56 protein-coding genes, 1 tRNA gene and 3 pseudogenes (1 of these 60 cut by a window edge) are annotated in these 57,671 nt (G+C 33.5%); 37 read left to right on the top strand and 23 right to left on the bottom strand.

All coding sequences use genetic code 11. From position 1 onward, the window contains the following. On the top strand, nt 1-23 hold the final stretch of the coding sequence (locus tag JK636_RS07020) for a glucose PTS transporter subunit IIA (RefSeq protein WP_202748778.1). 1,945 nt of this gene lie to the left of the window's left edge; only the last 23 of its 1,968 coding nucleotides appear in the window; its start codon lies beyond the left edge, outside the window; it ends in the stop codon at nt 21-23. A gap of 47 nt (nt 24-70) precedes the next feature. Here the strand turns inward: JK636_RS07020 and pbp4b are convergent, their stop codons facing one another. Both pbp4b and JK636_RS07010 read right to left on the bottom strand, forming a co-directional pair. Beyond that, complete coding sequence (gene pbp4b / locus JK636_RS07015) at nt 71-2,740, bottom strand: penicillin binding protein PBP4B (protein ID WP_202748120.1); 2,670 nt, start codon at nt 2,738-2,740, stop codon at nt 71-73. Nucleotides 2,741-3,351: 611 nt separating this feature from the next. After that, nucleotides 3,352-3,537 carry a hypothetical protein gene (locus tag JK636_RS07010; RefSeq protein WP_202748119.1) on the bottom strand — a complete coding sequence of 62 codons (186 nt, stop codon included), beginning with the start codon at nt 3,535-3,537 and terminating at the stop codon, nt 3,352-3,354. A gap of 260 nt (nt 3,538-3,797) precedes the next feature. Here JK636_RS07010 and JK636_RS07005 point away from each other — a divergent pair, with 260 nt between their 5' ends. Continuing rightward, complete coding sequence (locus JK636_RS07005; protein WP_202748118.1) at nt 3,798-4,562, top strand: LytR/AlgR family response regulator transcription factor; 765 nt, start codon at nt 3,798-3,800, stop codon at nt 4,560-4,562. Then, nucleotides 4,549-5,814 (top strand): sensor histidine kinase, encoded by a 1,266-nt coding sequence (locus tag JK636_RS07000; RefSeq protein ID WP_202748117.1) that lies wholly within the window; start codon nt 4,549-4,551, stop codon nt 5,812-5,814. Before JK636_RS07005 ends, JK636_RS07000 begins: the two co-directional genes overlap by 14 nt. Nucleotides 5,815-5,819: 5 nt before the next feature. Here JK636_RS07000 and JK636_RS06995 read toward each other — a convergent pair whose 3' ends face one another. Both JK636_RS06995 and JK636_RS06990 read right to left on the bottom strand, forming a co-directional pair. Next, nucleotides 5,820-5,963, bottom strand: a complete 144-nt coding sequence (locus JK636_RS06995; protein ID WP_021657651.1) for a hypothetical protein — start codon at nt 5,961-5,963, stop codon at nt 5,820-5,822. A 188-nt stretch (nt 5,964-6,151) separates the two neighbouring features. Then, the gene (locus JK636_RS06990) at nt 6,152-6,715 is read right to left on the bottom strand and encodes an accessory gene regulator ArgB-like protein (RefSeq protein ID WP_202748116.1); all 564 of its coding nucleotides are present in this window, start codon (nt 6,713-6,715) and stop codon (nt 6,152-6,154) included. A 260-nt stretch (nt 6,716-6,975) separates the two neighbouring features. Here JK636_RS06990 and JK636_RS06985 point away from each other — a divergent pair, with 260 nt between their 5' ends. Further along, nucleotides 6,976-7,479 carry a hypothetical protein gene (locus JK636_RS06985; protein ID WP_202748115.1) on the top strand — a complete coding sequence of 168 codons (504 nt, stop codon included), beginning with the start codon at nt 6,976-6,978 and terminating at the stop codon, nt 7,477-7,479. A gap of 95 nt (nt 7,480-7,574) precedes the next feature. Here the strand turns inward: JK636_RS06985 and JK636_RS06980 are convergent, their stop codons facing one another. Beyond that, nucleotides 7,575-8,933, bottom strand: coding sequence for an MATE family efflux transporter (locus JK636_RS06980; protein ID WP_202748114.1), 1,359 nt, complete (start codon nt 8,931-8,933; stop codon nt 7,575-7,577). Between the two features lie 103 nt (nt 8,934-9,036). Then, complete coding sequence (locus tag JK636_RS06975) at nt 9,037-9,474, bottom strand: MarR family winged helix-turn-helix transcriptional regulator (RefSeq protein ID WP_202748113.1); 438 nt, start codon at nt 9,472-9,474, stop codon at nt 9,037-9,039. A 178-nt stretch (nt 9,475-9,652) separates the two neighbouring features. On the opposite strand from JK636_RS06975, the gene JK636_RS06970 reads away from it, so the two are divergent. Beyond that, nucleotides 9,653-10,507, top strand: coding sequence for an endonuclease/exonuclease/phosphatase family protein (locus tag JK636_RS06970; RefSeq protein ID WP_202748112.1), 855 nt, complete (start codon nt 9,653-9,655; stop codon nt 10,505-10,507). Between the two features lie 331 nt (nt 10,508-10,838). Here JK636_RS06970 and JK636_RS06965 read toward each other — a convergent pair whose 3' ends face one another. Further along, complete coding sequence (locus tag JK636_RS06965; RefSeq protein WP_202748111.1) at nt 10,839-11,888, bottom strand: alpha/beta hydrolase; 1,050 nt, start codon at nt 11,886-11,888, stop codon at nt 10,839-10,841. A 301-nt stretch (nt 11,889-12,189) separates the two neighbouring features. On the opposite strand from JK636_RS06965, the gene JK636_RS06960 reads away from it, so the two are divergent. From JK636_RS06960 to JK636_RS06910, 11 genes are all read left to right on the top strand, one after another. After that, on the top strand, nt 12,190-12,909 hold the full coding sequence (locus tag JK636_RS06960; protein WP_202748110.1) for a beta-ketoacyl-ACP reductase: 720 nt from the start codon (nt 12,190-12,192) through the stop codon (nt 12,907-12,909). Further along, nucleotides 12,910-13,932, top strand: a complete 1,023-nt coding sequence (locus JK636_RS06955; RefSeq protein WP_202748109.1) for a 3-oxoacyl-ACP synthase — start codon at nt 12,910-12,912, stop codon at nt 13,930-13,932. It begins immediately after the preceding gene. Continuing rightward, complete coding sequence (locus JK636_RS06950; RefSeq protein ID WP_202748108.1) at nt 13,932-14,807, top strand: ABC transporter permease subunit; 876 nt, start codon at nt 13,932-13,934, stop codon at nt 14,805-14,807. The genes JK636_RS06955 and JK636_RS06950 overlap by 1 nt, the downstream gene beginning before the upstream one ends. A gap of 8 nt (nt 14,808-14,815) precedes the next feature. Next, complete coding sequence (locus JK636_RS06945) at nt 14,816-15,859, top strand: branched-chain amino acid ABC transporter permease (RefSeq protein ID WP_202748107.1); 1,044 nt, start codon at nt 14,816-14,818, stop codon at nt 15,857-15,859. Beyond that, on the top strand, nt 15,813-16,625 hold the full coding sequence (locus JK636_RS06940) for an ABC transporter ATP-binding protein (RefSeq protein WP_243428131.1): 813 nt from the start codon (nt 15,813-15,815) through the stop codon (nt 16,623-16,625). The genes JK636_RS06945 and JK636_RS06940 overlap by 47 nt, the downstream gene beginning before the upstream one ends. A gap of 1 nt (nt 16,626) precedes the next feature. Beyond that, entirely contained in the window at nt 16,627-17,349 is a 723-nt protein-coding gene (locus tag JK636_RS06935) for an ABC transporter ATP-binding protein (RefSeq protein ID WP_202748106.1), read from the top strand. Between the two features lie 29 nt (nt 17,350-17,378). Then, nucleotides 17,379-18,587 (top strand): ABC transporter substrate-binding protein, encoded by a 1,209-nt coding sequence (locus JK636_RS06930; protein WP_202748105.1) that lies wholly within the window; start codon nt 17,379-17,381, stop codon nt 18,585-18,587. A 325-nt stretch (nt 18,588-18,912) separates the two neighbouring features. Next, nucleotides 18,913-20,226 (top strand): acetyl-CoA hydrolase/transferase family protein, encoded by a 1,314-nt coding sequence (locus JK636_RS06925; RefSeq protein ID WP_202748104.1) that lies wholly within the window; start codon nt 18,913-18,915, stop codon nt 20,224-20,226. Between the two features lie 24 nt (nt 20,227-20,250). Beyond that, entirely contained in the window at nt 20,251-21,066 is an 816-nt protein-coding gene (locus JK636_RS06920; RefSeq protein WP_202748103.1) for an alpha/beta fold hydrolase, read from the top strand. A 51-nt stretch (nt 21,067-21,117) separates the two neighbouring features. Continuing rightward, on the top strand, nt 21,118-21,717 hold the full coding sequence (locus JK636_RS06915) for a TetR/AcrR family transcriptional regulator (protein ID WP_202748102.1): 600 nt from the start codon (nt 21,118-21,120) through the stop codon (nt 21,715-21,717). Nucleotides 21,718-21,931: 214 nt separating this feature from the next. After that, nucleotides 21,932-23,197: a C40 family peptidase gene (locus JK636_RS06910; protein WP_202748101.1), complete on the top strand. Its 1,266-nt coding sequence runs from the start codon at nt 21,932-21,934 to the stop codon at nt 23,195-23,197. A 249-nt stretch (nt 23,198-23,446) separates the two neighbouring features. On the opposite strand, the gene JK636_RS06905 is transcribed toward JK636_RS06910, so the two are convergent. Both JK636_RS06905 and JK636_RS06900 read right to left on the bottom strand, forming a co-directional pair. Next, the gene (locus JK636_RS06905; RefSeq protein WP_202748100.1) at nt 23,447-23,803 is read right to left on the bottom strand and encodes an MmcQ/YjbR family DNA-binding protein; all 357 of its coding nucleotides are present in this window, start codon (nt 23,801-23,803) and stop codon (nt 23,447-23,449) included. Between the two features lie 26 nt (nt 23,804-23,829). Next, complete coding sequence (locus JK636_RS06900) at nt 23,830-24,399, bottom strand: DNA-3-methyladenine glycosylase I (RefSeq protein WP_338025733.1); 570 nt, start codon at nt 24,397-24,399, stop codon at nt 23,830-23,832. Between the two features lie 178 nt (nt 24,400-24,577). Between JK636_RS06900 and JK636_RS06895 the strand changes: the two are divergent. Both JK636_RS06895 and JK636_RS06890 read left to right on the top strand, forming a co-directional pair. Next, a pseudogene (locus JK636_RS06895) lies at nt 24,578-26,523 on the top strand (GTP-binding protein). A gap of 299 nt (nt 26,524-26,822) precedes the next feature. After that, a complete protein-coding gene (locus JK636_RS06890) occupies nt 26,823-27,713 on the top strand; it encodes an MBL fold metallo-hydrolase (protein ID WP_202748098.1) in 891 nt (296 codons plus the stop codon). 55 nt (nt 27,714-27,768) lie between these two features. On the opposite strand, the gene nagE is transcribed toward JK636_RS06890, so the two are convergent. Then, the gene (gene nagE / locus JK636_RS06885; RefSeq protein WP_202748097.1) at nt 27,769-29,205 is read right to left on the bottom strand and encodes an N-acetylglucosamine-specific PTS transporter subunit IIBC; all 1,437 of its coding nucleotides are present in this window, start codon (nt 29,203-29,205) and stop codon (nt 27,769-27,771) included. A 653-nt stretch (nt 29,206-29,858) separates the two neighbouring features. Here nagE and JK636_RS06880 point away from each other — a divergent pair. Further along, nucleotides 29,859-29,933, top strand: a tRNA-Glu gene (locus tag JK636_RS06880). A 137-nt stretch (nt 29,934-30,070) separates the two neighbouring features. Here the strand turns inward: JK636_RS06880 and JK636_RS06875 are convergent. Further along, nucleotides 30,071-30,379 (bottom strand): annotated as a pseudogene (locus tag JK636_RS06875) (YmaF family protein); the annotation flags it as partial. Between the two features lie 507 nt (nt 30,380-30,886). Here JK636_RS06875 and JK636_RS06870 point away from each other — a divergent pair. The 5 genes from JK636_RS06870 to JK636_RS06850 all read left to right on the top strand — a co-directional run bounded on the left by JK636_RS06870 (nt 30,887) and on the right by JK636_RS06850 (nt 36,727). Then, nucleotides 30,887-32,074 (top strand): MerR family transcriptional regulator, encoded by a 1,188-nt coding sequence (locus JK636_RS06870; protein ID WP_202748095.1) that lies wholly within the window; start codon nt 30,887-30,889, stop codon nt 32,072-32,074. A 22-nt stretch (nt 32,075-32,096) separates the two neighbouring features. Then, nucleotides 32,097-33,086 carry a dTDP-glucose 4,6-dehydratase gene (gene rfbB, locus JK636_RS06865; protein WP_202748094.1) on the top strand — a complete coding sequence of 330 codons (990 nt, stop codon included), beginning with the start codon at nt 32,097-32,099 and terminating at the stop codon, nt 33,084-33,086. 90 nt (nt 33,087-33,176) lie between these two features. Further along, nucleotides 33,177-33,731, top strand: a complete 555-nt coding sequence (locus tag JK636_RS06860) for a TetR/AcrR family transcriptional regulator C-terminal domain-containing protein (RefSeq protein ID WP_202748093.1) — start codon at nt 33,177-33,179, stop codon at nt 33,729-33,731. Nucleotides 33,732-33,922: 191 nt separating this feature from the next. Beyond that, nucleotides 33,923-35,299, top strand: coding sequence for a radical SAM/SPASM domain-containing protein (locus tag JK636_RS06855; protein WP_202748092.1), 1,377 nt, complete (start codon nt 33,923-33,925; stop codon nt 35,297-35,299). A gap of 192 nt (nt 35,300-35,491) precedes the next feature. Next, nucleotides 35,492-36,727 (top strand): DUF438 domain-containing protein, encoded by a 1,236-nt coding sequence (locus JK636_RS06850; protein ID WP_202748091.1) that lies wholly within the window; start codon nt 35,492-35,494, stop codon nt 36,725-36,727. Between the two features lie 58 nt (nt 36,728-36,785). Here the strand turns inward: JK636_RS06850 and JK636_RS06845 are convergent, their stop codons facing one another. The 6 genes from JK636_RS06845 to JK636_RS06820 all read right to left on the bottom strand — a co-directional run bounded on the left by JK636_RS06845 (nt 36,786) and on the right by JK636_RS06820 (nt 40,709). Continuing rightward, nucleotides 36,786-38,216, bottom strand: coding sequence for an MATE family efflux transporter (locus JK636_RS06845; protein WP_202748090.1), 1,431 nt, complete (start codon nt 38,214-38,216; stop codon nt 36,786-36,788). Nucleotides 38,217-38,404: 188 nt separating this feature from the next. Further along, the gene (locus JK636_RS06840) at nt 38,405-38,704 is read right to left on the bottom strand and encodes a spore coat protein (protein ID WP_202748089.1); all 300 of its coding nucleotides are present in this window, start codon (nt 38,702-38,704) and stop codon (nt 38,405-38,407) included. Between the two features lie 24 nt (nt 38,705-38,728). Next, nucleotides 38,729-38,956: a YvdQ family spore coat protein gene (locus JK636_RS06835; protein ID WP_202748088.1), complete on the bottom strand. Its 228-nt coding sequence runs from the start codon at nt 38,954-38,956 to the stop codon at nt 38,729-38,731. Between the two features lie 14 nt (nt 38,957-38,970). Next, the gene (locus tag JK636_RS06830) at nt 38,971-40,107 is read right to left on the bottom strand and encodes a zinc-dependent alcohol dehydrogenase (protein WP_202748087.1); all 1,137 of its coding nucleotides are present in this window, start codon (nt 40,105-40,107) and stop codon (nt 38,971-38,973) included. Between the two features lie 16 nt (nt 40,108-40,123). Next, entirely contained in the window at nt 40,124-40,486 is a 363-nt protein-coding gene (locus JK636_RS06825) for a spore coat protein (protein WP_202748086.1), read from the bottom strand. Nucleotides 40,487-40,499: 13 nt separating this feature from the next. Further along, nucleotides 40,500-40,709: a spore coat protein gene (locus JK636_RS06820; protein WP_202748085.1), complete on the bottom strand. Its 210-nt coding sequence runs from the start codon at nt 40,707-40,709 to the stop codon at nt 40,500-40,502. Between the two features lie 196 nt (nt 40,710-40,905). On the opposite strand from JK636_RS06820, the gene JK636_RS06815 reads away from it, so the two are divergent. The 7 genes from JK636_RS06815 (at nt 40,906) to JK636_RS06785 (ending at nt 49,070) form a co-directional block, all read left to right on the top strand. Then, nucleotides 40,906-41,754: an undecaprenyl-diphosphate phosphatase gene (locus tag JK636_RS06815; RefSeq protein WP_202748084.1), complete on the top strand. Its 849-nt coding sequence runs from the start codon at nt 40,906-40,908 to the stop codon at nt 41,752-41,754. 161 nt (nt 41,755-41,915) lie between these two features. Continuing rightward, on the top strand, nt 41,916-43,034 hold the full coding sequence (locus JK636_RS06810) for an amidase domain-containing protein (protein WP_420839268.1): 1,119 nt from the start codon (nt 41,916-41,918) through the stop codon (nt 43,032-43,034). Between the two features lie 178 nt (nt 43,035-43,212). Then, nucleotides 43,213-44,202, top strand: a complete 990-nt coding sequence (locus JK636_RS06805; RefSeq protein WP_202748082.1) for a tocopherol cyclase family protein — start codon at nt 43,213-43,215, stop codon at nt 44,200-44,202. Between the two features lie 93 nt (nt 44,203-44,295). Next, entirely contained in the window at nt 44,296-45,387 is a 1,092-nt protein-coding gene (gene ribD / locus JK636_RS06800; RefSeq protein ID WP_202748081.1) for a bifunctional diaminohydroxyphosphoribosylaminopyrimidine deaminase/5-amino-6-(5-phosphoribosylamino)uracil reductase RibD, read from the top strand. A 19-nt stretch (nt 45,388-45,406) separates the two neighbouring features. Continuing rightward, entirely contained in the window at nt 45,407-46,567 is a 1,161-nt protein-coding gene (gene ribA, locus JK636_RS06795) for a GTP cyclohydrolase II (protein WP_202748080.1), read from the top strand. A gap of 160 nt (nt 46,568-46,727) precedes the next feature. Beyond that, complete coding sequence (locus JK636_RS06790; protein WP_202748079.1) at nt 46,728-48,440, top strand: methyl-accepting chemotaxis protein; 1,713 nt, start codon at nt 46,728-46,730, stop codon at nt 48,438-48,440. Nucleotides 48,441-48,557: 117 nt separating this feature from the next. Then, the gene (locus JK636_RS06785) at nt 48,558-49,070 is read left to right on the top strand and encodes a hypothetical protein (RefSeq protein ID WP_202748078.1); all 513 of its coding nucleotides are present in this window, start codon (nt 48,558-48,560) and stop codon (nt 49,068-49,070) included. Nucleotides 49,071-49,136: 66 nt separating this feature from the next. Here the strand turns inward: JK636_RS06785 and JK636_RS06780 are convergent. After that, a pseudogene (locus JK636_RS06780) lies at nt 49,137-49,427 on the bottom strand (glutaredoxin domain-containing protein); the annotation flags it as partial. A gap of 330 nt (nt 49,428-49,757) precedes the next feature. Between JK636_RS06780 and JK636_RS24005 the strand changes: the two are divergent. After that, nucleotides 49,758-50,213, top strand: coding sequence for a DUF6241 domain-containing protein (locus tag JK636_RS24005; protein ID WP_202748076.1), 456 nt, complete (start codon nt 49,758-49,760; stop codon nt 50,211-50,213). Nucleotides 50,214-50,262: 49 nt separating this feature from the next. Here JK636_RS24005 and fba read toward each other — a convergent pair whose 3' ends face one another. Further along, entirely contained in the window at nt 50,263-51,126 is an 864-nt protein-coding gene (gene fba, locus JK636_RS06770; RefSeq protein WP_202748075.1) for a class II fructose-1,6-bisphosphate aldolase, read from the bottom strand. A gap of 310 nt (nt 51,127-51,436) precedes the next feature. Between fba and JK636_RS06765 the strand changes: the two genes are divergently transcribed. From JK636_RS06765 to JK636_RS06745, 5 genes are all read left to right on the top strand, one after another. Further along, complete coding sequence (locus JK636_RS06765) at nt 51,437-51,688, top strand: hypothetical protein (RefSeq protein WP_202748074.1); 252 nt, start codon at nt 51,437-51,439, stop codon at nt 51,686-51,688. 281 nt (nt 51,689-51,969) lie between these two features. After that, nucleotides 51,970-52,560, top strand: a complete 591-nt coding sequence (gene cobC, locus JK636_RS06760; protein ID WP_202748073.1) for an alpha-ribazole phosphatase — start codon at nt 51,970-51,972, stop codon at nt 52,558-52,560. A 39-nt stretch (nt 52,561-52,599) separates the two neighbouring features. After that, entirely contained in the window at nt 52,600-53,355 is a 756-nt protein-coding gene (cobS, locus tag JK636_RS06755; RefSeq protein ID WP_202748072.1) for an adenosylcobinamide-GDP ribazoletransferase, read from the top strand. A gap of 21 nt (nt 53,356-53,376) precedes the next feature. After that, the gene (locus JK636_RS06750; RefSeq protein WP_202748071.1) at nt 53,377-53,871 is read left to right on the top strand and encodes an ECF transporter S component; all 495 of its coding nucleotides are present in this window, start codon (nt 53,377-53,379) and stop codon (nt 53,869-53,871) included. Further along, nucleotides 53,853-54,599: an AIR synthase related protein gene (locus tag JK636_RS06745; RefSeq protein ID WP_202748070.1), complete on the top strand. Its 747-nt coding sequence runs from the start codon at nt 53,853-53,855 to the stop codon at nt 54,597-54,599. The genes JK636_RS06750 and JK636_RS06745 overlap by 19 nt, the downstream gene beginning before the upstream one ends. A 55-nt stretch (nt 54,600-54,654) precedes the next feature. Here JK636_RS06745 and JK636_RS06740 read toward each other — a convergent pair whose 3' ends face one another. From JK636_RS06740 to rocF, 4 genes are all read right to left on the bottom strand, one after another. Next, a complete protein-coding gene (locus JK636_RS06740) occupies nt 54,655-55,551 on the bottom strand; it encodes a DUF2156 domain-containing protein (RefSeq protein ID WP_202748069.1) in 897 nt (298 codons plus the stop codon). Between the two features lie 123 nt (nt 55,552-55,674). Then, nucleotides 55,675-56,238 carry a TetR/AcrR family transcriptional regulator gene (locus tag JK636_RS06735; protein ID WP_202748068.1) on the bottom strand — a complete coding sequence of 188 codons (564 nt, stop codon included), beginning with the start codon at nt 56,236-56,238 and terminating at the stop codon, nt 55,675-55,677. An 83-nt stretch (nt 56,239-56,321) separates the two neighbouring features. Beyond that, complete coding sequence (locus JK636_RS06730; RefSeq protein ID WP_202748067.1) at nt 56,322-56,489, bottom strand: hypothetical protein; 168 nt, start codon at nt 56,487-56,489, stop codon at nt 56,322-56,324. 135 nt (nt 56,490-56,624) lie between these two features. After that, the gene (gene rocF, locus JK636_RS06725; protein WP_202748066.1) at nt 56,625-57,551 is read right to left on the bottom strand and encodes an arginase; all 927 of its coding nucleotides are present in this window, start codon (nt 57,549-57,551) and stop codon (nt 56,625-56,627) included. Nucleotides 57,552-57,671 lie beyond the last annotated feature (120 nt).

The following is a 57,671-nucleotide window of genomic DNA, read 5'->3' as shown; positions in this document are numbered from 1 at the left end:
CTGCTGTAATAAAAGTTAAATAGAAAGTAAAAGCTGCCTGTAGAGCTTCACAGGCAGCTTTTTTACTATATTACGACCATTGTTTAATAAGAGCCTTTGCATCAGAATTTAATATGTCTTTTGCAGGTTTTGAAATATTATTTTCCATTGGGGAATTGTTTAGATGCTTTATAAAATCCTCCATATGGCTTACAGCTTGCTTTTGTTTTTTGTCATTTATAAATTTTTCAGCCTGACCTAAGCTATTGTTAAGCTGAGGCAGAAGTGGGCTTGTAAGCTCGCCTTTTTTCTGGTATTCATCAATAAGTCTTCTAATAGAATTAATGCTGGTAGTAACTTCAACCTTAGCTTTATTAGATTCTACGGTAACTCCGTTAAGTGATACCGATGCAAAAATATCTGCTGAACCGGTATCTTTAGCTGTTACAATACCATTTTCTACTGAGGCTGTATTTGGATTTGAGGAGGTGTAACTAATTGCTGCATTAGTAAGGTCTATTGGAGTACCTCCTTTGCCAAAGCCTGTTAAACTGATATTAGCAGTTTGATTTCTTTCAAGGTTTGTTTTATCTAAGGATAATTTTACACTGTTTAAAGGAGTCTTATCTGTCATAAGGGCGTTATATATCAAACCGGTAATCGGACCAAAGTCACCAATCGAGTAGTTTTTATAGCCATCAAAATCAAGTTTGCTGTTTATTATGCTTGAATGTCTTAAATTTGTAAGCATAGTGATAGTCATATTATAAACTGGATCAATAATTGTTAAAGTACCTGTCCAACCTTGATGACCATAGGTGCTTCTGCTAGGTCCCCAATTAAAGTACCAGTATGAAGAGGATTTTGAAGCTAATCTCCAGCCAAGTCCGTAGGTAGAAGAATCCACTTTAGTTGGATCTACGCTGTATGGAGCTGTAAATTGGTCTGCAACTTCCTTTGTAAATACTTGAGTTCCATTATAAATACCGCCATTAAGCATAAGCTGAGTTAATACAGCCATATCACCTGTAGTAGAGAACAATCCTGCATGACCGGATACTCCGCCCATGGTATACCATGCTTTTTCGTCATGGACTTCGCCTTGAAGCGTATATTTTCTGATATTAACTGGTGAGCCGTCTTCCATAAGCCCGAAGTTAATATGTCCATCGCGGGTGTTTCCGTTTAATTCTGTAGCAGCTATTTCTGATTTTGAGAAACCCTTTTGGAGTGGATTGAAAACTGTATGTGATAAGCCGAGTTTTCCGTAAATCTCATTTTCAACATATTTGTCAAGAGACATGCCGCTTGCCTGTTCAACGAGAAGGCCAAGTATCATAAAGTCAAGGTCACTGTAACTGATGCTTGTTCTAGGCTGATATTGCAGAGGAGTTTTACATATAATATCAATTATTTTTGCACGGCTTGTAAAGTCGCTGCTTTGATACCATAAGTCGCCGGCAACATTTTTATTTGGATATTGAGGATCAGGAATGTTTCCTCCACTGTGATGAAGAAGGTCACGTACAGTTACGGTTTCCTTACCGGTTACAGCCTTAGTTAATCCTTTTCCTATAATCCAATTACCGGTATATGTTACATAGCTGTCTTTGTAATTCTGCCATCCCTGGAAAGTGCTTATAGGCTGGTCAAGATTTAACTTTCCTTCTGACACAAGCTTTTGTATTGCATAGTTGGTCGCATACATTTTAGTATTTGATGCTAAATCCCATAATGAATTGACTGAGGCTTTTTCCCATTGTGACTGTGGTAAAAGCTGAGCAGGCTGATAAGCTCCGTCTACATAAGCTGTATCATATTTCTTTAAGTAACCATAGGCAGTATTTTTTACAATCTTACCGTCCTTGACAATGATTACTGCAGCTCCAGGGAAACCTTGATTTACTTCCTTATTGATATAGTCATCAATTTTGTTTAGTTTTTCTGAATTAAAGCCAACCTGCTCCGGGACAGCAGCAGCGGTTATTTGGTCATAGGCTGAGTTCTGCCTATTAAGAAGGTAGCTGTTGTTATTAATAGTTAATGTCCCTATCTGAAATAGTCTTTCAATATAAGGCAGTGATAAATAATATTTATTGTTTTGCATAAAACCATCTACATCATTGAAAACTACGTCAGTATAATAATTTAGCATATTAGTTGTAACATTTGCACCTATTCTATTACTGTTTATATTTATCTCAAAATAATCTTTATCATGATATATAGTTAATATATCAACAGTACCTATTGCAGCACCATCAAACATATATCCATTTTTTCCATATTTATAAGTTAGATTTAGAAGATTTGTTGAATCTTCAACTGCTATGTAACTTTTATTGTTCTTTTTTACTATGAGATTTGAATTTATAAGCTGTGGTGAATTATACGTACGGGCATCACCGTCAATTAGCCATACTTCTGCCAGACCATCTTTTGCTCTTACATACTTCTTATCCTTTGGAAACACACTATCCTCTTTAACCGTAAAGCCTATATACGCATCGTTGGAAGAACCGGAGAAATTAAAAGTCATCTTTAAGCCATACTCATCAGTAGTTTTTTCTGATATTGTACCTGCTGCATTATTATTTAAAGCAGCAGCTTCTATGTTTCCTGAATATTTATTGTCATATCTATGATAGTGTACAATTAGCTTTGTTATACCATTAGCTGCAAAAACAGGAATATTTGGAATTAACGTTAGCAGCATAGCAAAGATTGTCAGAATCGATATTAATTTAATTTTTAAATTCATGTTTATCCCTCTTTCTCTAAATATAAATTTGTAATTAGAGCCTGACAAAGGTGCTTTGGTGTTTAGAGTTAATCTTTGCATAAATTATCCGGTATTTAATTTATAATTTGACATTGTATTAAATCCTCCTTAGACCATCTTAATATTATCAACCCGCAGGTTTGATTTATATTTAAAATAAAAAGAGCCAAAAGGATAACAGGTATCCTTTTGGCTCATGCTTGACTTTACTCAATAACACGCCGTTTAATATATAAATTTTAGCTGTATCAGTTTCTAATAGTGCTAGTACTACGGTTGCCTTATATAAGTTATTATAAAGTATTTTCCATAATGTGTAAATATATTTGAAAATATTTTTCGTGTTATTTTAGTACTGCAATTATATTATAATAGCAAAGAAATCACAGTAGTATTAAAAGTGATGGCAGAGTGGTTTTAAAGTTACAAGTAGATGTAAGCGCTAACATTAATTACATTATTTTCAAAATAACTATTGAGCTTTTATAAGTGATTGTGTTATAATAATTAAGTGAGCGGATTGCGGATTAAGCAATTAGCTTATGACACGAATATTATTTTACTTAAGTGCAGTAAGAAGCTTGGCAGAGCTACTTGCTGCTTTCTTTTTTATCTAAATTTAATGTGATTTCAGATGATAACTCATCCTTTTTTAATGTTGTTTTTGATTGAAACAACGCCTTCATTATTTCCTGTCTGTAACAAAAGCCAAACAGCATTGCAACAATTCCCAGCATTGTGACACATAATACAGTAATAATAAAATTCAAATTCACAATATCACTCTCCTTAATAATATATGGTATGCAATCCGCTCATTATAAGGATAAAATTAAAAAATGATATATGTGTGTACAATAATTGTAACATATATTTCTATGTATTATATAACATAATACATAAAAGACCCAATTTTTGTCATTAATATCTGTAACTATTTTATTTTATTAGATTCGTTAATTTGAAAGAAGGTATTTCCAAATATTTGTAGAATAGTAATTTAAGATAAATAACACTAAAAGGGGCTGATAACTATATGTACAATATTTTGATTTTAGAGGATGATTGTATTCAGTTGAAAACCCTGTCCGAAATTATAAAACAATCAAGTGACGTGTATAAAGTATATGAAGCCAGCAATACAGCTGAAGCTATGAAAGCAGCACTCACTGAGAGGATTGATCTTTTCTATATAGATATTAGTCTAAAAAATGAATCTGGTCTTAAATTTGCAGAAGAAATAAGAAAAGAAGAAGGTTACAAGCTCACCTGGATAGTATTTGTAACAATTTATAAGGATTATATGCTTCCTGCCTTTAAAAAAATACATTGTTATGACTATATATTAAAGCCTTATAATAAGGAAAATATTCAAAAAATCACTAAGCTTTTGCTCTCGGATGACAGGGCGCAGGTTGCTGCTACCGAAATTAGAGAGAATTTTATAATTGTAAATGTGAAAAACATACAGGTAAAAATATTTGTCAGCGAAATAATTTTTGTGGAAGTTTTTATTAGAACTTCAATAATACATACTATAAATGGTTCCTTTACAATAGATTATTTATCACTTAAAAAATTAAACTCAATGATAAATGATAAGAATATTCTTCAAAGCCATAGATCTTATTTAGTTAATGTAAAATATATAAACAAGATTGAAAAGACAACTGATAAAACCTCTTATAAGATTTATTTTTATAATACTACTGATACCGCATTATTAGGAAACAATTATAAGAAATGTATAATAGAAAGGTTTAATAATGCTATAGGCGGGGATATAAATGATAGGATATAAGATATTCATACTTATTTTCTTAGAATTAACAAGTTTTATGCTGCTGTGGAATATGTTTAACAAAAAATATGAAAAGAGACTATTTAAAAGTATTTTCATTGTTATATGTACATCTTCAGTTGTTGTTCTTACAAATTATATTTATCCTCCTTTGCAATCTTTGATTAATTATATAGTTGTATTTTTATTTATAAAGCTAATCTTTAAAAAAAGCACAAAATACCTGTTTCTTGAATTCGGGCTTGTGCTTGCCATTTCAAGTATAATGCAGCTTGCAGTGATTATTATACTTAGATTATTTATACCGGCATTTTTACTAAAGGATGACTTTTCATATTATATTATAGCTGATTTTATTTGCGTAATTTTAAGCTCTTGTACTTACAAATATGTATCTTACGGCAGGTTATCAATTTTTTTCAAACAGGAAAGTTCAAAAATTTACTTTTTTTCAGTGAATCTTTTTATTTACATAGTTGCGGCGAGATGGCTTTGGAGTTTTAAGAGGCACCAGTTCCTTGACGAAATTGCCATGTATCTTATAATTCCTGTAGTTCTGATTTTAGCTAACTTGTTTTTCTTAGAATACCATATGAAAAGCAGCGAGATAAAGAAATCTGTAGAGGAATATGAAAAGTATTCACCGGTGATATCAGAGCTTTTAGAGGATGTGAGAAGGAGACAGCACGATTTCAAAAATCATTTAAACACTATTTATGGTCTTGTTATGATTTCTGATGAAAGAAATTTGAAGGAAACTATAAGCCAATATATGAATTCGGTCAATATTTCCTTGGAAAATATGGAGAAGGTACTTCAGATTGACAACTCCGTAGTCACAGCTATTATTTATAATAAGATAAATGAAGCAGCTAAAAATAATATTGAATTTGATTATTCTATACAGAGTAATTCAAGGTTTCCATTTAAGGATCATGAGCTTTCAGAAGTTTTGAACAATCTATTGGATAATGCTTTTGAAGCTGTTTTAAATTCTGAAAATTATCCTAAAAAAGTATTTTTAAATATAGGGTACCTCGAAGAAAATTGTGTTATAGAAATCGGAAATACAGGAGATAGAATAGAGTTAAATGATATTGGCAAAATTTTTAATGCAGGCTATACAACTAAACGAGGTGAAAACAGGGGATATGGGCTTTATAATGTTAAAAAGATAGTTGAATCCTGCAGCGGCAAAATCCAACTATCCTTTGAAAATAACTATACAATTTTCAGTATCAAATTAACATAAATTAATTATTCTTCTTTTAATATTTCTGGTATTTCAGGTTCGCCGAGGAAGATGAAAGATCCGTAAAAAGGCATAAAGAATGTAGTTACAGCAAGGCAAAGAGCACACAATATTGATTTTCCTTTTAAGTTTTTAAATTCTTTTTTCATGATTTTCCTCCTTATAGTCGGAACACCGAGTAATTTAAGACTCTCGCTCCGCTCGAAAATTACTCGTAAAAGTCCATTTAGGACTTTTACCTCCTTTTAGTCGGAACACTGAGAAATTAAAGATTACTCGCTCCCGCTCGCTAATTGCTCGTTAAAGGTCATTTAGACCTTTAACCTCCCCAAATAGGTCATTTAGATTTGTTTTTAACCAATACAAGCTGTATTGTTTGAATAAATAATGTGCTGAAACCAGCATTTTTATATGGTATGCTTTCTATAAACAATAAAATAATGGTCCATAATACTATAGACAGAGCTGCTGTAAGCTTATACTGCAGCTTTTTTTTACTGTCTTTTATTGGTCTTCTTACGCTGCAAATTGGGGCTCTTGAGAGAGCTATAATAAAGCAGGCTAGTCCAATAAATATATAGACTGCCCCAGAAAAACCAGGGACCATGGGCGCAAGAACACTTGTAAATATAAAGAGAAGGGTTGTTAAAATCAGGCAGTTCAAGGTTCCCTTTACGTGTACTCCACCTGCAAATACCCTTGTTGTAAGCAGTATTAGCAGTGAAAAGTAGAAGTAGTTCTGACTATGTACCAGATTAAAAAACAGTAAAAGAAAGATAATTTTGAATCCTTCACTTAAAAGTATACTTAAGCCGTATTGAATTCTAGCTCTGTCTTTAGCATTATCATAAGCTTCGGTACAAATGAAGGAAGCAAGTTTAGGAGCCATTTTTTCTATCATTCTAAAGCACCACCAAAACATTTCATTTAAAGAAGCTTCTTTATCTAATAATATGATTACATTCACAATTTTAGTACAAGCCATATAAGTTTATAGTTAAAATTATTTAGTATGTAACGATTCACTTTTTGCACTTTCTTTACATCATATATTTACATCATATATTTTGATTTTTATACATATATAATTATGAGAAGAACTGACATAACTAGTAGCAGTGTTATTTTTAATAACATTAGAAGTAGAGGGGGAGAGTTTTTATGTATAGGACAAGAATTTGCAGCAATTGCGATAACAATAAGTTTAATGTTATTCCTGACGGTGTTTCCTTCAGGGTGGAATGCTCAGAATGTCACAGTGTTAAAGAAGTATTTGAACTTGACGGCAGAATGATAGTACCTGTTTGCAGCAAATGTAATAGCAGATTATTTAAGCTTAGGGAAAAGGTAAACGAAAACTCTATAGAGGTAGATTTTATATGCTCTGAGTGCGGTGAAGGTGTTTCCTATATTTATATTGATGATGAAGGTAAGGAAGTTACTTTAGAAAAGAGGACTCTTTTAGATATGAAGAAATTTCTTCAGGTTATTAATGACAGATTATATAATATTGCATTTTCTGTTCAAGGAGTTAAAAAGCTTGAAGAGGAATTGATTACTATAGATGGCGCTGATGATGCACTCAATAATATAAATAATGAGTTGAATTCTATAAAAAATGAAGCCGAAGCAATTGAGGCAAGAATTAAAAAACTTGAGATATAAAAGAAGAGGTTACCCTTAAAATACCATAAACATATAGCATGTTATTTGAATTCAATGTTTCTACTAATTCAAATAACATGCTAAGTTTAGATGTTTTAAAGGTAGCTTCCTTTTTTTGCATATAAATTGTTATTAAAGAAGATATAAAGAGTTAATCCTATCATAAAGGTAGTAATTTCAGTAACAGCCATTGACCAGATAACACCGTATAGACCAAAAAGGCTGTGTAATAAAAATATTACAGGAATATAAAGGATACCTTGTGTAACTGACATAATTATTGATGGAATCCCTTGACCTGATGCTTGAAAAATGCCTGTAAATAATCCGGTGAATCCATTAAATATTGATGAAACCAGCATGGCAATTATAATATAGGTTCCAATGCTTATAACAGAAGTGTCATTAGAAAATATATGGATTATGCTTCCTCTGAAAATATAAACTATAGCACCAAAGGAGATTGACAGTAGACCAATCCAAAGAAATGACTGCCTGATTCCTTTTTTTAATCTATCAAAATCTTTTGATGAAAAGCTGTATGCAATTAATGGGATAATCCCTAATGATAAACCCATTGAAAGAAATTCGGGAACTTGTACAATTCTTAAAGCTATTCCAAAAGCAGCTACTACATTATCTCCATATGCCATTGAGAAGTTATTTGAAAGAAGAGTTGTAATGATAATAAAAGTTGTCATTAATAATTCTGAAACTCCTATTTTATATATTTCAACTTTATCTTTAAGTGAAATTTTAAAACAATGAAGAAATCCTTTTAAGTGATCGCTTCTTTTTTCAAGGTAATAAATATAGTAAATACATGAACCCGCATTAGACAATATAAGTGCTAAAGCTGCGCCTACAACGTTTAAGTTCATAACTAATATAAGTAAAGGATCAAAAACAAAATTTAGCAAAGTGCTTATAATCATTCCGTTCATAGATTCCTTAGAGGCTCCTTCTGAGCGCACTATTTGTTCTAATGCGAAATTCAGCATTACTGCAAAGCCTCCGCAGAACATTGTTAGTGCATAGTTTTTTGTAAAATTAAAAGCAGCTGTATCTGAACCTAAGATTTTAACGATAGGATTGATAGCAAAGAAAGCAAGTATAGCTATTAAGAGTGATGAAAGTATACTGCTGTAAAAGGTATATCCTGCAATAGCTTTAGCCTCATTTATTTTATTTTTTGCAATAAGGCGAGTGATAAAAGTTCCACCACCAACTCCAAACATGTTCCCAAAAGCCATTAGTATAGTGAAAATTGGTAAGCTTAAAGTAACGGCAGTCAGCATTTCCGTATTATGCATCTGTCCGATAAAATACGCATTAATAACGCTGTATATCGTACCTACAGACATTCCTATCATCATTGGAATTGATAAATGAATAATTGATTTAGTTATTGATGCTTTTTCTAAGTAATATTGATTTGTTAATGTTTGTTCCATTTTTAGCCTCCATAATTATAAAACGTTTGATATCTAATAATTAGAATTCTAACTATAAGGGTGCTAATAACATATATAAATTACATGTCATTAGTATAAGTGATTACAGGTTTTGGTTCACCTTTATAAGCAATGAAAGTAAAATATCCTTTTCTTCTTCAGTTAATTTTGAAGTAATACTTTTTTCTACTTCAGAAAAGGCCGCATTGAAATTTTCTATTAAGTTTATTCCCTTAGGAAGTACATATATATTTTTTTGTCTTTCATTATCACTGGAAACTCTTCGTTCAATGTAGCCTTTTTTTTCTAAACCTTGAAGCATGCTTGTAATGCTTGCTCCTTTTCTTTGAAAAACTTCTGCTAAGTCTTTTTGAATAATACCGCTTTCCTGATGCTCATATATATAGCCAATCATGCGGCCTTGCTGAGAATTTAATCCTAATTCATTTATATTATGATCAGCCATTGATTTTATTTTCTCACCAATGCTTCTAATAAGATCAGAATAAGGATTTTCTAAAAAATTGCTGGATTTACTCATTATAAACCTCCTATAACTCTTAAGTTAGAATTCTAACTATCTTGATTATAATAGTTAGAATTCTAACAGTCAATAGACACTCTATTTAATATAAGACTATCCACATAGAATTCAAGTTGTTCTTGTAGAAAAAAAGATTTATAATACTTCTAAGCAAAATAGAAAAGCGGGGGATATTATGGCAGAGCATCTTAAAATAATGACTTTAAACCTACATACTTATCAGGAGCTAAACTCAGAGAGTTTTAGCAGTCTTGATGATTTTTTCAAGGCTTATGTAGAGGTTAATGAAAAAATAGCAGACATAATCAAGGAAAAAGAATTGGATATAATATTTCTGCAGGAAGCTGCTCAGCATAAAGATATGCCTGTAGTTGTGAAAAATGGAGATATAAATATTAAAAAATACAATGTAATTTTAGAACTCCAAAAGTTATTAAAGGAAAAATATAAATTAGATTATAATTTTATTTGGGACTGGTCCCACTACGGATGGGATGTATGGGAAGAGGGAATAGGTATTTTAACAAGATTTGATATTAAGAAAATGCAGTCTTGTTATGTTTCCGGCAAAGAAGATAAGAAGGATATCTTCTCACGAAAGGTAGTAAAAGGAGTGCTTTCGCTGCCTGAAAAAGATTTGGATGTTTATTCAGCTCATCTGAATTGGTGGGAAAAAGGCTTTAAGGAAGATATTGATAATCTCTTTAAATGGATTGAAGAAAGCGATACTGGCAGCAATTTTGTTTTAGCCGGTGATTTTAATAACGCGGCAGGGGAAACAGGTTACAATTACTTTATGGGCAAAACTATTAATGGAGAAAAGGTTATTGATGTTGATTTTAAAGCAAACTCAGATAATTTCACCAGAGCTACCATAAGAGGAGATGTTTTTAATTCTACTCAAAGAATTGATTATATAATTACTGGAGATAAGAAAGATACTAAAGTCATAAAATCCGAGTGTATTTTTGCTTCAGATGAAGACAGAGTATCGGATCATATGGGTATTGTGGCCCAAATAGAAATTTAGCTGAATGAAAAGATAATGGGATGTTGTAAAATAGTAAAAACATAGCAGGTTATTTCAAATTGTAGAAACATTGAGCGAACATTAATAAGACTTTAATTATTTTTTATACAAATCCGTTTAGAATCCTATATTGCTGAAAAGCCTAAATGGCTTTTCAGGGGCAGTTTACGAATGGCAATGAGCAAGCTAAACTGCCCCGAACTGAGTGAAACGAGTTTATAGGATTTAGGAGTTGTATAAAAAATAATTATTAGTCTTATAATGTGCAGCGAACGTTTGCTAAATTTGAAATAACCTGCGGAGGTTTAATACTATTTTGCAACATACCCTTTTATATTGATTTAATAAAGGAGGTCAGTTTGTTTTTAAACTCCTCAGGTTTTTCAACGTGAGGGCCGTGGCCAGCATCTTCGAATACATATTCCTCGTAGGTTCCTCCATTTTCTTTGTACTTTTCAAGCACATACCTTGTCTGTGAAACCATAGGGTGAGCAGGGTACACTTCATCACCAGGCCAGCCTGGTACAAATCCGAGCTTTCCAAGATAGCCGATATCAAGCATACAGGTGTCTGATACTATTACATCCTTAGCTCCTCTAAACCAAAGTATTGGGGGCTTAGGAGAAATGTCTATAAGGCTTGAAAGATTTACATACTTAGGAGACATAGCGTTTGCAATGCCTTTTGTTCCCGGAGCAGTAAAAGGCCAAGCAGAGCAGGGGACAAAATCTCCCGGATAAAAATCATCTCCAATGCCCATTAGAAGCATGCTGTCTACAAAGATTTCTTCCCATTCAGGAGCTATTTTATATTCCGGTGCAAAGTAAGATTTTAAAACTGTCGCTGCTGAGAAAGGATTTGAGGTATCCCTTACCTTGTTTTTAAGGGCTTCTACAAAGGCTGGATTTACTGAACCTGCACCAGTGCCTGAGAAGTAGTCGTTATTTGACGTACCTTTTTCGTCTTTTGTTCCGCTGTAGCCAAAGGGTGAAAGGGGATTAATAAGTATTATTGAGGCAGCTTCGCCAGGGTAATCGATGGCATACTGCATTACAACACCTCCGCCCATGGACCAGCCCAAAAGGTGAGGCTTTTTATTTATGTTAAGTGCCTTGAAAAATGATCTTATGTCTTCGCTCCATACTTTCAAGCCTTGAGAAGCATCTATAGATAGCTTTTCAGAAAGTCCATAGCCTCTTAAATCAGGTGCTAGAACATAAAAGTCATCACACAGATCTTCTATTGTCTGAAGGTAAAAAAGGTTTGAAGAGGTATTTCCATGAATAAGAACCAAGAGCTCTTTTGAAGGATCTCCTTTTTCGAAATATGATATATTAAGTCTGTCAGTTTTTATTTCTTTTCTTTTAATTTCTGGTATCATTTTTCTCCCATTCCCTTTCATAAAGTATTCATAATTTAAAGTTTATGAGCATAATATGAAACATGAAGCACATCTCATATTATCATTATATAACCTTCCTTTTAAACTTTCAATGCTAATTTTACAAAATTTAAAATATTCAGAAAAGTGTATTGACATACGCAAAAAACTTAATTATGATATAAACATGAAACATGTATCACATTTCATATGAATAAATTACAATATTAAGTTTTCGCTAATGTATTTTTACAAATAAGTGAAAACGATAACAAAAATTATATTAGGAGGGGGTTATTAAATGAGATTGGAAAATAAAGTTGCTGTAATAACAGGAGGAGCTAAGGGTCTAGGTCAGGCTATGGCAGAATTGTTTGCACAAGAAGGAGCAAAGGTTATTGCTATTGATATGACAGAGCTTTTATACGAGAATTCAAATGTTGAGGGCTACAAGTTAAACGTATCAGATTCAGCAGCTTGCAGAGAATTCTTTGATTATGCAGTTAGTAAGTACGGAAAAGTTGATGTGCTTGTTAATAATGCAGGTATAACTAGAGATGCAATGACAAGAAAAATGACAGATGAGCAGTGGGAAACTGTTATAAACGTAAATCTTAAGGGTGTGTTTAATCTTACAAGGTATTTTGGACCTCATATGCAGGCTAATAAGGGAGGCTCAATAATTAATATTTCTTCAATCGTTGGTGAATATGGAAATATCGGTCAGGCTAATTACGCAGCTTCAAAGGCAGGAGTTATTGGAATGACTAAAACCTGGGCAAAGGAGTTTGCAATGAAGGGCGGAAACGTCAGAGTCAATGCAATTGCACCAGGATATATTATGACAGATATTTTAAAAACAGTTCCACAAGAGCTTTTAGATGGTTTTGCAAAGCAGACTATGATAGGAAGACTGGGAGAACCTTATGAAATAGCTAATGCTGCTTTATTCCTTGCCTCAGAGGAAGCATCTTATGTAACAGGTCATACTTTAAGCGTAAATGGAGGCATGAGGTTATAAATGACAGCAAATGTTGGGATCGTAGGTACAGGCATATATATTCCGGAAAATTTCATGACTGCTTTTGAGATTGCTGAGGCTACAAATGGAGTTTGGTCGGAAGAGGCAGTTATAAATAAACTCGGAATAAGAAAAAAGCCAGTACCAGGAAAAGAAGACGGTACTCAGGAAATGGGAGCGAAGGCGGCTTTAGATTGCTTAAAGAATACGGGAGTGGACCCAAAGGAAATCGATGTTTTAATAAGTATTGGAGAAGAGTGGAAAGAGTATCCTTTAACAACCTCTTCACTATATATAATTGGCAGGATAGGTGCTGAAAATGCCTGGGGAATTGATGTTCAAAACAGGTGCTGCACTACAGTTTCTGCTATTAAAATGGCTAAGGATATGCTTGTAGCTGATGATACTATAAATACAATTATGATAGCCGGCGGCTACAGAAATGGTGATTTTGTGGATTATACAGACAAGAACATGTCCATGATGTATAACCTTGCAGCAGGGGGTGGAGCTATAATTTTAAAGAAAAATTATAATAAAAACCTGGTGCTCGGCTCACATATCATAGGAGACGGAACTTTAGCAAGAGCAGCAGGCGTTGAGATAGGGGGTATATGCAATCCTATAAACAGCAGTAACTTTGATGAAGCTTATAAGTCTTTAAGACTTATGGACCCAATTGGTATGAAAAACAGACTTAATGTAGTTTCCATGCCTAATTGGTATAAGTGTATAGATAAGGCTTTCGAAAAGTCCGGAATTAACAAGAGCGATCTTGATTATTTGGCAATACTTCACATGAAGCGTTCAGCTCATATGGATATGCTTAAAGAGCTTAATTTAAAAGATGAGCAGTCAATTTATCTTGAAGAATACGGTCATGTTGGGCAGGTTGACCAGATACTTTCTCTACACCTTGCATTAAAGCAGGGAAAGGTAAAGGATGGTTCGGTTATATCTATGATTGCAGCTGGTATTGGCTATGTATGGGCAGCAAATGTAATAAAATGGGGGGGAATGTAGTGGCAACTTTTATACAGGTTATATTTAGAAGCCTTGAGACAGGAAGCATTTATGCTCTTGCAGCATTAGGTATAATCATAATTTTTCGTACCTCTCTAGTAGTAAACTTTTCTCAGGGCGTAATGGGAATGTTTACAACCTTTGTAGTAACAAGTCTTTTAACAAAGAATGGGCTTCCACTTTGGCTTGCAGCTATAGGAGGAATCATAAGCGCAGTTATAATGGGAATTTTGATTGACTTTTTAATTATAAGGCACACAAAAAAGGTTTCCCCAGATGCCAAACAGATTATAACTTTAGGATTAATGATGATTATTCTTGGAGTTACCCCAATGTTATTTGGTGTAGACCCTTTAAGACTTACTAAGCTTATAAACAGCGGAGATGTGAAGCTTCTTGGAGCGTCAATTTCTTATAACGGATTATTTAATATAATTTTTGGGCTTGTAATTATGGGAACGCTTTTTTATATCCTGCAAAAAACAAAGTGGGGGCTTGCTGTTAGAACTACGGCCTCAAATGAATATACTGCAAAGCTTATGGGTGTTCCAACAAAAACTGTAACTATGGGAGCCTGGGCGGTTGCTGCGGTGCTTGGAGCATTATCAGGAATTATGGTTGCTCCTATGACCTCAGTTACTTTAAACCTTATGGATGAGGTTATGACAAATGCTCTTATAGCCTGTGTTTTAGGAGGCTTTCAAAGCTTTTACGGGGCGGTGCTTGGAGCGTATATCATAGGAGTCAGCAGAAATTTGCTTTTATACTATTTTTCATCAGTGTGGGGAGGACAAATATTATATGTTCTTATTCTCGTGTTCTTGGTATTTAGGCCTCATGGTCTAGTTGGCAAGAAAATTGTAAAGAAAGTGTAGGTAGAAATATGAAAATTAAAAAAAGTATGCTAAAAAACCCGCATTTTCAATTTATACTCTTTGGAGTTTTACTGGCTATTATTCCTTCCTTGGCTGAATTGGGACTTATTAAAACAAGCCACGTTACTATAATAGGAGGAACTCTTATTTATGCTATTGCAGCTTTAGGGCTAAACGTGCTTTTAGGGTATTCAGGACTTATAACACTTGGAACAGCAGGATTTATGGGACTCTCTGCATATATTTCAGCCTATGTAACCATAAATATGAAATTGCCTTTTGAGGTGGCACTTATTTTAGCAATAGCAATTCCTGCCCTCCTTGGACTTTTGGTGGGTCTGGTTTCCTTAAAGATTGAGGGAATTTATCTTGCAATTGCAACCTTGTGCGTTTCTGAAATACTTAGAAAGACCTTCGAAGAATTTGATGTGTTTACTAATGGTTTCAGCGGGAAACAGGCAGGCTTTCCGGTTCTATTAGGTTTTCTTAAGCTAAACAGAACAACTACCTATTATCTTATAGTTTTTGTTTTGATAATAATAATGCTTTTAACCTATAACCTGATAAACGGACAGCTGGGAAGGGCATTAAATGCAATGAGAGGAAGCGAAGCAGCTTCTCAGGCTATGGGTGTAAACCTTTTAAAGTACAGACTTGTAGCTTTTGCAATTGCTACAATTTATGCTAGTGTTGCAGGAGTTTTATATGTTCATTTTATTAGGTATGCTTATCCCGCAACCTGGTCACTTAAGCTATCCTTGGACTTTCTTGCAATGATAGTAATTGGCGGTTTAAGATCAATTTATGGAACAGTATTTGGTGCTTTTATAGTTTTTGCAGTTCCGGATTTATTCTTAAAACAAATACCCTATGTTAGTCAAATGTCTTATGTATTGAATGGAGTTCTTATAATAGTAGTTATTTTGTTTTATCCAAATGGTGCTGTTGGTATAGGTTATGACATTAAGGCATGGGTAGAGAAATTTATAAAGAGAGGGCATAGAAATGAGTCAGGAAAAAATGTTGACCCAGGAAGCAGTATTGAAGGTTGAAAATTTAAGCATTGCTTTTGGCGGCTTAAAGGCTGTTGATAATTTATCCTTCGATATAAAAGAAAATGAAGTCTTTGGCCTTATTGGGCCTAATGGAGCTGGAAAAACTACCGTATTTAACTGTATAACTCAATTCTATAAACCGAACTCGGGAAGCATTTATTTTAAAGACAGAGACAACAGAGTTCAAAATTTATTAAAGCACGATGTTCATGAAATTATAAAGTTTGGCTTAGTAAGAACCTTTCAAAATGTTGAGCTTATTAAGGAACTCACTATACTTGAAAATGTACTTGTAGGAGCTCATATAGACTTTAAGGCAACTATTTTAGAGCAGGCTCTTAGGCTTCCTAGAGCAAGAAAAGAAGAAAAGTCTTTAAGAGAAGAGGCAGAAAGAATATTAGAAGCATTAGGTATAGAAGACCGAAAGGATATGCCGGCAGGTGGCCAGCCTTATGGAATACTTAAAAAGGTTGAACTTGCAAGAACTTTGATGTGCAGTCCAAAGCTTATTATACTTGATGAACCGGCTGCAGGGCTTAACGATACTGAAACGCTAAATCTTGCAAAAACTATTAGGAGGATTAGAGATAAATTTAATTGTTCAATTTTATTGGTTGAGCATGATATGAGACTTGTTATGGATGTGTGCGACAGAATATGTGCTATTTCTTTTGGAAAGTTTTTGGCCTTAGGAACTGCAAAGGAAATTCAAATAAATAAGGATGTTCAGGCAGCTTATTTAGGAACTGATGGAGATGAGTAGTATGAGTGAAAAAACAGCTTTATCAATTATAGGACTTAAGGTTAAATACGGAGCTATTGAAGCTCTAAAGGGTATAGATATAGAAGTTAAGGAAGGAGATGTAGTGGCATTACTCGGTGCGAACGGAGCGGGCAAGACTACAACACTAAGAAAAATATCAGGACTTACTGAAGCTTCTGAAGGCTCAATTCAGTTTTACGGCAAGGAAATTACCTCTATGGAGCCTGAAAAGATAGCTAAGCTCGGCATAGCGCAGTGTCCTGAGGGAAGACAGATATTTAGAGACTTGACGGTGGAAGAAAATCTCAAGGTTGGAGCCTTTACTGTAAAGAGTTCAAAGCAGATTGAAGATAACTTTGAGAGAGTTTATAAGTATTTTCCTGTTCTTAAGGAAAGAAAAGGCCAGACAGCTTCTACTTTATCAGGTGGGGAACAGCAAATGCTTGCCATAGCAAGAGCACTAATGAGCAGTCCTAAGATTCTTCTTTTAGATGAACCTTCCTTAGGATTAGCGCCCCTAATTGTTCAGGACATAATGAACATAGTTAAAGAAATAAAAAAAGAGGGTACAACAGTTATTATTGTAGAGCAGAATGCAGCCCAGACCTTAAAGATTGCTGATTATGCTTATGTTCTTGAATTAGGTACTATAAGCACCCATGGGCAGGCGGAAGAACTTAGAAATGATCCAAAGCTTATAGAAGCTTATCTTGGATCGCATTAATAAAAAAATATTATAGGGGGAAAGTTTTCATGAAAAAAGTATTATCTATTTTAACTGCACTTGCTCTTATGGGGTCACTGGTAGGCTGCAACAAAGCATCAAACGAAAAGCAGGCTCAAGGGGTTACTGATACAGAAATAGTTATTGCTAACAGTGCTGCTACTTCCGGAGCTTATGCGCCGGTTGGAGGACCTTTTAATGCTGGTCTTGAAGCTTATGTTAAGATGATTAACGACGGCGGCGGAGTAAATGGACATAAAATTGTATTTAAGCATCAGGATGATGAGTTTGACCCGGTTAAAGGAAAGGCAATGCTTACAAAGTTTATTGAGGATGATAAGGTTTTTGCTATAGTTGGCCATTTTGGAACTCCAGTAGTTGGGGCAACTCTTCAGGATTTAAAGGATTCAGGCATACCTGCTGTTTATTTTGCTACAGGTATCGGACAGCTTTATAACGATAAGGCAGAGGATAAAGACAGAGGAATATTCCCAGTACAACCTATATACAAGACTGAAGGACAAATAATGGTTGCTCGTGCTGTGGGGGATTTCAAAGCAAAGAAAATAGGTGTTATTTATACTAACGATGACGCAGGAAAGGACCTTCTTTGGGGTATCCAAAAGAAAGCTGAAGAGCTAAAGGTTGAAGTAAAGGCTGAACAGGTTGCTGCAGGTGCTACAGACGTTTCCTCAGCAGTTACAACTATAAAGAATGCTAACGTTGATTTTGTCTGTGTGGCTGCAATTCAAGCTACCTTCCCTACAATAGTAAAAGAGCTTGCAGCACAAGGGGTTAACAAGGATTGTATAACAACTTATGTTAATGTATCTCCTGTTATAGCTAAGGGCGTTGTTAATGAAATAAAAGGAAAGTTCAATGTATACGGCAACGGCTGGGTATCATTTGAAGGCGACAGAGCAAAAGCTTTAGCTGATTTCCAAAAGTTCTGTCCTCAGTATAAGGACAATGTTTATGCAATGACAGGCTGGATAGCAGCTCACTTCTTTACTGAAGGCTTAAAGAGAGTTGATGGAACGATAACCTGGAAAAAGTATATGGATGCTATGGAAAAGTCTCCAATAAAGAATCCATTTGGCGGAGAAATTAACTTTGCAAACGGCTTAAGAGCAGGTACTCAAGAAATGAATCTATCAAAGATAAGCCATACAGATTTAAATGGAGTTTGGGAACCTGTTAAGCCTCTTCAATCAATGAATTCAATTTTTGGAAAATAAGAATAATATTTCAATTTATAAAATAATTTGTTATATTAGAAGAAAGAGGCAGATGTTGAAAAACACCTTAACTCAGCGTGTTATTTGAATTTGTAGAAACATTTGAGCAAGCAGTAATAAGACTTTAATTAAAAAATTTATTAAGCCGTTAAGAATCCTATATTGTCTGAACGAAGAGAGTTTATAGGATTTAGGATTTATAAATTTTTTAATTATTAGTCTTATCTGCGAAGCGAAAGTTTCCTAAAATTCTAATAACACGCGGTAGGTTAAAGGTGTTTTACAACATCCGGCCGTCTGTTCTTCTGGATAAAGGGGGAAAATTATGAGTTATAAAGATAAGCTAATATCAGTAGAGGAAGCTTTAAATTTGGTTAAATCCAATGACATGATCGTTACAGGGTTAGGTTCTGCTGAGGCACAGCTTTTTATGAATAAGCTTCATACTATTGCTCATAAAGTTGAAAATGTAACTGTTACTAACTGCCTTCCAATGTCAAACGGGGAGTTTTTAAAGGCTGAATATAGAAAGTCTTTTAATGTTGATGGCTGGTTTTATTCGCCTGTTCTTAGAAAGGCACATTTAAATGGAAATGTTTCTTTTATTCCAAATCACCTTCACTTAGCCGGAATAAAGAGATTAAATCATGTAAAGCCCAATATATATGTAGGAAGTGCTTCAATGCCTGATAAGCATGGCTATATATCACTTTCATTAAGCAATACTTATGAGAGAAGGATGATTGAGGAAGCAGATATTGTAATACTTGAAATTAATCCGAACTATCCAAGAACCTTTGGAGATGTGGAAATTCATTATAAAGATGCAGATTATCTGGTTGAAGCAGATTATGAAGTGCCTGTACTTCCTGACGCAGTTCCTTCTGATAAAGATATGATCATAGGTAAGTTTATTGAAGAGAACATAAAGAACGGTGACTGTATCCAGCTTGGAATAGGCGGCATACCTAATGCTGTTGCTGCTTCTCTTAAGGATAAGAAGGATCTTGGAATCCATACAGAGATGATGACTTCGGGAATGGTAGAGCTTGTAAAGCTTGGTGTAATAACAGGTAAAAGGAAAACTCTTCACAAGGGAAAGATAGTTTGTACCTTTGCTTTAGGAAATAATGAGCTTTATGAGTTTTTAGACGATAATCCTTCCGTGCTTGTTATGGACGGAAATTATGTAAATGATCCTTATGTTATTGCTGAAAATGACAACATGGTATCAATAAATACTACAATAGAAATTGATTTAACAGGACAGTGCTGTTCTGAGTCAATAGGACCAACCCAGTTTAGCGGCACAGGAGGACAGGCAGATACTGCAATTGGAGCTCAAAAGGCTAAAAATGGACGTTCTTTTATAGCACTTTATTCTACAGCTATGGTTAAAAATAAAGCAACAGGAGTAAAAGAAGAAATTTCAAAAATTGTGCCTATGCTTAAGCAGGGTGCTGTAGTAAGCCTTTCAAGAAATGATGTGGACTTTGTTGTAACAGAATATGGTGTTGCAGCATTAAGAGGAACTAATATTAAGGAAAGAGTAGAAAGGCTTATTGCAATAGCTCATCCTAAGTTTAGAGAAGAACTTAGAAGAGAGGCTCATGAAATAGGATTGATTTATGATAAATAGACATTGAAGAATGGGGGAATTAAGATGTCTTATTTTGAATTTATGGGAAAGCAAATTTATTATGAAACTTACGGTCAGGGAAAACCTATTGTATTATTAAATGGAATTATGATGTCTACCTTAAGCTGGAAGCCTTTTATAGAGGTCTTTTCTAAGGAAAATCAGCTTATACTTTTAGATTTTCTTGATCAGGGAAGATCAGATAAGATGGATACAGCCTATACTCAGGATATTCAGATTGAAGTCTTAAAGGCGCTACTGGATGAGCTTAAGCTTAATAAAGCAAACTTAGTAGGTATATCCTACGGCGGAGAAGTGGCTTTAGAGTTTGCAGTAAAGTATGAAAAGTATGTTGATAGAATGGTACTATTTAATACCACAGCAAAAACCTCACCTTGGCTTAAGGATATAGGTGTTGCGTGGAACAGAAGTGTAAATGACCCTCTTGATTATTACTGCACTACCATACCTGTAATATACTCGCCAAAGTTTTATAATGATAAAAGTGAGTGGATGGATAACAGAAAGACTCTGCTTACTGAAAAAGTATTTAATCAAAAACCTTTCATGGAGGCTATGATAAGACTTACAGAGAGTGCTGATAATCATGATGTAACAGAAAAGCTTCCTAATATAAAAATTCCAACACTTATAGTAAGCTGCGAAAATGATTATATTACACCTATGCCAGAACAGAGAAAGCTTCATGAACTTATAAGTACTTCAGAGCTTGTAGTCCTACCAGGCACAGGTCATGCATCAATGTATGAAAAGCCTCTTTTATTTTCAAGCCTTGTACTGGGTTTTGTTAATTGTCAATCTGTTGAATTTATTGTATAATTATGGTATGATAATTTGGTAACAAAGTTCAAGATAGAAAGGATAAGCAGCATGGAAGATATAGTAAATATTCCAAAAACCCAAAGAGGTCAGGCAACCCTTGAAAAGATATGCAGTGCAGCAGAAACTCTTTTCTATCAAAAGGGCTATCACGACACTTCAATAGTTGATATAACAAATTTGGCGGATATAGCTCTTGGAACTTTTTATATATATTTTAAGGACAAATACTTTTTATATAAATATCTTCTTTTAAGATACAGCCATCAAATACGTATGGCAATAAGTTCTGAAACTAAAAATTTAAAAACCAGAAGGGAAGCTGAAAGGGTAGGCCTAAAAACCTTTCTTAAGTATATTAGAGAAAACAAGCATGCCTATAATATAATATGGGAGTCTCTATATATAGATAAGAATCTTTTTAGAGACTACTACGACAACTTTGCAGACAGATATTCTCAAGGTATTATAAAGGCCCAAGAAGAGGGAGAAGTAATTGATTCTGATCCGATGGTTATAAGTTATTTCCTTATGGGAGTTTCAAACTTTATCGGTCTTAAGTATGTAATGTTTGACGAAGATAATGAGAATTTTGACCATGTTGTTGATAAGGTAATGGATATACTTGATAAGGGCTTATTTAATAAGTAGTTTTTCAGATATATAAATATATAAATTTTTAAGAAGATAACTTCTTATCATGATAACTTCTTAAAAAGGTGCTAATCTTTGCTAAGATTAGCATTTTTTTATTTGTCGAGAAAAATTTTGTTGAAATTAGAAGGTTATTACTATTATTTATAGAATAATATACAATGCATGTTGTTTTAGTACGTGTAAAAATCAATGAATGGGAGTATGATGGATGAGATTAAGAAGTAGAATAACAAGTATATTAGTATGTACAGCTTTAGTAGTATCAGCAGGAACAACTGTATTTGCTGATCCAACAGTGGATTCTCTCAATCAGCAGAAACAGCAGCTGGAGGGTCAAAAAAGTCAGTATAATCAAAATATGAAGCAGAGTCAATTAAGTGCCGAGGATGCCCAAAAGGATATTAGAAATCTTAATTCTCAGATTCAGATGTTTGATTCTAAGATAGAAGATCTTAATAGGAATATCAAGGATACAAGCACGAAGATAGCACAAAAGGAAAAGGATATTATAATATCTCAAAAAAACTTGGCAGATGCTGAAGCTGATATTAAAAACGAGCAAGAGCTTTTTAATAAAAGAATGAGGGCTATGTACATAGCAGGGAATGATCAATATATCAGCATACTGTTATCGTCTAAAAGTTTTAATGAGTTCATTAGCAACGCGCAAGCCGTTGTTTCAATAGTTAATTTTGATAAAAAAGTTACAAAAGATTTGGCTGATAAAAAGGAAGGTATCAAAAAAGCTAAAGATGTTTTAGAAAATGATAGAAATCAGCTGATTGTTTATAAGCAGAACAATGAAGCCAAATTAGCTCAGGTTAAAAGTGATGCTCAGGATCAGCAGAAGCTAATAGCGGAAGCAAAAAGTAGACAAGCGTATTATATGAGCCAGGTAAGTGGCTATAAAGATAAAATTGCAGCTTCTGACAAGCAGGTTCAGGATACAGTAAAGCAGCTACAGGCAATAGCGCAGGCACAGACAAAAAATGATCAGCAGCCTAATCGTGGAAACACTGGGGCACCTACAGCTCCGGCTTCATCAAATGCTGTAGTAGCATATGCCTATAAATTTTTAGGATGCCCTTATGTATGGGGAGCTGAAGGTGAGGTTTTTACACAAGCGGATATAAATATGTACAAAAATACATCGCATGATTTAACCGGTATGGAAAAGCTTTTAGGAAGACAAGCTTTTGACTGCTCTGGACTTATGCAGTATGTGTATGCTCATTTTGGAATACATTTAACAAGAACGACTTTTACTCAAATTCATGAAGGAACTGCTGTAGATAGAAAGAACCTGCAGCCTGGAGACTTAATTTTCTTCGGAACTTACAGCGATCCACATCATGTTGGTATGTATGTAGGAAATAACTGCTACATTGAAGCACCATACAGCGGAGCAGTTGTAAGAATATCATCACTAGATGATACTGATGAGTATTTATGTGCTAGAAGAGTAATGAAGTAGAAGGGGATGCTGAAAAACAGCTTAAACCTGTTGCGTGTTATTTGAATTCTAGGAAGCTTCGCTTCGCAGATAAGACTAATAATTTAAAAATTTATAAAGCCTAAATCCTATAAACTCGCTTTGCTCAGACAATATAGGATTCTTAACGGCTTTATAAATTTTTAAATTAAAGTCTTATTGCTGCTTGCTCAAATGCTTCTACGTTTTCAAATAACACGCTGGGTCTAAGCTGTTTTTCAGCATCCATTTTTATAATTTTGATAAACTAAGCTTTTCGCTTTTCTTTAAGCCTTTATAAACCAAATCATAGGACAAATCAATTAAAAATAGAATTTTATCTTCGGGTACAGTTCCATCAACAGCTATGGTATTCCAATGAGTTTTATTCATATGGTAGCCTGGTTTAATGGAGCTGTATTCTCTTCTTAAATCTATAGCCATAAGAGGATCACATTTTAAATTGATCTCCAGATTAGGCTTTTTTATATTTGTTAAAGCAAACATCTTGGAGCCTACCTTAAGAACTAAGGTTTCATTATCAAAGGGAAATGTTTCAGTAACGCCCTTTTTACTTAAACAATAATTTCTAAATTCTTGTAAATCCATATATAAACCCCACTTTAAATATAATATTAACAAACTTCATTATGTCTGAAGCAGCTTGTTAAATGATCATTAATTATACCTGTAGCTTGAAGATGTGCATATATTATAGTGCTGCCTAAGAACTTAAAGCCTCTTTTCTTTAAATCCTTGCTTACTTTATCTGATAGCTCTGAAGTCGCAGGAACCTCTGAGATGTCATTCCAATGATTAATTACAGGACTATTATCCACAAAACTCCATATGTAATTATCAAAGCTTCCGAATTCCTTTTGAATTTCTAAAAAGCCTTTAGCATTATTTATTGAAGCTTCAATCTTTCTTCTATTTCTAATAATGCCTGCATTTTGCATAAGTTCATTTACTTTGTTTTCATCATACTTAGAAATCTTAACTGCATCAAAGTTATCGTAGGCTTCTCTGTAGTTTTCTCTTTTTCTAAGTATGGTAAGCCAATTTAAGCCCGCTTGAGCTGATTCAAGCACTAAAAATTCAAAATGCTTTTGTTCCTCGTGAACAGGGACACCCCACTCTTCATCATGATATTTTACATATAATTCATCTGTACCGCACCATGGACATCTATTCAATCTTAACACCTCATTTTTCAGTTGTATATTATTCTTATAATATCATACTTCTAATACTTAATGAAATGGTTTTAATTTTAGCATATTTTGCGGTACTTAGCTATAAAGAGTAAACAGTACTATACAAAAAATAAAAATGTGTAGTAATATTAATATATTAAAATATGGGTATCATGGAGGAATGAATATGAACAAAATCATAGGACTTTTAGCCCATGTAGATGCTGGAAAAACTACTTTTGCTGAGGCACTTCTTTATCATACAAACAGTATAAGACAAAAGGGAAGAGTGGATTATAAAAATGCCTTTTTAGACAGCCATGATATAGAGAAGCAAAGGGGTATAACTATATTTGCAGATCAGGTGGTTATGTCTTATAAGGATGCAAACTATTTTTTAATAGATACCCCGGGCCATGTAGACTTTTCTTCAGAAATGGAGAGAGCGATTCGGGTTATGGACTATGCTGTTATTATCGTAAGTGCTGTTGAAGTGTGGAGGCACATCCGGAAACAGTATGGAATCTGCTTAGAAAATACAAGGTTCCCACTCTTTTCTTTATAAATAAGATAGATAGAACAGGTGCAGATGTTAAGTCTGTAATTAGTGATATTAAATTAAATTTGACAGACAATATCTGTGATATAACAGAAAAACTTAACAATGATTCAATAAGCGATGAACTTATAGAATTTATTGCTGAAAGAGATGAAGTGCTTCTAGAAAAGTATATGGAGGGAAGCTATCAGGCTGATTTATGGATTTCTTCCATGAAAGCCATGATTAAGGATTGCAGGATTTTTCCATGCTTAAGCGGGTCTGCTCTTCAGGATATTGGAACAGATAACTTCTTAGAAAAATTACATAAATCGACCTTTACAAATTATAATTTGAACGAACCTTTTTCAGGCAGGGTTTATAAAATAAGACACGATATGAGCGGAGCAAGAGTCACCTTTATTAAAGCCTTAGGTGGAAGTTTGAGGGTTAGAGATGAAATATACTATGGAAATAATATTCATGAAAAAATAACTCAAATAAGAATATATAACGGCAGTAAATTCAAAGCGGCTGAGGAAATAAAGGCAGGGGAGCTTTTTGCAGTTACAGGACTCTCAGCAGCAGAAGCAGGGGACGGCATCGGGGCTTTAAGAGAAAAAACTTCCTTTGAAATGATACCTGCACTTAAATCAAAGGTTGTATTTGACAAGGCTTTGAATCCTAAGGAAATTCTAAGATGTTTTAAGATATTGGATTCTGAAGATCCATCCCTTAAAGTAACTTGGGAGGAATCCTTGCAGGAGATTAATATCAGCGTAATGGGTGTGATTCAGCTGGAGGTTTTAGAACAGATTGTTAAAGAAAGGTTTAACTTGGATGTAAGCTTTGGAACACCGGAAATAATATATAAGGAAACAATTACTTCGGAGGTTATAGGCTATGGTCACTTTGAACCTTTAAAGCATTATGCTGAGGTACATTTAAAGCTTGAGCCTAATGAAAGGGGAAAAGGTGCTGTTTTTGAAAGCAGATGTCATACAGACAACCTTTCTGTTGGAGCTCAAAATGTAATTGGAAGACATATTCTTGAAAGAGAGCACCATGGAATCCTTACAGGCTCGGCTCTTACAGACATTAAGATAACACTGTTAACAGGAGCAGACCATATTAAGCATACAGAAGGCGGGGATTTCAGAGAGGCAGCCTATAGGGCTTTAAGACATGGGCTGGAAAAAGCAAACAGTATACTTTTAGAGCCTTATTATGATTTTAAAATTAAAGTTGAACTTGAATATATGGGAAGAGTTTTGTCAGATATTCAGGGTGCATACGGAAGCTTTGAGCCGCCTAAAATTCTAGAGAATAAAGCGATTATATTAGGCAAGGTGCCGGCAGTTAATTTTATGAACTACAGTACGGAATTAGCTTCTTTTACACAGGGCAGGGGAATCATAAGTCTTGTTTTTGGAGGCTATCATCACTGTCATAACGAGGAAGAGGTCATTAAAAGAAAAGGCTATAATAAAAACGCTGACATTGAATATACTTCCTCTTCAATTTTCTGTTCAAAGGGGCAGGCTTATATAGTAAGCTGGGACGAGGCAGAGAGTAAAATGCATCTTTTAAAATAAACGTTGCCTAATAATACTGGTGAAATTTTCGCATGGAATTTACATTTAGGAAAACTTCGCTACACATATAAGACTAAAACTTATTTTCTTTAAATCTGCTAAAATTTTTTAACTCGCCTCGCTCAAACAAAAAAATTTCTTGACGCATATTTTAAGAAAATAAGTTAAGTCTTATTAATGTTCGCTCAATGTTTTCTACAATGTAAATTCCATGCTCGCTTCACCAGTATTATTAAACAAATATATAAAACGAGCATTATAGAGTATTCAGTGATTCGACTGAAAGGAGAGACATATATATGGACATAATTAACGTAAAAGGAAATACCTTTTGCATAGATACAGGAATGAGTTATATCCCTTTTTATAAACTCAACAAAAAAGAAATTATTATGCTTGATACAGGCTGGAAAAAAGGCGAGCGTGAAGGCATTGAGGAAGTGCTTGAAAAGAATAATTTTAAAGTAGCGGCAATTTTAAACAGCCATGCTCATATAGATCACATTGGAAATAATTCGTATTTGAAGGAGAAATACAACTGTGTCATTGCTATGTCAGCTTATGAAGCTCACATCTGCAGCTCTGCAGTTAATCTTAAGCTTTACTATCAAAGTCAGACATTAAAGGATGTTAAAGAACACTATGGGCATATGGTTTGCAAAACAGATATTATGATAGAAGAGGATCAGGAAAGCATAACATTATGCGGAGCTGATTTTAAAATAATACATACTCCTGGACACAGCCCTGCGCATATATGTATCATAACTCCTGATGATGCAGCTTATTTAGGAGATTGTCTTATAAGCTACGAGGTAATGGAAGGAGCAAAAATGCCCTATGCTTATATTTTAAGCGAAGATATGAAGAGCAAGGCAAAGCTTTATGATTTGAACTGCAGCAAGTATGTGGTTGCTCATAAAGGAATATATGATAATATTAAAAAGCTTATAGACGATAACATGGACTTTTATGAAAGCAGAGCTATGCGCATATATGAAGTAATAGATGGATCAATGACAATGGAAGATATTATGAAAGTTGTTATTAAAAGCTTTAATATACGAGTGACAAACGCATATAGATATGCTTTTATACAAAGAATGCTTACATCATATGTTGAATATTTATATGAGATAGAAAAGCTGAAGCTTATTATGGATAATGGGTTTCTTAAGTATACAAAATAAGGGTTAATATAAAGGGATGCTGATAAAATCAACATCCCTTTATATTACTTATATATTACTTACATAATTTCTTAAATTCATCTGCTACAAATTGTACTTGAGTTCCTACAATAACTTGTAAACTAGTTTTTCCAGGTCTTATAACACCTGCTACACCAGCTGATTTAATAACTTTTTCATTTACTACTGCTTGATCTTTAATTGTTAAGCGTAATCTAGTTACACAGTTATCAATTGCTGTTACGTTTTCTTTTCCTCCAACACCTTTTAGTATGATGGATGCTACTTCTGTGTAGTTATTGTTTGAAAGTTTTACATTAACTTCATCGTCATCATCATCTTCTCTACCAGGTGTCTTTAAGTTCCAGTGTGTAATTACGAAACGGAATACTACATAGTAGATAACTGCAAATACTAAACCAATTACGAGTAGCATAAGAGGATTTTTAGCCATTGGAGCCTTAAAGCTTAAGAACCAGTCAACGAAACCAGCACTGAAGTTAAAGCCTGCTCTAACTGGTAGAAGAGCACAAACTGCTGCAGAAATACCTGTTAATAGAGCGTGAACTACATAAAGTCCTGGAGCTAGGAACATGAATGCAAATTCCATTGGCTCTGTAACTCCTGTAAAGAAGGAAGATAATGCTGCTGCTAAGAGTAAACCATAAACAACCTTCTTCTTCTTGTCTTTAGCAGTATGATACATAGCTAATGCACCAGCTGGAAGACCAAACATCATTACTGGGAAGAAACCAGTCATGTACATACCAGTTTGACCAAGTACTCCTTTACCTGACCAGAAGTTACCAAGGTCATTGATTCCAGCTACGTCGAACCAGAATACGGAGTTAAGTGCATGGTGAAGACCAAATGGTATTAACAATCTGTTAAAGAATGCATAGATACCTGCACCGATAGCACCTGTAGATACTATTGCCTTACCGAAAGCTACTAGTGCGCCGTAAACAACAGGCCAAATAAAGAATAATATAAGGGCTGCTAAAATTGACATTGCTGCTGTTACTATGGCAACACTTCTTTTTCCACTGAAGAAACCTAAAGCGTCTGGTAATTTTGTTGATTTGAATTTGTTATAGCAGTAAGCACCTATTAAACCTGCTACGATACCGACAAATTGAGTTTGAATTTTTGAAAATGCTGGGTCTACTGCTTTAACGTCAATGTGTTTAAACATTCCTACAGCACCTGGAGCAAGTAATGTTGTAATTACAAGCCATGAAACAAGTCCCGCAAGTCCAGCTGTGCCGTCATTGTCATCAGACATTCCTACAGCTACACCAATTGCAAACAAGATAGCCATGTTGTCAATTAAGGCACCGCCTGCTTTTAAAAGGAAAGCTGATACAACACTGTTTGCACCCCATCCAGTAGGGTCAATCCAGTAACCAATACCCATCAATATACTTGCAACAGGTAGAGCTGCTACTGGAAGCATTAAAGATTTTCCTAGTCTTTGTAGATACTTCATCATAATGAAGTTCCCCCTCCTTATTATTATATATTTTTAAGGACTTATCATCCTTAAATACAATATGAGCATTAATACAGAAATTTAATTAAGAAGTCTGGCTTATAATGCACTAAAGTGATATCTTAGGCCTTTTAGGACACCTTAATAAGACTAAATTCAGGTAAATAAAAAAGCTGAAAAGGAAAATATTATAATCCTCTTCAGCTATTGCCCAAATTTAATCGGTTGCACGCCTCAATATATGTTCTGTATTCATTTACATTTTTATAATATACTATTTTTTTGGTATAATCAATACCTTTTTAAAAATTTTCTATAATTATCATATAAGTATTTTAGCTGATGTATTTACAAGGTGATTAATATTTATGTTAATCGTTCTAAACACACGGCACGTGAGAAAGATAATGCCTGAGGAATTTGAGATCGTTTCAAATGATATCTTTTAGAATAGGTAATTAGACACATGATTGAGAGCTCCCACATAGAAGATCATATACTTAATGCTGCCACAAAGAAGTTTTTTATCCGTTACCTAAGATTAGAAGATAATAATTATATGAAAATCAAATTAATAAATACTCAACTATTAAAAATTTCTATTAGACATTTTTACCTTTAGAAGGTAATATTTATATGTCAAATAAATATGAGGCTCCTTGGTCAAGCGGTTAAGACACCACCCTCTCAAGGTGGTATCAGGGGTTCGATTCCCCTAGGAGTCACCAAATAAGAAACACTAGTGTTTTATATAAATTGAACACTGGTGTTTCTTATTTATTTTTAAATTGTCTCTGCCTTAGAAAATAGATGATAAAATAGAAGATAAATGTGAGCCGCCAGTTATGGCGACTCAGTAAAAAAGCTAGTCACCTATGGGGTTTTCAATTAGTGTAGCAAAAATAAATTGATGAACATGACCATCGTCTAAAGTGGTTGTACCATATACGAAGTGGACATGTCTACCATCACCTACAGGTATAGCTGGTCCAGTTATTGCTCCTACTTCATGATGATGGTTTTCATAAAAGTCAGAGTTACCTAAGAGAGTGTGAACATGACTGTTACCATGAGGAATAGCCTGACTAGTAACACCAGCAAACCGATGATTATGAGGATCTATATTTTGCTCAGCGATTCTAGTGCTGCCTTCGTATTCATGAACATGAGTTTGACAACTGTTTGGGTTATGATTCTTGCAATGCTTCTCTTGTTTGTGTCCTCGCTTCCAATTTGAGTAATTATTGTTTTGATCATTTTCCTGATAATAGCCAGTATTGTTATAATTACTTTGGCTATTTTTATGATTATCAGTTGAATAAAACATGGTATCCCTCCCTTCATAACGGACAAGTATGCTTGTCCTAGTTCAACATATGAAAATATTAATAAAAGGTTACATTAAAAGCGGCAACTTTTCTAAAATTATAGTTTGGGAAGGAATTCGTGCCTACTATAGAATGCTATAGCTAGTGGAGAATGAGTCTATTAGTATTTAAAGAATATATAACAATATACAATGAATAATATGTTTGATGAGATTACAATTAATGAGTAAATAAAGACAAGCACTCTAGAAATAGGGTGCTTATTATATTATTAACTATAACTATAATTTTATTGTAAAAACTTGTTGACCATTACCTGACGTAATCCTCTATAATAAAAATGGGTGATGAATATGAGAGATAAAAAGTTTTACACAGCAGGGGAATTTGCAAAAAAAGCCGGTGTAACCATAAGGACAATAAGGTTTTATGACAATAAAGGATTATTAAAGCCATCAAGCTTAAGTGAAGCCGGCTATAGGCTGTATAATGATGAGGACTTTGCAAAGCTTCAAAGAATTTTAACCTTAAAATATTTAGGGTTTTCTCTTGAGGATATATTAATGTCAATTTCTAGCGACAGAGATAATGACTATTTGAGAAAATCTTTAGACAGTCAGCTTAAAATAGTTAAAAACAAACTTGAGCATATGCAGCTTATAGAAAAATCTATTTATGAAGCAAAAAGGATGTTTGAGACAAATGAAAGCTTTGACTGGAACAAAATAATAAATATTATACATGTTCTTAATCTTGAAAGGGACATAGTTGAACAGTATAAAGACTCAACAAATCTCAAGGTAAGAATAAATTTGCATAAAAACTTCAGAACAAATAAATATGATTGGTTTAATTGGGTTTTTGATAAATTAAAGCTTTCTTCAGGAGAAAAAATATTAGAAATCGGCTGTGGAGATGGCCAGCTTTGGAAATCTAATGAAGATAAGATACCTGATGACGTAAATATAGTGCTTGCGGATATATCAGAGGGCATGATTAATGATGCAAGGGATAAAAATAAAAACTTAAAGCGAAAGATAAATTTTGAAGTGCTTGACTGCAATAAGCTTCATTATGCTGATGCGAGCTTTGATGTAGTTATAGCTAATCATATGCTGTTCTATATTAAGGATAGGGACAAACTGTTTTCCGAGATTATAAGAATTCTAAAAAAGGGAGGAAGATTTTACTGCAGTACTTATGGGATAAGACATATGAAAGAGATAGAAGGGCTTGCTAAAAGCTTTGACAGCAAGATAGCTTTAGCCGAAATAAATTTAGAGCAAGTTTTTGGACTTGAAAATGGATTTGAACAGCTTGAGCCTTGGTTTAAGGAAATTAACCTTCACACTTATGAAGACAGCTTAATTGTGGATGATTATAAGCCTATACTTGACTATATATTGTCCTGCCACGGAAACGAGCATGAAATGTTAGAAGGGAGGTATGAAGAGTTTGAAAAGCATATAAAAGCAAAAGTTAGTAAGACAGGAAAATTTAGAATATCAAAGCAGGCAGGAATGTTTGAAGGTATAAAATAAATTATAAAAAGGGGATTATAAAATGAAAACTTATTTAGTAACAGGGGGAGCAGGTTTTATCGGCTCATATTTTATAAAGTACATGCTGGTTAAATATGAGGAAATTAAAATAATTAATTTCGATAAGCTTACTTATGCGGGAAATCTTGATAATTTAGAAGAAGTAAATAAGGATGAAAGATACTTATTTATACAAGGAGATATATGCGATAAAGAACTTGTAAATGAGCTATTTAAAGAATACAACATAGATTATGTAGTCAATTTTGCAGCAGAATCTCATGTGGACAGAAGTATTGAAGATCCTGAAATATTTGTTAAGACGAATGTGCTTGGAACTACAAATGTTTTAAACTGCGCAAAAGAAGCTTGGGAAACTAAAGAAGGATTTAAAGCTGGGGTAAAATTTCTGCAGGTTTCCACAGATGAAGTTTATGGATCCTTGGGCAAAAACGGATATTTTTATGAAAATACTCCTTTAGATCCGAGAAGTCCTTATTCATCAAGCAAAGCAGGAGCAGATTTAATTGTGAAAGCTTATTATGATACTTATAGTATGCCAATAAATATAACTAGATGTTCAAATAATTACGGGCCATACCAGTTTACTGAAAAGCTTATGCCTCTATTGATAACTAATTGTATTGAGTATAAAGAGCTTCCTATTTATGGTGATGGGCTTAATGTAAGAGACTGGCTGTACGTTGAAGATCACTGCAGAGCTATCGATATGGTGCTTCAGAGTGGAAGACTTGGTGAAGTTTATAATATTGGAGGGCATAATGAGAAGACTAATATAGAAATAACAAAAATAATTATTAAATATCTAAAAGAAAACTATGATATTAGCATTTCTGAAGATTTAATAAAATATGTTGAAGATAGAAAAGGACACGATAGAAGATATGCTATAGCTTCAGATAAAATAGAAAAAGAGCTTGGATGGAGTCCTGAAACTAGCTTTGAGGAAGGAATTATAAAGACCATAAAGTGGTATATAAAGCAAAACTAGGGTTGCTATTATGATATGGATGTGCGAGAATTAGTAATAAAGATACTGGTTTTAATAGTATGGATAGCTATGTTAGAGGTGATTATAGAGATGTCAGAGTCTTTGATTACAAAACGCGCACTGGCAAATGCCCTAAAGGAACTCATGGCTGAATATCCTCTAAACAAAATAACTGTCGGGGATATTGTAGAACGCTGTAATATGAATAGAAAAAGCTTTTATTACCATTTTAAGGACAAGTATGATTTAGTAAACTGGATTTATTACACAGAATTTGTTGCCAATTTTAAGGAAGAGCTCATAGATTCAGAATGGGATTTCATTGAAGATATATGTGAATTTTTCTATAAAAACAAGTCGTTTTATCGCAATGCTCTTCAGATAACCGGACAAAATTCCTTTTATGAGTACTTTGGAGAGGTTTTATCACCCTTTATTCTAATATACTTTGAAAGTATATTTGAAGAGAGTAAAAATAGAGAATTCTATGTTAACTTTTTTACTGATGCCTTTAGAACCTCCATCTCACGTTGGCTTTTAGAAGGTGCTAAAATTCCTCCTAAAGAATTTGTAGGACTCATAAAATCAGCAGTTACTGGTGCTGCAGTCAAACTTGTAAAAGAACTTGAACAAAATATTTTATAGAAGGCGAGTTGTCAATTATAGATAACTCGCTTTTTATATTATTCCGGACAAAAATTTAAAATGTCTAAAAAAGCTACAATATTTAAAAGTGGGTAAAATTTGGACAGTTCTATCTTTTGACCTATAGTAATTAAAGATGGTGGTTCTATAATGATTTAAAGAGTATTTTTATTGTTTTGGGGGAGAGGTTTATGAGCGATAAAAGCTTAATGGAGAATTTTAAAACTTTAGGACTTAAAAAAGTCATGAAATATTTGGATAGTGACCCTGATGCTAATATACCTAGGGTTATAGATTGGGTTGATAAGTTTGATACTTCGGGAATGGTAGAAAGTCAGCTTCAAGAGTTTCGTAATATACTCTCAAATCCGGATGGTAACTGGTATAAGCTAATACACAGTCTATGGACAGATATTGATGAAGATGTAAGAAAAAAAGTTTTTGAGAATTTTATTATCAATGCATCCATAATAGGAGGACATAGACAGGAAAAAGCAAGAAATGAGAATAACTGTAATATACCCTGGGCTATATTAATGGACCCTACCTCTGCCTGTAATCTGCACTGTACAGGGTGCTGGGCAGCTGATTATGGAAATAAGCTTAACATGGATACAGACACATTAGACAGTATTATTAGACAAGGCAACGAAATTGGTGTATATATGTTTATTTATTCCGGAGGTGAGCCACTAGTACGTAAAAAAGATATTATAAAGCTTTGCGAAAAACATGAGGATAGCGTATTTCTCGCCTTTACCAATGCGACACTTATCGATGAAGAGTTTGCAGATGAGATGCTTAGAGTTAAAAACTTCATACCTGCAATAAGCATCGAAGGCTTTGAGGAGGAAACGGATTTTAGGCGAGGTGATGGAACCTATAGTGCTGTGCTTAAAGCTATGAAAATTCTCAAAGCTAAACATCTTCCTTTTGGTATTTCCTGCTGCTATACAAGCAAGAATGTAGATATTATTGGAAGTGAAGAGTATATAGATTCTATGATAGAAAATGGTGCCAAGTTTGCATGGTTCTTTACCTATATGCCAGTTGGAGTTGATGCTGTACCAGAACTTATGGCAACATCAAAGCAGCGTGAATTTATGTACCATCAAATAAGAAAATTCAGAGATACAAAGCCTTTATTTACTATGGATTTTTGGAATGATGGAGAATACGTACAAGGATGTATTGCAGGCGGAAGAAGATATCTTCATATAAATGCAAATGGTGATATTGAACCCTGTGCCTTTATACATTATTCAGATTCAAATATTCATAATAAGACACTTTTAGAAGCTTTAAAATCGCCGCTGTTTATGAAATATCATGAAAATCAGCCTTTTAATGAAAATCACTTAAGACCTTGTCCACTTTTAGATAATTATGGAAGACTTGCTGATATAGTCGAAGAATCAGGAGCTAAGTCAACAGATATGCAAAAGCCGGAAGATGTTAATAAACTTTGTGATAAATGCAAAACTGCAGCACTAAACTGGGAGCCAGTGGCTGATGAGCTGTGGGAACTTTCACATGCACCATCAGTTTGCTCTAAGGGCGAAAGCTAACTTAATTCCCATTTGTCCTATATAGATTTTATATAAAATCGCTGTTTGAGTTTATCAGAAACCTAAGAATGGATTAGGCTTTTTGATTACTTAAGTAGCGATTTACTAATTTTTGATGCATAGAAATGAATATGTTGGTTTAAAAAGGTAAAACTTATACTATTGTAAGAAGTTTAAAGAGAGGTACTAAGCATGAGTGAAATAATAAACAACAGAGAGTATAGGCAGAAGGTACTAAAAGAGCTGATAACTGAGCTTCATAACGGAAAAAGTGCAGAAGAAGTGAAAGAAAGGTTTGCTAAGCTTATAGAAGGGGTAGCTCCTTCTGAGATTTCTGAGATGGAGCAGGCTCTTATAATGGAAGGTATGCCTATTGAAGAGGTTCAAAGGCTTTGCGATGTTCACGCAGCAGTTTTTAAAGGAAGCATAGCAGATATACATGCTGCAGAGGTTAAAAAAGCTGAGGAAATTGAAGGTCATCCTATCCACACATTTAAACAGGAAAACAGAGGAATAGAGTCTCTTATTAGTAAAAATATAGAGCCTCACTTAGAAGCTTTAAAGAAAGATGACAGTAAGGATATTATTTATAAACTAATTGAAGATTTTAATCTTTTATATGATATTGATAAGCATTACTCAAGAAAGGAAAATCTAGTATTTCCTTATCTTGAGAAATATGGAATAACAGCACCTCCAAAGGTTATGTGGGGCGTTGATGATGAAATAAGAGATGCAATTAAGGAAGTTAAAAGGCTTTTAATAAACTATAATGGTGATAAGGAATCTATAGCATGCAAGGCTTCTGAAACCTTAAACAGAGTAAAGGAAATGATATTTAAGGAAGAAAATATACTATTTCCTATGTGTATGGATACACTTACCGAGGATGAATGGTTTAAAATTATGGAGGAAAGTGATGAGGTTGGCTATACTTTAATTGAACCGAAAACAAGATGGAAGCCTGAGAGAGTAAGTCTTTCGAAGGAAAAAACAGAAACAGTTAATGAAAGTGAAAAAGAAGGATATATTAAGCTTCCAACAGGTTTTTTAAACGTTAAGGAACTTGCACAAATGTTAAATACTCTTCCTTTTGATATAACTTTCATAGATAAGGACGATATAGTTAAATATTTTTCCCAATCTGAAGAGAGAATATTTGCGAGAACCAAGGCTGTAATTGGGCGTAGTGTTGCAAATTGCCATCCGCCTGCAAGTGTGCATATTGTTGAAAAGATGCTTGAGGATTTTAAATCAGGCAGAAAAAATCATGAGGATTTCTGGATCAACATGGGGCCGATATTTGTCTATATAAGATATTTTGCTGTAAGAGATGAAAATGGGGAATATTTAGGCACTGTCGAGGTAACTCAAAATATTAAACCTATTCAAGACATTAGTGGAGAAAAGAGACTTATGTCCGAATAGCAGGAAAATAAATAAACACAGCTGTAAGTCTTTAATAGGCATTACGGCTGTGTTTTTGTTAGCTGCTGTGACTTTCCTTATACTTCAAAGCTGTAGAAGTTTTACCTGCATTTTCGTTTATGCTGTTGCTTTGCGAAATGGATGAAACCCATTTTATTCGCGTTATTAATATGGTAGTAATTATTGCTGCCATGTAGTTTGAAAATAAATTACCCCAGAATACGGAATAAAAACTTAAATAACGCTCTGTACCAAGAATAAACAGATATCTTAACAGCCATATTCTAAGTATGCTTATAATAAGCGGAACACCGGTACGACCTAGGCCTATAAAAGCACCTTGCTCTACCATGCATATTCCAAAGCCTATAACTGAATAAGTATAAATATGCAGAGATTTGTTTGCAATATCAAGTACATTCTGTTCATGTGTAAATAATACTGTTAGGCTAGATGATAAGGGAACAACTATAGCAATTAGAATTGCTGCAGTAACTGCGCTTATAATGCAGGCTACAACAGTAGATTTTTTTGCTTTATCTCCTTGACCTGCCCCAACATTCATGCTCACCATTGTAGTTATGGAAGAACCAAAAGCCGATGGCAGATTAAAGCACACAGAGGATATATTATTTGCAATTCCTTGACCGGTAAGAACCACAGGACCATATTTTTCAGTTTCATTATTAATAAGGAAGAAGCCTAAATTAAGCATTAAGCTTGATATCATCGAAGGAACTCCTATTTTAATAAGTCTTTTTAATACTTTGAAGTCAAATTTAAAGCCTTTTAAAAGAAGCTTGTCATCGCCCTCTTTAATGAAAAGCTCATAAAACATCCAAATACAGATTAACATATTTGATACAAGTGAGGACATGACAGAACCAATAAGCCCAAAATGAAAAACAACTATAAATAGTACATTAAAGACAATTTTCAATATTAACATTAATATCATTCTAATAAAAGTCGCTTCAGGTTTTCCGTTTGCATTTTTTATTGCATTGTAAATTGATTCTAAAAAGGAAAAGGGAAGCACTAAAGAATTTAAAGCTAAATATAAAAATACATCATGTGAAATTTGAGAATCTACTCTTGAGGATATTGGAAAAGCTAACAAATAAAGCAGAGGTGCAGTTATGCAGCCTATTAAGAAAGCAAATACGACGATTTGCGTTGAAACATGTTTTGCGTTTTTATAATTTCCTTTACCATTCATCTGTCCAATCATTGCCATACCTGCAACACTAAGCCCCTGCGCAAGTGCAACCATCATATTTATTATAGGTCCGCTGTAAGTAATGGCACTGGCACCAATAGTTCCTACAATGTTATTGATAAAAATACCATCCATGACAGGCATTATAGATTGAACAAGCCCCATCATTAGTGTAGGAACAGATAATAAAAGCAGGGTTGTAGATATTGGACCGTTTAATATAAGTTCACGTCTTTTTTCTGTATTTTGATGCAGAAAATTAAAATTCATTTAATATACACCAGCTTTCATTATTTATATAACCCCTACAATTATAGACCTTTAGAATAGGGGGTTCAAATGCAGATGTATAATGAATTCAGGACATATTTTAACGAGAGACTTATATGAAGTCAATTTTCATGAATAATTAAAAAATATGAAAAAATAATGGAGCTGCTTTAAGACAGCTCCATAAATTATTTGTTTGCAAGGCTTAAGGCAGTATTGGTTGTTTTCATATCAACCTTAAACTGTTCTTGCAGATTATAAGCATGATAAAATCCATTTTTAATCATGTAATTTGAAATTATTTCATGAGTCTTTATTGCATCATTTAAGTGTCTTCTTAATACCTCTCTAACTTTTGGAGAGGTTGTTTCAGTTATTGCTATTGAATAGTTTCTGACAGCGCTTTTAGCGGAAATTAGAAAATCAATGGCAATAACCTGATCGCTCATTTTATCCATTCCAGTAAGAGCTTCTATTATAGAGTTCATAGTTAACCTTCTTTCTATATGAATTTAAGAGCAGGTATTGTTCTCTGGATTTAAGTCTGACTCCTCAAGAAGAGCTTTTAGCTCTCTTATATGATGTTCTGATAGACTTACATCATTTTGCAAAATTGCTTTTAACTCATTATCAGAAACAAGAGGAGACATTATAACTGATTTTGTTATACAAAGATTTTTAAGCGTTAAAAGCTCTAAAAGCTGCATAGATTCATTTGGAGCAATAGTATGATTTTCCATATTAAATTACCTCCTTAAGGTTTAAGAACTACTTTTATGCAGTTTTCGGTTTTAGTATCAAAAACCTCATAGCCATGAGGTGCATCATCAATAGAAAGCCTGTGAGTTATAATATCGCTTGGATCAACCTTTCTTTCCTCAAGAAGCTTATATAGTATAGGCATATAAGGAATTACCGGTGCCTGACCTGTTCTAAGGTTTACATTGCGGTTAAAGATATCTCCAAAAGGAAAAGCATTGTATCTGCCGCCGTATACACCTGTTACTTGTATAGTCCCGCCTTTTCTTACTGCTTGAGTTGCTATAACAAAGCCTCCCAAAGCACCACTTTGAAGCTTTAAGCCGGAACCTACAAATTCCATAGGGGTCATTTTTCCATCCATTCCTACACAGTCAATAACTATGTCTGCTCCTCCGTGAGTAATTTCCCTTAAATATTCTCCGGTATTTTTGTGCTGCTCAAAATTAACTGTTTCCACCTTGTTATGCTTTTTAGCATGCTCTAAACGGTAATCTATGTAGTCTACAGCAATGACCCTCTCTGCGCCATGCAGCCAAGCAAACTTCTGAGCTAATAGTCCAACTGGACCGCAGCCTAATATGATAACAGTATTTCCATTCTTAACACCCGCGTTTTCTACACTCCAGTAGGCTGTTGCCATTGCATCTGACATTAAAAGAAGTTTTTCATCTTCAATTTCACAGTTATCAGGAATCTTAAAAGGCGTGAAGTTACCATAAGGCACTCTCATATATTCAGCCTGGCCTCCGGGATATCCTCCAAATGTCTCAGAATAACCAAAGAAGCCGCCTGCTTCACCATGAGGATTGGAGTTGCCGCACATGCAGGTCAAATCATGCTTGCAGTAATAACATTCTCCGCAGCTTACATTAAATGGGATAATAACTCTGTCTCCCTTTTTAAGTCTAGTGACCTCGGGCCCTACCTCTTCAACTATACCCATAGGTTCATGTCCTATTATGTAATCCTGATGAAGATTTGGTATCATATCGTGAATAAGATGAAGATCAGAGCCGCAGATTGCCGTATTTGTTATTTTTACTATAATATCATCGCTCTTTTTAATTGAGGGCGCTGGTACATCTTTAACTTCTACTCTTTTTATACCTTGAAAGGTTACAGCTTTCATTATAAATTCCTCCCTTCTATTTATATGGTGTTGCAAAGGTTCCAAGCCTGCTTGTATCGCCTGGGAATAAATCCATACCAGCAATTTGGGAGGCTGTAGTTGAAGATTCTAAATCCATTTGAAATTGTTTCACCAAGTTGACCGGATGGAGCCAGCCTTTTCTTATCATTAGATTAGAAAGTTCTTCATGCAATTCGATAGCCTGATTCAGTTGAACAGTTAAAACGGCTCTTACTTCAGGGGTCGGTGCTTCTGTTAATGCAATTGCACAGTTTCTTACTCCATTTTTAGCATTTAACAAAAAAGCAGTTGCCATAGTTGTATCAACAAGCTTAGGCATACCCTCGGCATTTCTTATTTCTAAATAATCGTTAATCATTTTAAATGCCTCCTTATCTTAACTTTGAAGCTTTTTTTAATAGGTTCTGAAGCTCGGCTATTGAGGTAATTGATTGCTGCACATCTTTTTCAAGTAATGCTTTGAGCTCCTGATCAAACACTACACCTTCCATCATCTTGGAGGTAGTCATACATATAGTTTTAAAGTTTAACATCTCATGGATCTGCATTGTTTCGTTTGGTGCTAAATTTTCTTGACTCATAATTTCGCCTCCTATTTTCTTGACTAATTTATTGTTCCACTTATAAAATTCAAATATTCAGTAAAGGTATAATAAGAACATCATTGAGGGTGTATACTTGAAACAGCTTACAGTTTTGTAAGTTAACAAGAATTTCATTGCCATGCCCTGAGAGAGTGTGAAATAATAAAAAAGTAAAAAAGGAGGCTGGATATATATGGAAACTATGCTTTTAGTTATCAAATCTGCAATACTAGGTATTGTGGAAGGAATAACAGAATTTTTACCCGTATCTTCAACGGGTCATATTGTTATATTTGAAAACTTAATGGGATTTAAAGGTACTAATCCTAATTATGTTGAGATGTATACATATGTTATACAACTCGGTGCTATTCTTGCAGTAGTAATACTGTATTTCGGGAAAATAAAAGATACAGTTATAAATTTTTTTCCTAAAAAAGTTGGTTATGAAAATTCAGGCTTTAAATTTTGGCTTATGATTTTTATCTCCTGCATTCCCGGTGGAATTTTAGGAGTGCTTTTTAATGATTTGGCTGATGAGTATTTGTTTACTCCAGTATCAGTAGCAATAACATTATTTTTAGGCGGTATATGGATCATTTACGCTGAAAAGAAATTTAGAAATAATAATTTTAGTGGAAAAGAACTGAAGGTAACTGCTAGACAAGCTTTAATAATTGGTTTATTTCAATGCCTTGCAATAATTCCTGGCATGTCCCGCTCGGCCTCAACAATTATAGGAGGTTGGGTATCGGGATTGTCTACAGTTGCGGCTGCCGAGTTTTCTTTCTTTTTAGCTATACCAGTGATGGTAGGCATGAGTTTTTTAAAATTAGTAAAAATCGGAGGATTTTCAGTTCTTTCAAAAGTGGAACTAATTTCACTTGCAGTTGGCTTTATAGTTTCTTTTGGAGTTGCGCTAATTGTAATTAATAGTTTTATTTCTTACTTGAAGAAGAAACCTATGAAAAACTTTGCTTATTATAGAATGATATTTGCAGTAATTGTTCTTATAACAGGCTTTTTAGGAATATTCCATTAGTTTTTAAGTGCTTATATTTACCAAAATAAAAGTCTTTGTTATGGTCATACTAAATAATAGCTAAGTTAAACCTTAACATGCGGCTTTTAAGGAGGTATTATAAGTTGAAGAAAAGGCATTTAAATAAAGGAAAAACTAAAATCATTTATATAGCATTTGTAATGATTGCAATAATGCTTCTTAATATTTTTCCACTAAAGAATAATGTATATGCATTAGAAAATGATGAAAAACTTACTGACAGTCAAATAAAGGACGAGATAGAAAGAATATATAATGTTCGTTCAGCATGTTTAGTATCAGGAGATTGTACTCCTCTTAAGGAACTTTTCGATACCTCGCGCAAATATGGAAAATGGGCATTAGAGCATGAGGTTAGACGTGTCAAGTACTTGTCAAATTGGACGAATGAAAGAGATATTACATTTACCAACATACAATCCTTTGTTAGAATAAAAAAAGTTTATCCACAGGGAAAAATAATAAAAGCAGCGTTGGAAGAATCTTATAAATTTGACTATACCTACTGTGATGATGAAAAAAATGCTATCAATTCCTTTGGAGTAGGAATAAGACATACTACAAGCCTTATTAAAAAGGATGATAAATGGCTAATATATAACGATTGGTACACGGATTGTTTTGAAGATGCAATGCAGGCTTATGATGGAGAAATACCAAATAATCCAGAGGTTTCGTTACAAAAAGTCAATAAAGGTAATTTATTTTCAGAAGCTTCATTAAACTTTAAGCCTTTTTACAACAGAGAAAATGCAGTTGCCTATGCGGATAAGTATTGTGGTGCCGCTTGGGGAAGCGGAAACAATTATAAATATAATAAGAAATATAATGACTATAATGGTATTGGAGGGGACTGTACCAATTTTGCTTCTCAAGTTTTAGGAGATAAAGAGGGCGGAGGTATGTCACTTACCGGAGCATGGGTGCCTCACAGCAATGCCTGGGCTAATGCAGACGGCCTTAAAAATTACTTGGTTTCAAGCGGCAGAGGAAGCATAATAAAAATAGGAACTTTTAAGGAACTGACAGAAGCCTCAAGCAGCCTTCCAGGAGGTGCTGTGTCAAAACTAAAACTAGGCGACTTGATAGCCTATGAAAAAGGAAAAGGTAATATAGATCATTTTGCTGTAATTACAGGTTTTGATTCAAAGGGCTATCCTCTTGTTAATTCTCATACTACAGATAGATATCATGTTCCTTGGGATTTAGGCTGGGGAGATAAAAAGATAAGATTCTTTTTAATACACATAAATGGTTAATAATAAAAAAAGCTTTAAAACAAAAAAACACTCGGTTTTGTTAATTGAGTGTTTTTTGTTTTAAATTTTTTAATGTAAAGCATATAAGAAAAATAAACAGGCAGAATAATAGACAGTAATTATTATAAATGTACTATACAGGTAGTTTTGGAGTGGAGTGATTGAAAGGAGTGTTTTATTGTTTAAATCTATAAAAAGTCCAGATATTTATCATGGCGGAAACAAAAAATATAACTTTTTTGAAGGATGGTATTTTAAGATAGTACACCCGTACAGGGAGATTACATATTGTTTCATACCGGGAATATTTCTTTCAAACAAGAGACAATACTCTCACAGTTTTATTCAGGTACTCAAAGGTCATGAGAGCAGCTTTAATTATTTAACATATAAAAGAGATGATTTTAAAGCAAGTAGTAATAAATTTGATGTTAGCGTAGGAAATAGTAAATTTTCACTTAATAAAATAGAGATAAACATAAATGAGCAGGGAGAAAAGATACACGGTAATTTGGAGTTTAATAATATTATTAAGTGGCCGGATACATTTATTAATCCGGGAAGTATGGGATTTTATAATTATTTGACTTTTATGCAGTGCTACAGTCATGTTTGTGCTATTGATGGATATATTAAAGGAAGTCTTAATGTTAATGGGGAAAACATTGATTTTACAGGAGGGGAGGTTTATATTGAAAAGAATTGGGGCAAAGCTTTTCCTTACTCTTATATTTGGGTTCAGGGCAATAGCTTTAATAATGGCAGTGGGGCGATTACAGCTTCAATAGGGCATGTGCCAATGCTGTTTACAAGCTTTACAGGCTTTCTTATAGGCATAAATGCAAATAATAAATTTTATAAGTTTACTACTATAAATAAAAGCAGACTTTTAATAAGATTTGAGGAAGAGTCCATAATTCTGGAGGCTCGTAATAAAGACTATATGCTTAAATTGCGAGGCAACTATAAGAAAAAAGACTTCATGAACTTGTATGCACCAAGGGAAGACAACATGGTTCCAATTGCACGCGAAACTCTGCAAGGAAGACTTGAAGTAACTTTGTATGATAAAAAAACTAAAAGAAAAATATTCAATGACTGCTGTCGTGGTGCAGGCATAGAATTTTCAGGCAACTACAAAGGATTAATGACAAATAATAATTATTAATTAATATTGACCTGTACATAAGCCTGTGATAAATTTAAGATATAAAGAAAAGTTAACTAAGGTTATTCAGTAATTTACCTGAGAGGAAAAATTATGAAAGATAAGTTTATGTATAGGGCAATTGAACTCGCAATGAAAGGTTCAGGTTTTGTGAATCCTCATCCTTTGTCAGGAGCGGTTATTGTTAAAGAAGATAGGATAATTGGAGAAGGCTATTATAAGGCTTATAATGAGGATTCAGCTGAATTAGAAGCAGTTAAGAATTCCTCGGAAAGCTTAGAAGGTGCAGAAATATATTTAAATATAGAGCCCTTTAAAAATGATGCAGACATTAATAAATCTATAGAAGCAATTGTTAGCAGCGGAATAAAAAAGATTTATTTAGGAATGATGAATCCAAATCCAGAGAAGGCTTTAAACTTTAGTGAAATCGTGAAAGCAAAAGGTATAAAAATAGTTAATGGAGTTTTGCAGGAACAGTGTGAGGAAATTAATGAAATTTATAACCATTATATTACAAAGAAATTGCCCTTTGTATTTACAAAATGGGCAATGACTTTGGATGGGAAGCTGGCAAGCCGTACTGGTGATTCAAAGTGGATAAGCTCAGAGGAAAGCCTTGAGTTTGTTCATCATTTAAGACAAAGGGTAGCTGCAATAATGGTAGGTGAAAATACTGTTAGAATGGATGATCCACTTTTAACTACAAGGCTTGAAGGAATTGAAATATCAAATCCTTTGAGAGTTATACTTTCAAAGTATGGTAATCTACCAGAGGAGGCAAAGGTATTAAAAGTTGATGATAGGACTAAAACGCTTATTATTGCTTCTGCGAAAATACCAAAGGAAAAGGAAGAATTTTTTATAAAAAAAGGCATAGATATTATTAAATTGGAAGAAAAGTCAGGAAGATTGGATTTTAAAGATATAGTAAAGGTATTAGGCGAAAAAGGAATAGATTCACTTTATATAGAAGGAGGCAGCGAAGTGCTTGCTTCTGCATTTGAAGGCAAAGTTGTAAGCAAGGTTTATGCAGCTGTTGCACCAAAGATAATAGGAGGGAAAGATGCAGTAACTCCTGTTGGAGGTGCTGGCATCGAAAGAATGAGAGATGCTATTGTTTTAAAGAAAGTTAAGCATGAAATAATTGGTGCTGATGTAATATTTAAAGGATATATAGAGTAAAAAACAGGAGGAAAATTAAATGTTTTCAAAAGTAGAAGATGCTGTAAAAGATATTAAAAATGGAGAAGCTATAATTGTTGTAGACGATGAAAATAAAGACAATGGAGGAGTTTTTATAATAGCCTCAGAATATGCTTCGAAAGAAGCCATAGCTTTTATGATGAGAATGGGTGCAGGTTTTATACAAGTTGCATTAACTGAGGAAAAATTAGAAGCTTTAAAGCTATCTAAAGAAGTGAATTCAGCTTTATCATTGGATTATGCTGAAACAAATAAAGGTATATCAGCAGAAGATAGGGCTCTTACCATTAGAATGTTAATAGATGATGAAAGAAATGGAAGCAGTTTTAGAGTACCTGGTCATGTATTCCCGGTTAAAGCTTTAAGAGGCGGAGTGCTTAAAAAAGCTGGAAACGCCGAGGCAGCAGTAGATATGGCTGTACTTGCAGGGCTTTACCCTTCAGCAGTTATTTCTGATATTATAAATAAAGATGGTGATGTGGCAAGGCTTTCAGAGCTTTTAGAGCTTTCAGAAAAAAATGATATTAAAATTATTTCTATTGAAGATTTGATTACTTTTAGAAGAGAAAGAGAATGCTATATATCAAGAGAAGCAGAAGCGAACCTTCCAACAGAATACGGCAATTTTAAAATGGTGGGGTTTGTGAATAAACTAAATGGTGAACATCATGTGGCTTTGGTCAAAGGAGATATTGATGTTAATGATGAGGTGCTTGTGAGAGTTCATTCGGAGTGTCTTACAGGGGATGCTTTTCATTCCTTAAAGTGTGACTGCGGAGAGCAATTGGCAGCCGCTTTATCTGCTATTGAGAAGGAAGGTAAAGGTGTGCTTTTATATTTAAGACAGGAAGGAAGAGGAATAGGTCTTATAAACAAAATAAAGGCTTATAAGCTTCAGGAGGAAGGACTAGATACAGAAGAAGCAAATTTAGCATTAGGTTTTCCGTCGGATATGAGAGACTATGGCATAGGCGCTCAAATACTAAGCAATCTTGATGTTCGTAAGGTTAGGCTTTTAACTAATAATCCTAAGAAAATAATTGGACTAAAAGGTCATGGAATAGAGATAGTTGAGAGGATTCCATTAGTAATGGATTCAAATGTTTATAACGCAAGATACTTTAAGACTAAGAAAGAAAAAATGGGACATATGTACTAATATACCTGGCTATATGCCAGGTTTTTTTTATTCATAAATTTAGGCGAAGAAAAATCATAGAGTCATCAAAGAAATGTTGAAAAAGATAGAATATTGTTGAAGAACACATGAATTATACTGTATAATATAATAAATAACTTGATAAGAGCAGGAGGCTAAAATGAAATTTAAAAATTTAAAGGTTAGAACGAAGATATTTACTTTGGCATTGACAATGCTTATTATGATTTTAGTAGTTGCAGGTATTGGTTATAAAAATATGTATGATAACAACAAAGAAATTAAGTCGTTATACAGCAATAATCTCCTTTCAGTAGAGTATCTTAATGACAATAGAAATCAGGCAAGAGCAATAGAAGCAGATATAGATTATATTATACTTCATGCAGGAGAAAAGGATAAACAAGAAGTAAAGATAAAAGATATAAGCGATAGAGTTAAAAAATACGATGATAACTTCTCAAAATATAAAGGTTCAGATTTAGATAAATTTGAAAAGGATTTAATTCCTGCGGTTGAAGGTGACTTAGCAAAATATAGAGAAGGAAGACAAGAAGTATTAAAGCTTGCTTTAGACGGAAAGCAAAAGGAAGCTCTAGATAAATTTGAAGCCATAAGCGGAATAGTAGATAGCTTTCAAAAAAATCTAAAGCAATTGGCAGAATATAATGTAACTGATGCTCAAAAAGTTATAAACGAAAATGAAATCAATTCTAGAAAAACTGTAATTATATTTGCATTAACTGTAATAGCATCGATTGTAGTAGGTATTATTATTTCATTGCTTGTTATCAAAAATATTATAAATCCTCTCAATAAAATAGGAGATTTTGCTGAGAGATTAAAAAATTCCGACTTTTCAACTTCTATTTCTCTAACAAGAAAGGACGAATTTGGGCAAATAGGACGAGCTTTAAATGCAGCACAAAAACAAGTAGGGCTTGTTATTAGCGAAGTTATAAATTCTGTTCAGGACTTAGGAGCAGGTAGTGAAGAGTTATCCGCAACGGTAGAAGAAATGGCGGCTAAACTTGAGGATATAAATAAAGATACCGTGGGAATAGCTTTGGCAGCTCAAGAGGCAAGCGCCGGTACAGAAGAGGTTTCTGCAAGTACAGAAGAGGTAAACAGTAGTATGCAGGTTCTTTCAGGGCAGGCTTTGGAAGGAAGTCAGAGAGTAGAAATTATAAAGGATAAAGCGATTGAGATTAAAGATAATAGTAATCGTTCCTTTGAGAGAATTAAAAATATAAATGCAGAAAATGAAGTAAAGATTCAACAAGCCCTTAAGAAGGCTGAAGTAGTTGAAAATATAAAGGTTATGGCAGATACTATATCCGGAATCGCTGCTCAGACAAACCTTCTAGCTCTTAATGCTGCAATAGAGGCAGCGAGAGCAGGGGAACAGGGAAAAGGCTTTGCAGTTGTAGCTGAGGAGGTTAGAAAGCTGGCTGAAATGTCCTCTGAGGCAGTAGTTCAAATCCACAAAACTATTGAGGAAGTAAAGGAAGCAGTTTCTGAGCTTAGACAAAATAGCAATGAGGTTTTAACTTTTATAAGAGAAGATGTAAATCCGCAGTTTAATAAATTTGTAGAAATAGGAAATGATTATTACAACGATGCAGAATACTTTGCAAGAATTTCAGATAATATTGCTTCAATGTCCAGTGAAATAAATGCAACAATGGAACAGGTAAGCAATGCTATTGATGAAATGGCACAGCAGGCTCAAAAGACAAATGAAAATTCAGAGAGTATAAAATCGGGAGTTAATGAAGCTGCTATTGGTATGGAGCAGGTAGCAAATACAGCTCAGGCTCAAGCTGAAATGGCTCAAAGATTAAGTGAAATTGTACAAGATTTTAAAATTTAAAGTGTAATCGAAATAGAGGATTCAGCAATATGCTGAATTCTTTTTTATATAAAAATATTGACGCGAACGTTTGTTTGTATTAGTATATTCTTATAAAGAAAATAAGAGGTGAATATTATGGAACTTGCACTTTACGACAGGCAGTATATGTTAGCAAAAGAGCATAAACAGCTCATCGAGAAGGACAATGTTTTTATACAAACTAATAACATAATATCAAAAGCAAACTCTATAACTAGAGAATATATAAATATAGCATTTTTATTATCAAAGATTTCAAGAGCTATTTGCTTATTCGAAGCAACAATTAATGATATAGAAGATAAGAAACTAAATAAGACATTGAAAAAGCTTAAAAAGTCTGAGAAAACTTTAAAATCATTGCTGGGTGTATCAGAAGATAAATGTATAAGAGTATGGCAGGAGGTATTTATAAAATCTCCAGACCTTGTTCAGCAATATTTCTTTGATGAGGCACTTTGTATTGATAAAAGCAATATAGATATAATATTGAAGGAAATTTTGTATCACGTCTTTAAAGAAATTGAAGTGAAAAGCGTTGAAGAAGAGAATAGATTAAAGGAATTTTTGTTGGTTATGAAAGGAATGATTAAAGAAGTCTATAGTTAATAACTAATTGTTTATTTCATAAGGCTGTAAAGAAATGCGAAAAACTTCTTCACAGCCTTATTATTTTTAGCTGTTCATTTTAAATTCATATGAGCAATTAGGACACGATACAGTAATCTTGCCTTTATCCTTTGGCACTCTAAGCCTTGTTGGGCATTTTGGACAATTGACAACTCTATAGTCAATTAAAGTTTCTATTCTGTCCATATCAAGCCCTACGACCAAATCTTCTCCAATTATAAAGGCAGGTACACCTCTAATTCCTCTTCTCATTAGTTCAGCTCTGGCTGAAGTATCTATGCTGATATTCTTTTCTTCATAGCTTATGCCTTTTTCTCGAAGATACATCTTCGCAGTAGTACAATGTGGTCAAGTACTTGATGTGTACATAACAACCTTTTTCATTAATATCCCTCCCGCATTTCTTATACTGTCCTTGAAGATTATTAATCTTCAAGACTTCTGTACTCCTTATACGTACATGACAATTATTAATTGTCATTCCTCTTAAAGGTATCTTTATATTAATATATTACGATGTAGCTTGATTTGCAATACGGTATAGAAGATTTTTTTAATTAAAAATTGCGATGTTGTTTGTTTTGAATTTCAAATAATATGTTTCAAAATTATTCCAAAGGTTGTATAATTAAGTTAATATTGCAAATGAGTTGTGGGGGGAACATAGTGAAAATAAAGATTATAAAAATTTTATCAGTTGTTATTGTAATATTATGTGCAATAGTTATTGCTATTTCTGTGCTTTGGAAGCCTAAGAATGTTAGTAATGAGGTATTTAAAGATACAGTTAAAGTTACAGAAAAGGGCTTTGAATATACTAATTCAGAAAAGGATAATCCTGTAGCAGTCAGAGAAGAAAAAGAGGTATATGATGATATGCATAGAATGGCAAACACCAAAATTGTAGCTGACGAAGTTTGGGGAGAAGATGAAATTAACGAGGAAAGACTTAATAAAGTAATAATGGAGGTTATGAAGTCAAGCTTCAGTGATAAAGAAAAGCTATTAACAATGCTTCATAACTGGAAGACTGGTAATTTTAATAACGCAGTTGAGGAACATAATTACCTTTGGGAAAAGCTTGGTGGCACTGTAGGAAAAGCAAAAGGATTGAAAAAATAAAAGGAATACAGTCGAAAAACTGTATTCCTTTTACTTATGTTCTTAAATATTATGCTTTATTTACAGAACCGAATAACTCCATTTTTTCTTTAACTGTAGCCTTTATAGCTTCGAATCCAGGAGCTAAAAGCTTACGTGGGTCAAAGCCTTTTCCTTGAAGATCTTTACCGGATTCAATATACTTACGAGTAGCTTCTGCAAATGCTAATTGACATTCTGTATTAACATTTATTTTAGCAACTCCTAGTGAAATAGCTTTTTGAATCATATCTGCAGGAATTCCAGTACCACCATGTAAAACTAATGGCATATCTCCAACAACAGCTTTAATTTTTGCTAAAGTATCAAAATCTAAGCCTTTCCAGTTTGCAGGATATTTTCCATGAATGTTTCCGATACCAGCAGCAAGCATTGTAACACCTAAGTCAGCAATTTGCTTACATTCAGCTGGGTCAGCTATCTCTCCACCGCCTACAACACCGTCTTCTTCTCCACCAATTGAACCAACTTCTGCTTCAACTGATAAGCCTTTTTCAGCAGCTATTCTAACAATCTCTTTTGTCTTTTCAATGTTTTCTGCTATTGGATAGTGTGAACCATCAAACATAACTGATGAAAATCCAGCTTCAATAGTTTTGAAAACTCCTTCGTATGAACCATGGTCTAAATGAGTCGCAACTGGAACAGTTATATTTAAGTCTTTAATTAAGCCATTAACCATTCCTACAACAGCATGATATCCACCCATATATTTTCCAGCACCTTCGGATACTCCTAAAATTACTGGTGAGTTATTTTCCTGAGCAGTTAATAATATTGCTTTTGTCCACTCTAAGTTATTGATATTAAACTGACCAACAGCATATTTACCATCTCTAGCCTTAATTAACATCTCTTTTGCTGAAACTAACATTAAATCTACCTCCATAACAATGAATTTTATTTGGTTTTCTTTTTAACAATTATTATACCCTAAAACTCTAAAAAATGGAACAAAGAATGAAGCAGTATTAAAGAATTAATAATTAACAATTTTCATAATATTATATTATTACACATTTTTAAAATAGAATACTTTATTAATTATTTGTATAAAATTATTGTAGAATACTATGTTTAGTTATATACTTAAGACATACTAGTAATTTTATGAAACATTAAAAAATTATTGCAAATGCAGTACTAACTGCTGTATTTACATACAGAAGGCAGGAGGTAAAGGAATGCGTACAACTGAAAGTCTGGTAGAAGCATTAGAAGCTCTGTATTTAGGCAGAAAAATAGTAGTTTTGGTGGATGATGTAAAAGTAAAGTATGATGCAGAAATGTATATACTTACAAAACTCTTGCAGCATCAAGGTATAAATCTTAGCATAGAAGACCTGGAGAAGGGAAACTATACTAAAGAACAGGCAGAGCGGATAACATCAGCATCTAGAAAAATAAAGTATTATTTAAAGTTTAAATTAAAATAAATATTTCAGAAATGCTCTATTAAGGTAATAGGGGATATTGCAAAGCAGCTTAAACCTACCGCGTGTTATTTGAATTCTGAGAAACTTTTGTTACGCAGATAAGACTAATAATTTTAAAATTAAAGTCTTATTACTGCTTGATCAAATGTTTCTAGAAATTCAATAGCACGCTGGGTTTTGCTGTTTTCCAGCATTCCCTTATTTTTTGTGTTTCATAAACAACTTCGAATATAGATTAGTTTAACCTATTATTTCAATTAGATGAAAGGAAAATGAACTTAATGCAATTATATTTATTAAGACATGGTGAAACTGAGGAAAATAAAAGCAGGTTTTATTATGGTAAGCTTGATGTAAGCTTAAATGAAGTAGGTATAGATCAAAGTAAAAGGGCAGGAGAGTTATTAAAAGAAATAAAGTTTAACAGTATTTATATAAGCGAGAGGAAAAGAACTAGAGAAACAGCAGAATTTGCTTTAAATAATGGAGATTTAAACCTAATTACAGATAAGAGAATAAATGAAATAGATTTTGGAAAATTTGAAGGAAAGAATTATGAACAAATACAAAAGGAATTTCCATCAGAATATGAAATGTGGAATGAGAACTGGAAGGAGTTTGCGCCTCCGGGAGGTGAAAGTTACAGGCAATTTTACAGCAGGATTAAGGAGTTTTTGGAGGATATTCTTCATAAGGAACAGGAAAATGTGCTTGTTGTAACCCATGGTGGTGTTATAAGAACAATTTATTGCTGCGTGCTTGAGGGAAATCTTGATTTGTATTGGAAGTTCTCGTCTAAAAATTGCGATATAAGCATAATAAAATATGAGTATGGAAATTTATTCATTGACAGTATTAGTCATGTAAAATAGAATTGTTTAGTAAATAAGTATTGAAAGGAATATAATACAATGAATAAATATGTTAATGATTTTTTACTGATGTTTCAGTTCTTAACAAGAATACCTGTAAATATCAGTCTAAAATGTGAGAAGGAAAACTTTAAAAGAGGAGCTATTTTTTTGCCTTTGGTAGGCTTTATTGTGGGAGGAATACAGTGGCTTATATATATGTTATTTTTTAAGGTTACTTCTTTAGGCATAGCAGCCATTTTTGCTGTTCTATCGGGAATTTTAGTTACAGGTGCTCTTCACGTAGACGGCTTGGGAGATACATGTGATGGTTTTTATGCCTTTAAGGGCAAGGATAGGATAATAGAGATAATGAAGGACAGCAGGATAGGAACCTTTGCCTGTATTGCTATAGTAATGGATATTATGCTTAAAGTTAATTCTCTAGCCTATTCCTCTCAGTATAGTTCAGCCTTAATAATTATTGCTGTACCAGTGATATCTAAATTTAGCATAGTGTTTCTTTCTTTTGTGGGAAAGCCGGCAAAAAGTACTGGATCAGGCAATTTATTTGTAGGAAACATGAGTGGAATTGTAGTTTCCATTTCTGCTTTTATAGCAGCAGCAATCATTTATATAATGCTTGGCTTAAAAGTTACAGCAGCTATGTTTATTACAGCTGTAATCATAACTCTGTTAGTAAATAAATACAGTGAAAGTAAAATTAACGGTTTAACTGGAGATCTATTAGGCGCAAATAATGAAATAGTTGAAATTTTTGTGATGCTTGTATACATAGCTTTGTATAAAATTTAAAAGATAGAAGAGGTTGAAATTATGAAAACAAAAAAATTAATTATATTATCACTTTTTATTGCACTAAGCTTTATAGGTGCAAATATCAAAATAGCAGGAAGCATAGCTTTTGATTCAATGCCAGGTTTTCTATGTACATTAGTATTAGGACCTTTATATGGCGCTATAGTAGGAGCAATAGGACATATTTTAACTGCTGCTATTAGCGGATTTCCTCTTACTTTACCTGTACATATAATTATTATGGTTGATATGGCCGTAACGATGGTACTGTTTGGTACAACCTATCGTTTTTTTTCAAAGATAAGCAAAAACCTTGGACTAGTTATAGCTGCGGTTATAGGCGTGGCAATAAACGGTCCTATATCTGTAATAATACTTATCCCTATAGTTGGGAAATCAATACTTGCCATGATACCAATATTATCTTTAGCAGCCTTAATAAATATAATTATTTCCCTTGTGGTGTATAAATTTTTGCCAAGGAGCATTAAACAATGGAAGTCAGAAAAATAAGAGATTTAAGTTTAATAACATTAGATGAAAAAATGACCATGGTAATAGCCTGTGACAGCTGTGGTTCCGTGGGCATTAAGGATGGAGACATATTAAAGGTACCACCTTTCTATGTTGGAAAATTAATATCAAGAGTAGCTTTATTGGAAGTTATATGTGCAGGTGCTGAGATAATAACATTAACAGATACAGTGTGCAATGAAATGAATACTACAGGAGAGGAAATAATTAAAGGAATCAAGCATGAATTAAGCTTGGCTGGAATAAAGGATGTTGTACTTACAGGCAGTACAGAAGAGAATTTTTCAACAGTTAGTACAGGGTTAGGTATAACTGTAATAGGTATAGCAGAAAACAATAAATTAAAAGTTAAGAATGTAAAAAATGAAGCTGTATGTATAAGCATAGGTATTCCTAAGGTTGGAGACGAAATAAATCTTGAAGAAGATTCAGAAATTGTAGATTATAGTTCAATATATAAGCTGTTAAATAATAATCTTGTTTATGAGATAGTGCCGGTAGGATCTAAAGGTATAGCTTACGAATGCAAACAGCTTGCTGAAAGTAATAGACTAAAACTATATTTTGAAGAACAATTTAAGGTAGACATCAATAAATCCAGCGGACCTTCTACATCTATAATTACCGCCGTTGACAGCAATGGGGTTAAAAATATACTTGAAAGTATTCCAAACTCTAATATTATTGCTCATTTAAAGAAAAATTGAATTATAAGTTTTAAAAGCAGTAGAAGATATAAACTCTTTTACTGCTTTCAATTATTTAAACACTAAGAATAAATTTCTTTTCAAGTTTTAATGGATAGTAGGACATTTTTGCTTTTCTAAGACCTTCGATGCCTAGGTCTTGCTCTCGATTAATTATTTCTGCATTACTGAAGCATTTATCAATTAAGGTTCGTGCAATAAAGCTGTATACTCCATTTATGTCTTTGTCGCCTTTTTCTATGTGAATTACCGCAAGCTTTTCATTAAGTCTTTCTCCAATGCTGAAAGCTGCTATTTTACCCTCCACATATACTGCAATTCCTTCAAGGTTTAGAAGTTCCATATTGTTTACTAAGTTTTTTATGGAAATAAGCTCATAATAAAGCTTATCATCCTTTTCTTCAGTCTCATCATACCATTTTGAAGCTGCGAAAATAACATCCTGAATGACCTTCTCACCGCATATATCAACAACCTCATAGTTGTAATTCTTTATAAAATAGTTATAGTGATTCTTTTTTGCATGAAGTTTTTTCCCTGAGAAAGTCATGAGCTTTTGAGCTTCGTAAAGATAGTCAAAATTATCTCTGTCTTCTTCTATACAAAGTTCATCATTAGCATGAAGTAAAGTTTTAACTTCATTAATAAAGCTTTCTTCTAAATCTTTAAATAAGTACTCCATTGAAGCTTTTTCTTTATATGTTTTAAGTACTTCTATAATTTCCAATAAGTTTTCTTTAGTATAGCCTAAAGGCTGCATAAAATGATAATTGCCTTCAAAGTCTTTCTTTTTTAAGATTAAAGCATTTTTATATATACAGTACTGTATATCACAGGCATCTTTCCAAATGTATAAGCTTGTAAAAGAATATTCGCAGCTTAAAAATTTATAAGGGTAAATATAGCTGTCTATTATTTTTTTATCTTCTAAATCTAATTTCTTAAATATCATAAAAACTACCTTTCCTTTAATATAATAACTGAATGTTCGTTTAATAATAGCAAAAAGTTTAATGAGATTACCTTATAATATATGCATCATAAATTAGTCTCGCTATTATAATTGAATGATTAATTACAGGAGCAGGGCTTCTTGAACTATTTTAATCATTTCTTCAAGCATTATAAGCTTTTCTTCTTCAGAGCTGCAGTGCTTCTCAGAAATAGATTTAATTGGAGAGAACATAAAAGCTAAAAGATTATCATTTCTAACATTCTTAATGGCTTTTTTCTCTTTCATATCTTCAAATAGTTTATAAATAGGATACTTTCCTTTCATTACCTTGCACTGATTTATCAATACAGGGCAGCTGGAAAATTGCTCAACGAAATTAAATATATCTTTATTTTCATGGATATATGCATAGTAGCTTCTAATTAATATTTCAATGAGCTGATTACCAGACATATCATCAGTTATTTTACTGAGTAAATGATAGTAAATTTCTTCATAGTATTCAAGGTATATATCTTGAAGCATTGTGTCTTTGTTTTGATAGTATATATAAACTGTAGCAGGGGAAACACCAGCTTCCTTAGCAATCTTTGACATAGAAGTTCCGTGAAAACCCTCTTCCAGTATTAATTTAACTACAGCCTTTTTAATATTTCTTTGCTTCTCATCATCTTTTTTTCTCATTTACTCACCTCAATTCTACTTCTATAATAAATGATCATTCATTTATTGTCAATAGATTTATAAGTAAATGTGGGAACTTATACTTATTTTTCCTTTTTTAAAATTTCTGCTTTATCATCAGGAAAATAATAAACTCCTTGGTCAGTAGTTACAAAAGAATCAAGTTCTTTGCTTTTTCTTGAATTATCTAAACTAAATCCATCTACTATTTGTCTTAATTTGTCATCAGATAATTTAATATTCTTTTTCATTTTTAAGCCTCCAATTAATAGTTTGATAAATATAGTTTTCCTATAAAACAGGGGATTATGAAAGTTAAAAATTAGTAAAAATAAAGAGTACATCAAAATTTAATAATACTGTTTTTGATGTACCCTTTTTTTGTTTTAACCTAGCATTAACTGATTGTTTATATTTGAACTGTAGTTTTCAAAAATGCACCTTATAAGTTCTATATATAGATCAGCAGTTTTATTGTTATCATCGAGTTCAGGATTTAGTTCTACTAAGTCCAAGGAAACCATAAGTCCAGAAGAAGCTAAAGCTATTAGTACCTTTTTTGCTTCTTCTATGGTTAGACCGTTTCTAACTGGTGTACCTGTACCAGGAACGTAACTGGAGTCAATGGAATCTATATCAAAGCTTACGTGAACAGCATCAACTCTTTCCTTAAGATAGGATATGCTTTCTTCCATTACTTTTTCTATTCCATATTCATATACCTTGTCCATTTTGAAGGCATTAATTTTAGAATTATCTATTAAAGCAACTTCACCTGGATCCAAATCTCTTCCTGCTATGTGTACAACATTTTCATCTTTTACTTTTATTCTATGTTCAAACAGATTAACCAATTTGTCTGGTCCTTTACCTATTGATGCTGCCAGCGGCATGCCATGTATATTTCCTGTTTCAGAAGTTTCACGAGTATTTAAATCACCATGAGCGTCAATCCAAACTACGCCCAGATTTTTATACTGTTTGCTCACTCCTGCAATACTGCCAATTCCAAGGCTGTGGTCTCCTCCAAGAACTAAAGGAAAATTTCCACTTGAGATAGAGTCATACACTTTAAAAGCAAGCTTTGTGTTAGCATCTACCACCACATCATAAAACTTTAATTTTTGATCACATCTGTAAATATGGTCATCATTAACTTCTGCAACTTCTATATTACCTAAGTCGCAAACATCAAAATTCATTTCTCTTAATAAATCTTCTACTTTTAATTCTCTAAATTTATCTGGTCCTAGATTGCTTCCCTTTTTAGAAGCTCCGTAGCTTATAGGCATCCCTATAATATGTAGTGCCATGTATCATTCCTCCTAGCATTCCTTTGCTGTATAAAGTATAGGTTAATAATGTTTCCTTTTAATTAATACTATAAAAAAACAGGAAACAGATTATATTTTAAACAAATTTTCGGCATATGT

The organism is Clostridium rhizosphaerae, assembly GCF_016765585.1.
Lineage (GTDB): Bacteria > Bacillota > Clostridia > Clostridiales > Clostridiaceae > Clostridium_AT > Clostridium_AT rhizosphaerae.
This window is presented reverse-complemented; position numbering and strand designations above follow the sequence as displayed.

Coding starts and splice junctions, on each gene's coding strand:
- JK636_RS06990 (WP_202748116.1), bottom strand. CDS start 6,715: ATGATAGAAAAAATGGCTCCTAAACTTGCTTCCTTCATTTGTACCGAA.
- JK636_RS06945 (WP_202748107.1), top strand. CDS start 14,816: ATGAAAATTAAAAAAAGTATGCTAAAAAACCCGCATTTTCAATTTATA.
- JK636_RS06980 (WP_202748114.1), bottom strand. CDS start 8,933: ATGGAACAAACATTAACAAATCAATATTACTTAGAAAAAGCATCAATA.
- cobS (WP_202748072.1), top strand. CDS start 52,600: ATGAATAAATATGTTAATGATTTTTTACTGATGTTTCAGTTCTTAACA.
- JK636_RS06830 (WP_202748087.1), bottom strand. CDS start 40,107: ATGAAAGCTGTAACCTTTCAAGGTATAAAAAGAGTAGAAGTTAAAGAT.
- JK636_RS06960 (WP_202748110.1), top strand. CDS start 12,190: ATGAGATTGGAAAATAAAGTTGCTGTAATAACAGGAGGAGCTAAGGGT.
- JK636_RS06820 (WP_202748085.1), bottom strand. CDS start 40,709: ATGAGTCAAGAAAATTTAGCACCAAACGAAACAATGCAGATCCATGAG.
- JK636_RS06915 (WP_202748102.1), top strand. CDS start 21,118: ATGGAAGATATAGTAAATATTCCAAAAACCCAAAGAGGTCAGGCAACC.
- JK636_RS06910 (WP_202748101.1), top strand. CDS start 21,932: ATGAGATTAAGAAGTAGAATAACAAGTATATTAGTATGTACAGCTTTA.
- JK636_RS06750 (WP_202748071.1), top strand. CDS start 53,377: ATGAAAACAAAAAAATTAATTATATTATCACTTTTTATTGCACTAAGC.
- JK636_RS06940 (WP_243428131.1), top strand. CDS start 15,813: ATGAGTCAGGAAAAAATGTTGACCCAGGAAGCAGTATTGAAGGTTGAA.
- JK636_RS06860 (WP_202748093.1), top strand. CDS start 33,177: ATGTCAGAGTCTTTGATTACAAAACGCGCACTGGCAAATGCCCTAAAG.
- JK636_RS06740 (WP_202748069.1), bottom strand. CDS start 55,551: ATGATATTTAAGAAATTAGATTTAGAAGATAAAAAAATAATAGACAGC.
- JK636_RS06855 (WP_202748092.1), top strand. CDS start 33,923: ATGAGCGATAAAAGCTTAATGGAGAATTTTAAAACTTTAGGACTTAAA.
- rocF (WP_202748066.1), bottom strand. CDS start 57,551: ATGGCACTACATATTATAGGGATGCCTATAAGCTACGGAGCTTCTAAA.
- pbp4b (WP_202748120.1), bottom strand. CDS start 2,740: ATGAATTTAAAAATTAAATTAATATCGATTCTGACAATCTTTGCTATG.
- fba (WP_202748075.1), bottom strand. CDS start 51,126: ATGTTAGTTTCAGCAAAAGAGATGTTAATTAAGGCTAGAGATGGTAAA.
- nagE (WP_202748097.1), bottom strand. CDS start 29,205: ATGATGAAGTATCTACAAAGACTAGGAAAATCTTTAATGCTTCCAGTA.
- JK636_RS06825 (WP_202748086.1), bottom strand. CDS start 40,486: ATGATTAACGATTATTTAGAAATAAGAAATGCCGAGGGTATGCCTAAG.
- JK636_RS06975 (WP_202748113.1), bottom strand. CDS start 9,474: ATGAGTAAATCCAGCAATTTTTTAGAAAATCCTTATTCTGATCTTATT.
- ribD (WP_202748081.1), top strand. CDS start 44,296: ATGAAAGATAAGTTTATGTATAGGGCAATTGAACTCGCAATGAAAGGT.
- ribA (WP_202748080.1), top strand. CDS start 45,407: ATGTTTTCAAAAGTAGAAGATGCTGTAAAAGATATTAAAAATGGAGAA.
- JK636_RS07005 (WP_202748118.1), top strand. CDS start 3,798: ATGTACAATATTTTGATTTTAGAGGATGATTGTATTCAGTTGAAAACC.
- JK636_RS06730 (WP_202748067.1), bottom strand. CDS start 56,489: ATGAAAAAGAATATTAAATTATCTGATGACAAATTAAGACAAATAGTA.
- JK636_RS06985 (WP_202748115.1), top strand. CDS start 6,976: ATGTATAGGACAAGAATTTGCAGCAATTGCGATAACAATAAGTTTAAT.
- JK636_RS06955 (WP_202748109.1), top strand. CDS start 12,910: ATGACAGCAAATGTTGGGATCGTAGGTACAGGCATATATATTCCGGAA.
- JK636_RS06925 (WP_202748104.1), top strand. CDS start 18,913: ATGAGTTATAAAGATAAGCTAATATCAGTAGAGGAAGCTTTAAATTTG.
- JK636_RS06735 (WP_202748068.1), bottom strand. CDS start 56,238: ATGAGAAAAAAAGATGATGAGAAGCAAAGAAATATTAAAAAGGCTGTA.
- JK636_RS06835 (WP_202748088.1), bottom strand. CDS start 38,956: ATGGAAAATCATACTATTGCTCCAAATGAATCTATGCAGCTTTTAGAG.
- JK636_RS06840 (WP_202748089.1), bottom strand. CDS start 38,704: ATGAACTCTATAATAGAAGCTCTTACTGGAATGGATAAAATGAGCGAT.
- JK636_RS06745 (WP_202748070.1), top strand. CDS start 53,853: ATGGAAGTCAGAAAAATAAGAGATTTAAGTTTAATAACATTAGATGAA.
- JK636_RS06870 (WP_202748095.1), top strand. CDS start 30,887: ATGAGAGATAAAAAGTTTTACACAGCAGGGGAATTTGCAAAAAAAGCC.
- JK636_RS06810 (WP_420839268.1), top strand. CDS start 41,916: ATGATTGCAATAATGCTTCTTAATATTTTTCCACTAAAGAATAATGTA.
- JK636_RS06790 (WP_202748079.1), top strand. CDS start 46,728: ATGAAATTTAAAAATTTAAAGGTTAGAACGAAGATATTTACTTTGGCA.
- JK636_RS06995 (WP_021657651.1), bottom strand. CDS start 5,963: ATGAAAAAAGAATTTAAAAACTTAAAAGGAAAATCAATATTGTGTGCT.
- JK636_RS06905 (WP_202748100.1), bottom strand. CDS start 23,803: ATGGATTTACAAGAATTTAGAAATTATTGTTTAAGTAAAAAGGGCGTT.
- JK636_RS07000 (WP_202748117.1), top strand. CDS start 4,549: ATGATAGGATATAAGATATTCATACTTATTTTCTTAGAATTAACAAGT.
- JK636_RS06920 (WP_202748103.1), top strand. CDS start 20,251: ATGTCTTATTTTGAATTTATGGGAAAGCAAATTTATTATGAAACTTAC.
- JK636_RS06785 (WP_202748078.1), top strand. CDS start 48,558: ATGGAACTTGCACTTTACGACAGGCAGTATATGTTAGCAAAAGAGCAT.
- cobC (WP_202748073.1), top strand. CDS start 51,970: ATGCAATTATATTTATTAAGACATGGTGAAACTGAGGAAAATAAAAGC.
- JK636_RS06930 (WP_202748105.1), top strand. CDS start 17,379: ATGAAAAAAGTATTATCTATTTTAACTGCACTTGCTCTTATGGGGTCA.
- JK636_RS06965 (WP_202748111.1), bottom strand. CDS start 11,888: ATGATACCAGAAATTAAAAGAAAAGAAATAAAAACTGACAGACTTAAT.
- JK636_RS06845 (WP_202748090.1), bottom strand. CDS start 38,216: ATGAATTTTAATTTTCTGCATCAAAATACAGAAAAAAGACGTGAACTT.
- JK636_RS06935 (WP_202748106.1), top strand. CDS start 16,627: ATGAGTGAAAAAACAGCTTTATCAATTATAGGACTTAAGGTTAAATAC.
- JK636_RS06815 (WP_202748084.1), top strand. CDS start 40,906: ATGGAAACTATGCTTTTAGTTATCAAATCTGCAATACTAGGTATTGTG.
- JK636_RS06850 (WP_202748091.1), top strand. CDS start 35,492: ATGAGTGAAATAATAAACAACAGAGAGTATAGGCAGAAGGTACTAAAA.
- JK636_RS06890 (WP_202748098.1), top strand. CDS start 26,823: ATGGACATAATTAACGTAAAAGGAAATACCTTTTGCATAGATACAGGA.
- JK636_RS06765 (WP_202748074.1), top strand. CDS start 51,437: ATGCGTACAACTGAAAGTCTGGTAGAAGCATTAGAAGCTCTGTATTTA.
- rfbB (WP_202748094.1), top strand. CDS start 32,097: ATGAAAACTTATTTAGTAACAGGGGGAGCAGGTTTTATCGGCTCATAT.
- JK636_RS06970 (WP_202748112.1), top strand. CDS start 9,653: ATGGCAGAGCATCTTAAAATAATGACTTTAAACCTACATACTTATCAG.